The organism is Amycolatopsis regifaucium, assembly GCF_001613935.1.
Taxonomy (GTDB): domain Bacteria; phylum Actinomycetota; class Actinomycetes; order Mycobacteriales; family Pseudonocardiaceae; genus Amycolatopsis; species Amycolatopsis regifaucium.
Map to the genome: position 1 here is coordinate 56,481 of NZ_LQCI01000017.1, position 56,126 is coordinate 112,606.

The window sequence follows — 56,126 nt, forward strand, 5'->3', positions numbered from 1 at the left end:
TCGACGGCGTCGCCTATCACGGCCCGCGCGGCACGGTCGAGTTCCGTGGGCGGCAGGCCGACCAGCACGTCCATCTCGCGGTCGCCGACGGCTACGACTTCGAAGTCCTCGCCCGGCTCTGAAATCCGCCCCTTGACTCGCCCCGGTACCCCACATACTTTCATGTGAAAATATTCCAGGTGAATACGTCGACATAGCCTTCGGCCCGAGAGAAGGAGCCTTCATGCGACACGGTGACATTTCCGCCAGCCCCGACACGGTCGGCGTCGCGGTGGTCAACTACAAGATGCCGCGGCTGCACACCAAGGCCGAGGTCCTCGCCAACGCCCGCGAGATCGCCGAAATGGTGGTGGGCATGAAGTCCGGGCTTCCCGGCATGGATCTCGTGGTGTTCCCCGAGTACTCGACGCAGGGCATCATGTACGACCCGGAGGAGATGTACGAGACCGCCGCGACGATCCCCGGGGAGGAGACCGAAATCTTCGCCGCCGCTTGCCGGGAGGCGCGGACCTGGGGTGTCTTCTCCATCACCGGTGAGCGGCACGAGGACCACCCGCACAAGCCGCCGTACAACACTCTCGTGCTCATCGACGACCGGGGCGAGATCGTCCAGAAGTACCGCAAGATCCTGCCGTGGTGCCCGATCGAAGGCTGGTACCCCGGCGACGAGACCTACGTCAGCGACGGCCCCAAGGGGTTGAAGATCTCGCTGATCATCTGCGACGACGGGAACTATCCGGAGATCTGGCGGGACTGCGCGATGAAGGGCGCCGAACTGATCGTGCGCTGCCAGGGCTACATGTATCCGGCCAAGGAGCAGCAGGTGCTCATGGCCAAGGCGATGGCGTGGGCCAACAACTGTTACGTGGCCGTGGCGAACGCCGCCGGTTTCGACGGCGTGTACTCGTACTTCGGCCATTCCGCGATCATCGGTTTCGACGGCCGCACCCTCGGCGAGACCGGCGAGGAGGAATACGGGATCCAGTACGCGCAATTGTCCGTCTCGGCGATCCGGGACGCGCGCGCCTACGACCAGTCGCAGAACCACATCTTCAAACTGCTGCACCGCGGCTACACCGGCGTCCAGGACGCGGACGAAGGCGACCAGGGCGTGGCGGACTGCCCGTTCGACTTCTACCGGCTCTGGGTCACCGACGCCAAGAAGGCACAGGAGAAGGTCGAGTCGATCACCCGCGACACGATCACTCCTCGTCACCCGGGCTGAGGACGTCACCGGATCGAACACTGGGATCCGCGGCCCGGTGGCGGCTCACGAGGCCGGGATCGCCTCGTCGCTGGCCAACCTGGCGTCCTTCGTCGAACCGCGCTGACGCCCGGTTCCGGTGATGATCGCCGCGAGGACGGCCATCACCAGCGGCACCACCAACGCCGCGCGGAACCCGCCGAGCGCGGCTTCTCGCGACCCGTCCCCGAGGGCGGCGACGTTGACGGCGGTCACCGTGGACAGCCCGAGCGCCGCGCCGAACTGGAAGGCCGTGTACAGCAGGCCGCCCGCCAGGCCTTGCTCGTCTTCGGCGATCCCCTCGGTGGCGACGATGGTGAGCGGTCCGTAGGCGAGTGCGAACCCCAGTCCCAGGGTGATCATCGACGGGAACATCGCCGCGTACGTCCAATCCAGGCCCAGTGGCAGGAAAAGCGCGTACGCCCCGGCGGCGAGCACGAGGCCGGCGAAGATCACCCTCGTGTGGCCGAATTTCGCCACCAGCCGCGGCGTCACCGTCGGCGCGAGGACGGCGTCGACCCCGACGGCCAGGAGAGCCAAGCTCGTCTCGAGTGTCGACCAGCCTCGGAGTTCCTGCAGGTACAGGGTGACGAGGAACTGGAACCCGAAGAACGACCCCGCGAAGAGCAGCGCACTGGCGTTGGCCCGGACCAGCGGCCCCGATTTCAGGATCCCCAGCCGCACCAGTGGTGCGGGCAAGCGGCGTTCGATGGCCACGAAGGCCACGAGCGCGGCCGCTCCCCCGGCGAAGGACGCGACGGTCCAGCCCCAGCCTTGTCCGGGGTGCTCCAGCCGGACCACCGCGTAGGCGATCAGCAACATCGCCGCGGTGACGGTGACCGCTCCGGCGAAGTCCGCGCGCCGCGGAACACGTTCCCGCACCACGGGTTCCTTGATGAGCCAGAGCGCGGCGAGCAGGATGACGGCGGACAGGAGCACCGGCGTGAAGAACACCCAGCGCCAGTCGATCCTGGTCAGCAGCCCGCCGATGACCAGGCCGAGCGTGAAACCGCCCGCGGCCGTGCCGGCGTAGAACAGCAAGGCCTTGTCGCGCTTCGGGCCCTCCTCGAAGCTCGTGGTGATGATCGACAGGCCCGCCGGGGTCATGAAGGCCGCGGCGACGCCGGTGACGAAGCGGGCGAGCAGCAACGTCCAGCCTTCGGTGGCGAACCCGCCGAGTCCGGAAAAGACGAGGAACACCACCAGCCAGGTGAGGAACGTGCGGCGGCGGCCGTACAGGTCGGCGGCGCGCCCGCCCAGCAGCATGAATCCGCCGTAGCCGAGCACATAGGCGCTCACCACGCCGCTCAGCATGGCGGTCGACAGGCCGAGTTCGGCCCGGATGGACGGCAACGCCACGTTCAGCATGGCGACGTCGATGCCCTCCAGGAAGATGGCGCCGCACAGCACCAGAAGCACACCCCGGGCCCGCCCGCTCATCTTCTCGGGGACGCGCGACGGTGTTCTTGTCGTGGTCAAGATCGGTTCTCCCTCAGTGCGCGAGGTCCGACGGTTACTCGTCAGCCGGTCGGTTCCCTCTTGTAACCAAAGGGATCTTCCGTCACCATCGATGCCCATGGAAGAAGGCACTTTGAACTCACCCAGTCGTTGTGAACTCACCGAGGCCGACTACGAAGCCTTCCAGTGGGACACGCGTGAGGACTGCGAGGTCCGGCAGATCCTGGACCGCGTGGCGGATAAATGGTCACTTCTGGTCATCGCGCTGCTCGACCGGAACACCCTCCGGTTCACCGAACTGAAGTACAAGATCGACGGCATCAGCCAGCGCATGCTCACTACCACGCTGCGTCATCTCGAACGCGACGGTCTGGTCCACCGGACGGTCTATCCGGTCGTGCCACCCCGCGTCGACTACGCGCTGACACCGCTGGGCATGACCCTGCTCCAGACCATCCAGTCGCTGGTCACCTGGACCGAGGACCACCAAAGCGAGATCGCCGCCGCGCGCGCCCGGTACGACCAGCGTGTCACCGTCTAGGGAGCCGCATGGCGAAGCTGTCGGGCGGGGATCCGTCACTGCTGCGGCGGCTCAACGCCATAGCGGTCCTGCGGGCGCTGTACGCGGCCGAAGAACTCACCCTCGCCGAACTGGTCAAGGCGAGCGAGGTCTCCCGGCCGACGGTCGAGGAGATCGCCACCGACCTCGGTGAGCAGGGCCTGGTCGAGGAGGTCCCCCTCTCCCCCGACGCGCCGAGGCCGGTGGGCAGGCCGGCCAAGCGGTACCGCTTCCGTGCCGAAGCCGGGCACGTCGCCGGCCTCGAGATCGGTCCGCACAAGGCCTTGTGCCTGGTCGCCGACCTTCGTGGCGACGTCGTCGGCCGGGCGAGGACCGACCTCATCCCGGAGATGGCCGCGGCCGACCGCCTCGGCATCGCTCATCGGGTACTCGGTGCCGCGGTCGAGGGCCGTTCGAACCTGCGCGCGCTCGGCGTCGGCACCATCGGGGTGGTGTCCGGCGGCAAGGTCGTCCGCGGCGAACGCCTTCCCGGCTGGACCGGTCTCGACCTGCCCGCGGAGTTCGGCGGCGCCTGCCCGGTACTGGCGGCCGACGACACCAAGCTGGCGACGCTGGCCGAGCACTGGCGCGGAGTCGCGCACGGCGTCGACGACGTCGTCTACGTGCGGGCCGGGCGGACCGTGTCACTCGGCCTGCTGCTCGGCGGGAAGCTGCACGCTGGGCACCACGGCGCGGCAGGCGAGATCGGCGCCCTGCGCGAGTTCGCGGCATCCGGCAGGTTCGTCGAGCTCGTCGCCGCCACCGTGCTCACCGTGGACCCGCAACTGGTGGTGATCGGCGGGACGGATGCCCCGACGGCGGCACCGCTGCGGACCGAATTGGCCAGACTGTGCCTGTTCCCGGTACGCGTCGAGACGTCGACGCTCGGGGACGACTCGGTGGCGCTCGGCGCGGTGCGGCTGGCGCTCACCCGGGTGGAGCGGGAGTTGTTCAGCGTCGCGGACGTCGCCTGAGCAGGCTGATCACCACGATCAGCACGGCGACCGCGCCACTGGTGAACAGCTGCGTCCGCGCGTCGGCGTCGGTCCACATGAGGATCAGCACGCCCGCCATCGCGAGCAGCGCGACCCAGCTGAGCCACGGGAAACCCCACATCCGCACCGGCAGGTCCGCGGCCGTGCCGTCGCGTTCCGCCGCTTTCCGCAGCCGCAGCTGGGAGACGGCGACGAAGATCCACACCAGCAGGATGTTCGCGCCGATGGCGTTGAGCAGGAACGGCAGGACGCGGTCCGGGGCGAGGAAGTTCAGCAGGACGGCCACGAAACCGAAGGCGACCGACGCCAGCACCGCCGTCCGTGGCACCCCGGCGCCGGAGAGCCGCAGCATCGCGCGCGGTGCCTCACCTCGCGAAGCCAGCGAGAAGACCATCCGCGAAGCGCCGTAAAGGTTCGCGTTGAGTGCCGAGAGCAGCGAGGTCAGCACGACGAAGCTCATCAGGAGCGCCGCCGACGGGACCCCGACCTGCTCCAGCACCGTCACGAACGGACTGCTGTTGGCCGAAGCGGACTCCCACGGCAGCAACAGCACCATCAGCGCGACCGAACCGACGTAGAACAGCAGCAGCCGGACGATCACCGTCCGTGTGGTGCGGCGGATCGAATCCGCCGGATCGTCGGATTCCGCCGCGGCGATGGTGACCAGTTCCATGCCACCGAAGGAGAACGCGACCGCTAGCAGCCCGGTCAGCACTCCTTGCAGACCGTTGGGCAGGAATCCGCCGTGCCCGGTGAGGTTGCTCAGGCCGACCGGCGACGTCCCCGGCAGGATCCCGAAGACCGCCAGCGTGCCGAGCACGAGGAAGGCCACCACCGCGGTCACCTTGATCGCGCCGAACCAGAACTCGAACTCCCCGAACGAGCGCACGGCGAACAGGTTCACCACGGTGAGCACGGCCATGAACGCCAGCACCCAGGTCCACTGTGGAATCACCGGAAGCAGCCCGTTCGCGATCCCGGCCGCCGCGGTGGCTTCGGCGGCCACCACGACCACCAGCAGCGACCAGTACAGCCAGCCGACGGTGAACCCCGCCCAGCGCCCGAGCGCCTTCTCCGCGTACACCGAGAACGAACCGCTGCTCGGCTCGGCGGCCGCCATCTCGCCCAGCATGCGCATGACCAGCACCATCAGCAGCCCGGCGACCACATAGGACAGCAGGATGCCGGGGCCGGCGGTCTTGATCCCCGCGCCGGTGCCGACGAACAGGCCGGCGCCGATAGCCCCGCTGATGGCCAGCATGGTGACGTGCCGCCGCCGGAAACCGGTGCCGAGTGACCGGGTCTCCGGTGCGGTCACGGGTTCGGCGGGACCTGGTGCGGGCATGGTGGATCCATTCGTCTGCGGCGGTACGCGGCGCTCAACCGCGGGACAACTCTTCCAGCCGCTCATGGAGCCGGTCGACGTGGTCCTCGCTTTCGGGCTTCATCAGCACGCTACGCAGGATCCTCGCGGCGTCGGCGTCCGCCTCGGCTCCGGTGTGACGCAGGCCGAACTGCCGGTCGCTCACCCGCAGGGTGCTGAGGTACACCGGATCCTTCGCCGCGGCCATGCCGTTGCGCAGGATCCGCGCGCTCTCCGCGTCGATCTTCGACAAGGAAAGCGGTTCCGTACGCGGGAAGTACGCGACGATGTCGAGTTCCGGCGGCTGGTACAGGTCGAACCGCTCGGAGTCCTTCAGCAGTTTCGCCCACCGCAACGCCGCGCGGCGCCCAGCCGCGAGCACCCGGCCCAACCCGTCGGGAGTGGGCGGCAGCACCCGGAAGGTGAGCCACAACGCGGCGGCGGCCGCACCCGCCCGGGAGCATTCCAGGCTGATCTCGCCGAGGTGCAGATCTTCGGAGGTGAAGTAGGTGTACGGCGAATCGTGCAGGTAGAAGCGTCCCACTCGGGGATCCTTGAACAGCACCGCCCCGCAACCGTAGGGCTGGAGACCGTGCTTGTGCGGATCGATGACGATCGAATCGGCCTCGGCGATGGCGAGCCACGGCGCCTCGGGCAGCCCTTCCGGACCGTCCAAACCGGACAGAAGCCGGAAGAACCCACCGTAGGCGGCGTCGACGTGTACGCGGACGCCGTATCGCTCGCGCAGCGCCAGCGCCTCGTGGACCGGTTCCACCGCGCCGAGCGCCGTCGTGCCCGCGGTGAGCACCACGGTGCCGATCTTCCCGGTACGCAGCAGGTCTTCGAGCGCGTCGAGATCCATCGCGCCGCGAGCGTCCACGGGGACCGTGTGGCCCTCGACGCCGAGCACGCCGCACATCCGGCCGTGCGTGTAGTGCGCCTCGGCGCTGTAGGCGATCCCCTTGCCGGGATGCGATTCCCGGGCCACGAACAGCGCTTCGAGGTTCGCCACCGTGCCACTGGTGGTCAGATGCCCAAGATGCTCCGTATAGCCGAACATCGTGGCCAGCTGCCGGACTACCTCGCGTTCCATCTCGGCCGTCGCCGGACCGCCGTCTAGCGCGTGGTTGTTGGGATTGACCAGCATCGCGGTCAGATAGCCGACCACCGCGGCCGGATGCGGCGGTTTGAGCATCTGGCCCGCGTAGGACGGGTGGAAGAACGGGTAGTTGTCCTTCAACCGCTCGGTGAGCTCCTCGAACGCGGTCTCGAACCGCCCGTCGGGGATCTCCAGCGAAGGATGCGGTCGCACGGGAGTGAACGTCTCCGCCCACGCCTCGTTCGACGTCAACGCCTGACCGAGCCAGTACCGGAAGTCCATCGGGCGCCCTTCGATCGTTCGGCTCCGAAAAACGTAGGAGCCGCGGGAGGGCCCGCGCAACCGCCTTCGGTAGGGCTCAGCTCCCCTGGATCACCGTTAGCCGACGCCGCTCCTCGCCCTTCTCCTCCAATTGCTTGACGATCTCCCGCAAGGAGCCGGCCAGTTCGGTGCACTCCGCGGGGCTGAGCCGCTCGGTGACGAACGCCTCTTCCTGGTTGAATTCCGGGAACAGCTCCCGCATGAGCCGCTCACCCTCCGGCGTCAACGCGAGCAGCACCAACCGGCCGTCGCCCGGGTGTCTGCGCCGGGTGACCAGGCCATGGGCCTCCAGCGTCTTCATGACCCCGGTCAGCGTTCCCTTGGTGATCCCGGATTCGGCGGCGACGTGCCGGGTCTCCTTCTCACCGAAGATCCAGACGACCCAGAGCACCACGAACGCGGTCCAGGTGAGGCCCGCCTTCCGCAGGACCGAGTTCTCGAAGTGCAGCCGGACCGCCGTGGCCGCGCGGTGGAGGTTGGCCACCGCCTCCATCCGCTCCCACAGCAAGGGGATTCCGCCCAGCTTGGCGTGCACGGCGTTCTCGGTCTCGGCCAGCGTGTGATACCCGGTCAACAGCCACATCCTCACCGGCCCCGGAGGTACCCGTACGGTGGCGCGCACCCCCGCGCGCCCGTTCCGCCGATCGTATGCGGAACGGACCGGAGTCCACAGTGGTCTTTTCCGGGTGAGTTCCTCCTCAGGCGGCCGGCACCAAGGGTGCCACCAGCGCTTGTCCTGTTTCGGACAACTTCGCGGGCACCCGCCCGCCCGGCATCCCGTCACGGGCGGGCCGGATCAGCCCCGCGTGGGCGAGCAGATGGGCGGTGATCTGGTCACTGCACGGCAGGCCGTCGACGTAGAGATCCGGTTCCTGACTGACGGTGATTTCGGCTCTGTCCTGTGCCACCGCGCGCAGCATGGCCAGTGCGCGGTAGGACAGGCCTTCGGGATCCTTGCTGTTCTCGGTCATTCGGGGTCACTCCTCTGACCTGGGAGTTTCCCGTTCTCCGGGGCTTAAACATCACCGAGCGGGCACGGCGGCGCGGTGCTCGGTGATGTCGCCGAACAGGTCGCCCATCTCCTCGACGCGCTCGATCACCTGCTCGGCGGTGAACAGCAGATCGGCGGCCTTGCGGCAGGCCTCGACCTCCTCCCAGGTCACCGGGGTCGACACGGTGGGGATGGCGCGGCCGCGCAGGGAGTAGGGCGCGATGGTGGTCTTGGCGGTGTTGTTCTGGCTCCAGTCGATGAACACGCGGCCGGGGCGGATCGCCTTCGCCATCCGGGCCACCACGGTTTCCGGTGACCGGCGCGCCAGCTCCTCCGCGACGGCCTTGGCGTATTCGGAGGTGCGTTCGTCGGACCGGGTCCGCACCGGGCAGTACAGCTGCATCCCCTTGTTGCCACTGGTCTTCGCGTACACGGTCAGTCCGTCGTCGGTGAGCAGTTCGCTGAGCGTCTCGGCGACCCGGCAGCAGTCGACGACGTCCGCCGGCGGTCCGGGGTCGAGGTCGAACACCAGCAGGTCGGGTGGTTTCCGCGCCCCTCGCGGGCCGACCGTCCACTGTGGAATGTGCAGCTCCAGCGCGGCGAGGTTGGCCGCCCACATCAGCGTCGGGAGGTCGCCGACCACCGGGTAGTCGAGCGTCTCTTCCCCGCCCCGCCTGCCGCGGTTGGTCAGCCGCGCGGTGCGCACCCAATCGGGCGCGTGCCGGGAAACGTTCTTCTCGTAGAACGGTTCGCCGTCGACACCGTCCGGGAATCGGCGGAACGTGGCGGCGCGGTCGCGCAGATGCGGAAGCAGGACGGGGGCGATGCGACGGTAGTAGTCGAGCACCTCGCGTTTGGTGAAACCGTGTGCCGGATAGAGCACCTTGTCCAGATTGGACAGCGCCAGCCGCCGTCCCTCGACCTCGACCGTTATCCGCTCAGGCACCCTTCGACGATAGATCACCGGCGGGGTTTCCGGGGTACCGTGGGGCATGAGTACCGTTCCGGACGCGATCGCCCCCATGCTGGCGACCGACGGTGACCTGCCCACCGGCGGGTGGGGGTACGAATACAAATGGGACGGCTACCGCTGCTGCCTGCGCGTCGCCCGCGACGGCGAGACGCGCCTGACCAGCCGCCGAGGCCTGGACGTCACCGCGACGTATCCCGACGTGACCGGCGAAGCCCTCGACGGCCGTGAAGCCGTCCTCGACGGCGAGATCGTGGTCCTCGACGACCAGGGACGGCCGAGTTTTCCGCTGCTGCAGACCCGGCACCTGCGCACACCGGACGCGTCGCTGCTGGAGCGCAGCCCGGTGCACTTCTTCGCCTTCGACGTCCTGCTTCTCGACGGCACCGTCCTGCTCGACGAGCCTTACGCCGCTCGTCGTGAACTCTTGACGTCGTTGGGCGGCGGCGGCCGCGTCGTCATCCCGCCGGGCTACACCGACTACGACATCGCGCCCGATCAGCTCCTCGAAGTCGTCCGGCAGCACGGCCTCGAAGGGCTGATCGCGAAGAAGCTCGACAGCCACTATCACCCCGGCAAGCGGTCACGCCAATGGATCAAACGGGCGCTGTGGCTCACCCAAGAAGTCGTGATCGGCGGCTGGCGTCCCGGCGAAGGGCGCCGCTCGGGGACGCTCGGCGCCCTGTTGCTCGGCGCGCACGACGAATCCGGCGAGCTGCGGTACATCGGCGACGTCGGGACCGGGTTCAGCGAAAAGGTCCTCGAAGACCTGCGCGCCCGGCTCGCGCCGTTGGCACGGAAGAAATCGCCGTTCGCCTCCGAGGTCCCGCGCGACCGGGCCCGGGGCGCGCGCTGGGTGTCGCCGGAACTCGTCGGCGAGGTCATGCACCGGAACTGGACGCCGGACGGGCGCTTGCGGCATACGACCTGGCGGGGGTTGCGGGCCGACAAGGCACCCGGGGACGTCGAACTGCCTACCGCTCAGCCTGGTCGACGGCTCACCTGATAGCGCAGGTGAAGCACCCGGTCGCCCTGAACGACCACGTCAGGATCCTCCAGAAGATGCTGCGCGTCGACCGACCCGAAGTAACGCTTGCCGGACCCGAACACCACGGGTACGACGTCCATGCGCACCTCGTCGATCAGGCCCGCGGCGAACATCTGGCCACCGACGTCGCCGGCGGCGACCTCGACCACGCGGTCGCCCGCGAGTTCCCGCGCCTTGGCCATGGCCGCCTCGATGCCGTCGACGAAGTGGAACGGCGCCTGCGGGTCCCAGCCCTCGGGCGACGGCCGGTGTGTCACGACGACCACGTGGTCGATCCCGCCCGGAGGCTTCCCCTCCCAGCCGTCCGTGAGGTCGAAGACGTGGCGGCCGACGATGGTCACCCCGATCTGGTCCCAGTACGGCCGGGTGTAGTCGTAGGACGTCCGCGACACCGTTATCCCGCCGCTCTCGTCCAGCGGGACCTCACCATTGGTCAACCAGTCGAACAGGGGCCCTGGCTGGTCATTCTCGTCCGCGACGAAGCCGTCCACCGACACCGAGCTGTACATGACCACCTTGCCCACGGGGCTCTCCTCTGCTTGGGGGTGCCGCCAAACTAGCGTGTCGGGAGCCGTCGCTCTTGTAAGAAATCAAGCGGCGGGCAACGGCCAGCTGTCCAGCACGTGGCCGGGATGTTCGCGCAGGAACCGCCGCCGGACTTCGAGATACCGGGTCGGCGTGAGCCCGGTGAACGCCCGGAACTCGTGCCCGAAATGGGCCTGGTCGAAGTAGCCCGCGGCACCGGCGAGTTCGCCCCAGTCGATCGGCCCGGCGGGGTCGATCGCGAACACGGTGGTGGCGAAGCGGTAAGTGCGGGCCAGCCGCTTCGGCGTGACGCCGACGAGCTCCTTGAACCGCTGCGCCAGATGCGTGCCGCTGACCCCGGCCGCCTCGCTCAGGTCGCCGATCGCCACCGCCCCGCGGGTCGCCGCGATGACGCCGCTCGCATGGCGGACCAGTCCCATGCCGTCGGCTTCGCTCAGCCGCCGCAACAGTTCCACTTCGAGCAGCGCCAGCATCTCGCGCGGTCCGGGCGCCGCGGCGAGCCACTCTCGCAGCTGCGCGACGGCCGGCCTGCCCCAGACCTGCTCCACCGTCACCGGCCGGTCACGCAGCTCGGCCGCGGGCATCGGCAGGAACGGCGCCAGCCCCCACGGCTTGAAGTGCACGCCGACGGACCGGGTCCGAAGCGGGTAGCCGAACTCCACCGCGCGCGTGGGCGTGGTGACCACGCAACCGTCGACGTACTCGGCCGTCTCGAGGTCGGCGCCGGCGCGGATGCGGAACGGCGCCCCGAGGTTGACGATGAGCAATGCCGCGGGCATCGGCGGCAACGTCAGCCGGGCGTACGGCGGGGTGCCCTCCAGGTAGTAGAGGTCGTCGATCAGCCCGGCCAGGGGTGGCGGCGGCAGTCTGGACACGTACTCCACGGTCACAGCATCGCGGAGGTGGGGCTTGAGGTCCAGGTGGTCTTCGGGTGTCTCGGCAGAGCCGCCCTCGGTGTGTCCTTTGTGGACAAAATACGTATCGAACCGTCGACCTTTGAAGTGTCGGCTATTTTACTTAGAGGTCCTAACAGAATGATCGTGGGTGCGGTTTGATGCCGCGCCTTGGTGATCTTTCGTAAGGGTGAGCTGGGTGGGGCAGCTGCTGCTGGCGGAGCTGCGCGGGGCGAACCTGCTGGACTGGTCGCGTGCGGCGGTCGACGGGTCGCATGTGCGGGCGTTAAAAGAGGGCCGCCTTGTCCGCACCGCGGGAATCACCCCGGTCATCGACCGCCGCGGCGAGCAGCACGGCTCCGGCCTCGGTATACACCGCTGGGTCGTCGAAGGCGCCTTCGCCCTGCTGCCCTGGTTCCGCCGCCTGCGCATCCACTGGGAGATCCGCGACGACATCCACAAAGGCTTCCTCACCCTCCGACTGTGCCGGCGCAGACTCAAAGCCCACTCATTCCGTTAGGACCCCTTAGAGCATTCCCTTCGCGGACTCTCGCCCCCTATCGGATGAAATGGCCGACTTGCGTCCGCTACGCAAATCGCAGTAGCACAGGTGTTCGATATCCGGTATCGTTGAGGGCGTGGCCAGCGAAAACAGTCCCCAGGGGGTGCGCTCCGAATGGTGGCGCACAGATACTGCGACGCTGCATGCCCGCAAGCAGGAAATCGAAATCTTGAAGCGCCAATTGGACGCGGAGCAGAACGCGATCCTCGCGGAAATCAACAANNGGAAGCCGGTCGTCGTGCCGACCGGGTGCTGGCGCTGCATCCCGCGGTGGTGGTGGGCGGCGAGATCGTGCCGCCTCTGGCGCCCTTGACCGCCGAAGCCGCCGCGGAGGGCGCGATCGGGGGCGGGCAGATCGACGCGATCATCCGCACCCTCACCCGCATCCCCTCCACCGTCCCGGAAGAAGACGTGCGAAGCGGAGAGAAGATCCTGGTCGACCTCGCCCGGCACGCCGGACCCCGGCAGATCGCCCGCGCCGGACGACGCCTCCTCGACAAACTCGACCCGGACGGGAAAGAGCCCCGCAACGAGGACCCGAAGGATGTGCGGCCGGAGTTGCGGTTCGTCCAGCACCGTGACGGCACCCTCGGCCTCAAAGCCACCCTGGACCTCGAAACGTATGCGCGGTTGAAGTCCGACCTCGACCCGATGGCCAAACCGCACAAAGCCATCGCCGGGGTCCGGGACTCCCGCAGCCAAGATGAGCGTTACGGAGATGCCTTCACCGACTACGTGCGACTCAAGACCACCAGCCGAAACCTTCCGGGACAGGCAGGCGAGGCGACCCACATCCTCGTGACCATGTCCTACGAGGACCTCATCCGAGACATCGGCGAGGCGCACCTGGACCTCGTCGGGCCGATCAGCGCCACCGACGCCCGCATCCTCGCCTGCGACGCCCGCGTCCGACCCGGCGTCCTCGGCACCGCGGGCGAACCGCTGGACATCGGCCGCTCCAAACGCACCGTGTCGTTGGCCCAGAAGTACGCGTTAACCATCCGCGACGGCGGATGCGCCTTTCCGGGTTGCGATATGCCCGTACCGCGCTGCACCGCACATCACATCGTCTTCTGGCGGCACCACGGCGAAACGAAGATCGACAACCTCGTGCTCCTGTGCACCAAACACCACCGGCTCATCCACCACAGCGAATGGAAAGTCCAAATCGCCCAAGACGGACTACCCGAATTCACTCCACCCTCCTATCTGGACCCGTCAGGAGAGCCGAGACGCAACACCATGCACCTCAGGACATAGACAAACGCGTCTGTTCCTGAAGCTCATGGCGTTCCGGGACAATGCTCTGAGCGCAGCAGACCGTAGACGAGCACATCGACATACTCGCCGTGCTGGAAGGACCTGCCGTGCATGACCCCTTCCCGGCGGAACCCCAGGCGTTCGAGGGCTTTCTGCTCGCCTAGGTTACCGCCATTGGTGAGGGCTTCGATTCTGTTCGCAGTCGTGCGGCCGAACAGGTAGTCCACGAGCAGCCTCTGCGCCATTGTGCCCACCCCCTGTCCACGATGCTCGGGTAGCACCCCCACGCCGATCTCGTAGGTGACACCCAAGGGGAAGCCGCGGGGCTTCCAGGTGGCGATGCCGATCACCGTGTCGTCGGCCCGCGCGATCGCAACCGCCGCGGACTCGGCGGAGATGTACCCGTCGATCTCCCATCGCTTGCGGCGTGCCCTCGGATCACCGAATCCGGGCCACTCGAACTCGCCGAGCGCATCGGGATCCGTGCAGAGGCGGTCGAGAAAGGCGAGATCGGCCTCGGTGAACGCCCTCAAGTGGACTTTGTCCGGGCGGTTCGCTGGAGTCATGAAGCCAGTATCGCGCCCGGAACAGCATCCGCCAGCCAGTGAGCACTTCCCGACCTTGTTGCGGCAGGCTGGAGTTTGTCGGTCCCCAGGTGCTGAAGGTGACGAAGGGATCGGCGTGGCCACGGTGTGCCGCTACCTGCACGAAGCCGTCGACCTGCTCGCCCAGCGCGCCCCGCCCCTGACCGCCGCGCTGGGGCAACTCGCTGGTCAGCGTGGGTGCCGAGGCGGCGAGTAGTTCGGTGGTCTCGCGGACATACCGGAACGCGGTGGCCACGCCGATGCCGAACGCCGCCGCGAGCCGGGCATAGGTGTCACCGTTGCGCAGATGCGCCAGCACCAGCAACGCCTGCCGATGCGGCGCCAGCCGCCGCCAGGGCGATCCGATCCGCTTCAGATGAGCACGGATGACCTTCACGACATACCGCAGCGTGGTGGTGGACAAGTCGATCGCCGAGGGATAGCACAGCACGCGAAGCTTGGAAATCCGACGCCCCAAGGAATCCGAGCCTAACCCGACCGAGAACCGAAGCGCGCCAACGCCTCCAGCTTCCAGGCCCGTTTCACATCACTGCCCCGATGCCCCGACCCGTCATCGATCAGCAACTCCGCACCGGGCCAGGCCCGGGCGAGTTCCCAAGCGGTGTCCGCCGGGCAGCTCAGGTCCCGGCGTCCGTGGATCAGCACACCGGGAATGTCTCGCAACAGCCCGGCGTCGCGGATCACCGCGCCGGGTTCCAGCCAAGCCTCATGGGAGTAGTAATGCGTGACAATGCGCGCGAAAGCCAGTTCCCATTCGCCGATCGGACCATTGTGGACGGTCACGCCGGGTTCCAGTGACAGCACCGTGTCCTCCCAGGCGCACCACGCGCGGGCGGCCTCGGTTCGCTCGTGCGGGTCGGGGTCTTCCATGAGCCGCGCGTAGGCCGCGACCAGGTCACCGGAGAGATCACCGCGGAAACGGGCCCACTCTTCGGGGAAGAACCGGCCTGCGCCGCGATACAGCCAATCGATCTCGGAACGTCGTGTGGTGCTGATGGCGCTGACGATGATCTCCGTGACCCGTTCCGGATATCGTTCGGCGTAGACGAGCGCGAGCGTCGTGCCCCATGAGCCGCCGGTGACGAGCCAGCGTTCGATTCCCAGGTGTTCCCGGAGCCGTTCCATGTCGGCGACGAGATGATCCGTCGTGTTGTGCCGCATGTCGGTCGACGGGTCGCTCGCATGCGGGGTGCTGCGGCCGCAGCCGCGCTGGTCGAACAGCACCGCGCGGTAGCGGGCGGGGTCGAACATGCGCCGCATTCCCGGCGTGCACCCCTGGCCGGGACCGCCGTGCAGCATTACCGCGGGTTTCCCGTCCGGGTTCCCGCAGGTCTCCCAGTAGACGGCATTGTCGTCACCTACCTCGAGCAGCCCCGCGTCGTAAGGCTCGATGGGTGGATACAGGTCGACCATTCCCTCAGCGTAGCCGAGCTGATCAAGACTTTCCGTGATGCCGCGAAACACTTTCGCCGCAACGAAGTTCAGCACACCGGCCCTTTCCCCACCGCGTCAGGAGGGGGAGATTCATCGGTACCGGCGAAAACCACCAGAGACGGGGAGCCATGGCGGTTTGCGGCACGAACTTCACCCTTGGCGTGGAAGAAGAGTTCGTCCTTCTCGATCCGCTGGACGGCTCGGTCGCGTTGCGCGCGCCCGATCTTCTCGAACACCTCGGCCCCGAGCCGGACGTCACCGGGGAGCTGATGCGGTTCCAGATCGAGACCGCCACCGGCATCTGCCGCGATCTCGACGAGGTGCGCTCGGAATTGACCCGGTTACGGCGGATCGTCGCGAAGGCCGCGGAAGCCGACGGCTGCCTGGTGGTGGCGTCCGGAATTCCGCCCGGTGCTCTCCGGGTGGACGCAATCACGCCCGAACCGCGGTACCGGCGGATGGCGCAGGCGTTCCCCGACTTGATCGACGACGCGGGGACGTGCGCCTGTCATGTGCACGTCGGCTTGCCGTCGCGGGATCTCGGGGTGCGGGTCCTCGCCGGCCTGCGGCCGTGGCTCGCTCCGTTGCTGGCGCTCAGCGCCAATTCCCCGATCGTGAGCGGCGTGGATTCCGGGTGGGCGAGCAGGCGCTTCCCGATCTGGGACCGGTGGCCGACGGCGAAACTTCCCGAAGAATGGACCGGCGCGGCCGCGTACGACCGTAGCGTCGAGGAGGCACTGCGCCAGGGTGCCGCCCTAGACACGGCAGGGGTGTATTACTACGCCCGGCTCTCCCCCCGCCATCCCACGGTGGAGGTACGGATCGCCGACGTCTGCCTGTCGGTCGAGGACGCCGTCCTCCTCGCGGCGCTGGTGCGCGGACTGGTCACGACCTGCGCCGGGACGACCACGCCGCCGCGTGCCCACAGCGCCAGGATCGGCGCGGCACTCACGGCCGCCGCGCGCCGGGGCCTCGACGGGCCGGGAATCGACGTCTTCACCGGCCGGGAGGCCGATCAGCGCGGACTTCTCGGTGAGCTCGTCGATTTCATCTCACCCGCGCTCAGGGCCGCCGGTGACCTCGACGACGTCGAGCAGGGGCTGCACTCCCTTTTCGAGCGCGGCACCGGCGCGACCCGGCAACGCCGCCTGCTCACGGAAGCGGCTTCGCCTGGTGCGTTCGCCACGGATCTCGCCCTCGCGACGACGGGAGTCCCGGCGCGGTGAGCCGAGGCTCCCGTCACAGCCAGCCGGACTCGCGCGCGATCCGGACCGCGTCGACCCGGTTGCGGGCGCCGAGCTTCGACACGATCGTCGTCAGGTAGTTCCGCACGGTCCCGGCGGAGAGGAACAGTTCGGCCGCGATCTCGGTCGGTTCGGAGCCGACCGAGGCCAGCCGGAGTACTTCGATCTCCCGGGCGCTGAGCGGGCATTCCTCGCTGTCCCACGCCGCGAGCGCCAGATCGCCGTCGACGACGCGCCGTCCGGCGGCGACCCCGCGGATCGCGTTGGCCAGCCTGTCGGCGGGGGCGTCCTTGCGCAGGAAGCCGTTGACCTTCGCGGCCAGGGCTCGTCGAAGGGTGCCGGGACTGCCGAGCGAGGTGAGGATCAGCGTGCGCACCCCTGGCAGCTGTTCGTGCAGTTCGGCGGCCGCGGTGAGCCCGTCCTTGCCGGGGAGATCGATGTCGATGAGCGCGATGTCGGGTCGCGCGGACCGGGCGAGCGGGAGGATCTCCTCACCGCTGGCGCATTCGGCGACGACCTCGATATCGGCTTCCAGCCCGAGCAGCGCGACCAGGGCCCCACGGACAATGTGCATGTCCTCCGCCACCAGGACCTTGATCATCGCCCCATCTGCCTTTCCCCTGCGCCTCGCCCCGAGCCGACAATACTATCCTCACACACCCGTCCCACGAAATGGAAACCGGCCCTTGACCGTCGCGGGGGACACGGTCAAGGGCCGGTTCTGTGTTGCCGCGGGAATACTTTCTTCGGACCGCACCAACACGGCCGGGGTGGGTCCGGCATGCCTGCGCTACCAGGAATTCTGCGGCCATCGAGCGTGGAGATCCAGTGCGCGCACCACCGCCGGCCTGTGGTTTTCGCATGTGAGATTTTCACGTCGGCGCGCACATGAATCCATATGCGGCGGTGAATCAAGCACTTCAGGAGAAGCGGCGGCGAACACTACTGTCGAAACCGTAAAGCACGCCAGAATTCCTCGATCGAAAGGACGGTACAATGGATGAGACTGTCCGGCGAGCCGTGGAGCGAGCCATTGGGGCCATGAACGAGAAACTGGGGGAAGAGCTCACTATCGACGACATCGCCCGCGCCGCGACGTTCAGCAAATTCCATTTCACCAGGGTGTTCCAGCAGGCCACCGGGGTCTCGCCCGGCCGGTTCCTGTCCGCGCTGCGGCTCGACGAGGCCAAACGCCTGCTGCTGACGACCTCGATCACGGTCGCCGACATCAGCCACCGCGTCGGTTACAACAGTGTCGGCACCTTCAGCACGCGGTTCAGCAGCCGCGTCGGCCTCTCCCCCTCCGCGTACCGCCAGCAGGGCGGTTTCCAGCACCGGCTGGCCGGTGAACCCCGTCCCGGCGCGCAGCCGGCGATCGTCCGCGGTTTCGTTTCGGCGCCGCCGGAGATCTCGCCCGGCCTCGTCTTCGTCGGTCTCTTCCCGACGCGCATCCCGGAAGGCGCGCCTGTGCGCTACGCGGTCATCGAGGCCCCCGGCCCCTATCAGCTGGCCGAGGTCCCGGAAGGCACCTGGCATCTCGTCGCGCACTGTGTGACCGGACCGCTCACGCGTCGCGGCGCTGGATTCACCGGTCACCACGGCCCGATCACCGTCGAACCCGGGGTCACCGCGCGGCTGGCCGACCTGCGGGTACGGCCGAAGCGCCTGTTCGACCCGCCGGTACTGCTCGCGCTGCCCGACCTGCGGCACCGGCCGAGGCCGTTCAAGCACGCGGCCTGATCCTCACCTGGTGTCATGAGGGGTCCCCAACGGACGAAAGATGTCCGATGGGGACCCCTCATGACGTTCACGGGACCTCAGGCGGAGAGGCGGCCAGCAGAAGGAGCGAAGGCCTCGCGGATGTTCCGCCGCCACAGTTCGTAGGCCGGGGTGCCGTCCGCGGCGTTCTCGGCCACTTCGGTCCGGTCGGCGAGGTCGACGGCCTCCTCGATGCTCAGCCCGGCGAGCGTCCGCGCGGCGCGACGGGTGTGCGGCGGGACGAACGACGAGAACGTCCTCGCCTTCACCGCGAAGACGACGCCGAGGCCGAGTTCGTCCTGGTGCTCCCCCGCCGCCTCGTGCAGCACGGTCAGTCCCCGCTGGTCGCAGCCGCCGGCGAAGGTCGAGGCCAGCCCGACACCGCTCCACAGGTCGGGGCGGCGCCCGGCGGGGAAGCGGTTCACCGCGGCGGCGACCTTCCCCGGATCGGCACCGTTGATGAACCACAGCGCACGCCCGACGCCCTGGTCGCAGGCGCGGGCGAAGTACGACGGCCCGCCCGCCCACGCGTACGGGGCGGGGACGAACTGCTCGTCGACCCATTTGCGGGTGTCGAAGTACGCGCGGTCGAAGCCGTAGCCGTCGACGGCCAGCCAGCTCATCGTCGGGTGGTACGGCACGCCGTCCAGCTCCGGCAGCACCTTCTTCCACAGCGGCCGGGGCAGCCGCGCCATGGCGAAGCCGATGCCGATGTAGGTCAGGAACAGATGCGGACGGCCGGGACCGCTCATCAGTTCGGCCGTACGGTCCTTACGTCCGCCGGGCATGACGTCCAGGATGGTGAACGCCATCGCCGCGCCCTCGTAGGCGAACCCGCGCATCTCCGGCTCCACCATGTCCAGCCGCCGCTCGGCCTCCCACAGCGCCGGAGCGTCGATCCCCCATTCGAACCCGCACACCACCGCCTGCGGGATCGACTCCAGCCTGGCGGTCGCCGTCGTCGGCGGGATCCCGAAGCCGCGTCCCTCGAAGCCGACCGAAGCCAGCGAGGGCGCGAACAGGACCTTGCGCAGGGCACCCAGCAATGAAGTCATCACGTACGTCCTTTGTGGATAGTGTCGGCTTCGCGCGCGAACTCGGCTCCCGCCGAGGAGACCACGCCGTGCTCGCCGTGCGCTCGATGGCCGATCGAGGTCTCGGCCGGTACCTCCGAACAGTCCACACCCCGTCGGCAAGAATGGCGAATTCACCCGTTCGCCGGATGAATTCACCACAGCCGACCGTACTCACCGGCGAATGAAAAGCACTTATGGCGGAAATTTTACCGTCTTCTGACCTGACACCGAGTAATCGATCGATCGCTCATCAGCGATCCGCCCATGATCGTCCGATCTTCGCCATCTCCGCAGCTCACCCGGGCCCTGAAGCCGCCGACCAGAGCGCCGGAAATAGTACAACCTTGAATCGTGCGTTTTATATTCACTCTTCCGGGTTTGCTGGCTACACTGAGAGTTAGCACTTCTGGGGGAAAGAGGAGGTCGGAGTGATCCGAGTCCTATTGGCCGAGGATATGCACATGGTTCGCGGCGCCTTGGTCGCACTGCTGAACCTCGAACAGGACATAGCGGTCGTCGCCGAGGTCTGCTCTGGCGACAAGATCCTTCCGATGGCCGCGGAGTACCTCCCGGACGTCGCGATCATCGACATCGACCTGCCGGCCAAAGACGGCCTCTCCGCCGCTTCCGAGCTCTACCAGCAACTCCCGTGCGTCCGCACGCTCATCCTCACCTCGCTCGGCCGTCCGGGCACCGTGCGCCGCGCGCTCGACGCGAAGGTCAACGGCTTCCTGCTCAAGGACGCGCCGGCCGACAAGCTCGCCAACGCGGTCCGCTCCGTCGCCCTCGGGCGCCGCGTCATCGACAGCGAACTCGCGTTGTCCGCCTGGGAAACGGAAGATTGCCCGCTGACCCCGCGGGAAGCGGAGATCCTGCGCCTCGCCGCGAACGGGTACACGGTCGCCGACATCGCGGCCGAGCTGTTCCTGTCGCCCGGCACGGTGCGGAACTATCTCGCCACGGTGGTCACGAAACTCAACGCCCGCAACCGGGTCGACGCCATCCGCATCGCCACCGATTCCGACTGGCTCTGACCGCGCGCGTCTTCTCGTTTGCCACAACCGGTTCCGCGCGCCAAGTCATGACGATCGCATGCGGGACAACGAAAAAATCATGGTTTGCCCGGTATTTCCGGCACTGTTCCGAAGGTTCCCCCTCTGTCATCGTCACAGAGGGGGAGTTCGGCGGAGGGGGCAGGGATGCACGGGACGAGTACCGAACCGGACGAAGTGACGGTACGCGCGCGACTCCTCGGCCCGCTCGAACTGCACTCCGGCGGGGCCGATCGCGCGCCGACCACGCCGAAACTCCTGCAACTGCTGGCGATGCTGCTCATCCGGCCCGGCAAGACGGTCCACGTCGATTCGCTGGTCCACGAGCTGTGGAACGACACACCCCCGCGCAGCGTCCGCCGCACGCTGCACACCTATGTCCACCACCTTCGCCGTCACCTCGACCCTGACGGCGAAGGCGGTCTGCTGGTCACCAGCCCGCCCGGCTACCGGCTCGACCTCGACCCGGCCATGGTCGACGTGTCGGAGTTCCAGCGCCTGCACCGGCTCGGCCGCGAACTGCTGACCGGAGGCGACGACGCGGCGGCCGCGCACGCGTTCCGTACCGCGTTGGACCTGTGGTCCGGCCCACCCCTGGCCAGCGTCCACTGTGGACCGACACTGGCCGCGTACACCGTCTATCTGCTGGAGCATCGGCGCAATGCCCGTGACCTGTGGATCGAGGCCGAGATCCGGTCCGGACGGCACCGGGAGATGCTCGGCGTACTGCGCTCGCTGACCACCGCGGACCCGCTCGACGAGACCCTGCACGCCCAGCTGATCCGCGCGCTGTGCCTCAGCGGACGGCGTAGCGACGCGCTCGCGTCCTTCCACTGGCTGCGGGCGAGGCTCGAAGACGAACTGGGGGTGGAACCCTGCGCCGAACTGCGAGAGCTGCACCGCGAACTGCTCTCCGAGGGAAACCCGGTCCGCTGAGCACGCCGACCGGTGAACGAACACCACCCCGTCACCAGAGTCAGGAAGTTGAGGAGTAAAGCATGACCGCTCGCACCTACGGCCAGTTCTGTGGCCTCGCCCGCGCGCTCGAGATCATCGGGGAACGCTGGTCCCTGCTCGTGATCCGCGACCTGGTGCTCGGCCCGAAACGGTTCGACGAACTCCAGCAAGGCCTGCCGAAGATCCCGACGAGCATCCTGTCGACCCGGCTGAACGAACTCGAACAGCACGGCGTCGTCCAGCGCCGGGTGCTTTCGCAGCTCGACGCCGGAGTGGTCTACGAGCTGACCGAGTACGGCAACGACCTCGACCAGATCCTGCTGCAGCTGGGCCTGTGGGGTGCGCGGTCGCTCACCGAGCCCGCCGCGAACGACCTGTTCACCCTCGACGCCGCCATCCTTTCGCTGTACACGACGTTCCAGCCGCACGAGGCCCACGGCGTCCGTGGCGCGTTCGAGCTGCATTACGGCGACCAGATGATCGTTCACGCCGTGGTCGAGGACGGCGCGGTGACGGCGGGTGAGGGCCCGCATCCGGATCCGGACCTCGTCATCGAACCGCGCGGGCCGCTCATGCTCAAGCTGCTGAACGGCGAACTGGACGCCGCGAGCTCGCTCACCTGCGGCGCGGTGGCCATCAAGGGCGACGCGGCCTACCTGGAGCTGTTCACACGGCTCTTCCACATCCCCTCGGCCCCGTCGAAGGCCGAAGGGCTCGTCACGCACTGACGAGAACGGAACCGCGCGCGGGCCGGCACCACGACCGGGGTGCCGGCTCGCGGTCATTCGAAGCGCGAGGGATCGCCGGCGCCGCGCCGCACGATCTCCGGTTCCCCCGACGAGAAGTCGATCACCGTGGTGGGCTCGACCCCGCATTCGCCGGAATCGATCACCGCGTCCACCACGTGCTCCAGCCGCTCCTTGATGTCCCAGCCCTGGGTCATCGGCTCCTCCTGGTCGGGCAGCAGCAGCGTGCTCGACAGCAGTGGTTCGCCGAGTTCGCCCAGCAGCGCCTGGGTGACCACGTGGTCCGGGATGCGCACACCGACCGTCTTCTTCTTGGCGTGCATCAGGCGGCGCGGGACCTCCTTGGTCGCCGGGAGAATGAACGTGTAACTGCCCGGTGTGGACGCCTTGACCGCGCGGAAGACCGCGTTGTCCACGTGCACGAACTGGCCCAGCTGGGCGAAGTCCTGACACACCAGGGTGAAATGGTGTCGGTCGTCGAGTTTGCGGATACTCCGGATGCGGTCGATCCCGTCCCTGTTCCCCAGCTGGCAGCCGAGCGCGAAGCAGGAGTCCGTCGGGTAGGCGATCAGCCCGTCCTCGCGCAGGATGTCGACGACCTGTCCGATCGCGCGTCGTTGCGGATTTTCCGGATGCACGTCGAAATACCTGGCCATGCGCCGAGCTTAAGGCCACCGGTCCCCCGGCGCCGCGACAGGCCGTCCCGGCGTGGCGTACACAGTGGAACCGGAGGATTCGGCGCACGTCTTCCATCGTGGCGTGTCACGGGATCGTCCGCATGGTCCGAACGCCCCACACCCGCCCGGGTGACCGACGGGATTTTCTTGTCCCCAGGCGGGAAACGTCCTCTTGTCCGCCGTTCTCCCTTACCCGGAAAGACCAACCGGGGTAACGAGGATGGGTTAGGATCCGAATACACCGCGATGGAAGGTCGCGCGGCGGCCGTCCTTGGCCGTCGTGAGGGCGAAACACGACAAAGTTGAGACGTCTCCTCCTATCACTGGGGTGCCTGTGCCGGAACAGCTCGCGGTGACCGCCGAGCCGCTGGGGACCGCCGGGATCGACCGGCGCCCCCGGCGGGCGCTGTTCCTCGCCGGGTTGATCATCACCGTCGTCTTCGTCAACTCGTGCCTGTTCGGTCTGCTCTCGGTGCTGCTGCAGCCCGGGTTGGACTTCTGGCAGGGCATGCTCGCCGTGCTCTACGTCGGCCCCGTGCTCGCGATCCAGCTCCTGTACTTCAGCCGCCCGGCCGTCCGCCTGGACACCAGGCTCGCGAAGGTCATGCTGGTGGTCCAGGCGTGCCTGGCCTATCTGCCGACCCTGCACTTCGAGGCCGCGCTGAGCTCGTTGACCACCCTCGCGGCGGGCAGCGCGCTGCTGCTCTTCCGGCCGCGGACGGGCTGGACGGTGTTCACCGTCCTCATGGCGGGGACGATGTGGATCCTGTGGGCCTACGACGACACCTGGCTCGGCGCGGTGTTCGACAGCGTCACCGCGCTCTTCTACGCGCTGGTCGTGTACCTGCTGACCTGGCTCGCGCGGCTGGTGACCGAGCTGCACCAGGCCAGGACCGAACTGGCCGGGCGCGCGGTGGCCGAGCAACGGCTGGCGTTCGCGAGGGACCTGCACGACCTGCTCGGGCTCAGCCTTTCGGCGATCGCGCTCAAGGGTGAACTGGTGCACCGGCTGCTGCGCAAATCGCTGGACCGGGCGCGCGGGGAACTCGCCGAGATCACCGGGATCGCCCAGCGCACGCTGTCGGACGTGCGGTCGGTGGCCAGGGGCTACCGGGAGCTGTCGCTCGACAAGGAATCACGGACCGCGGTGTCGCTGCTCTCCGCGTCGAACGTCGCGGTGCGGCTCGACGTCGAGCAGGTCGAACTCCCGGTCAAGCTGCGCACCTTGCTGGCGAAGGTGCTGCGGGAGGGCGTCACGAACGTGCTCCGCTACACCGGCGTCGAGCACTGCGAGATCACCGTGCGCGCGCACGAGGGGCGGGTCGCGCTGGAGATCGTCCACGACGGCACGGCGCACGAGGACGTCCCGGCGGAAACGGCCGAGAGCCTGTGCGGGGTGGCCCAGGAGGTCGACGGGCACGGCGGCACGCTCAGCGCGGGCCCGGACGCGGCCGGCCGGTGGCGGCTGCGCGCGGAACTCCCGGTGCCCGACCAGGTCGAACCCACCGAGACGGCGCTGGCACAGGCCCCAGAGCACTGGTCGAGCATCGACGCCAGGAACGTCCAGTGGACGCTGACGGTGGTCTTCATCCTCTTCGGTCTCTCCGCGATGACGCGGGCCTTCATGCTGACCGACGACGGCTGGTACCTCACGCTCACCGCCGGCTATCTCACCGCGCTGATCACCCTGCAGCTGTCCTATTTCGCCCGGCCGAACGTCCGGCTGCGCTCGCGGCAGAGCTACGCGCTGCTCTTCGTCCAGGCCTGCCTGATCTTCCTGCCCCTGATCCCGCTCGGGAACGCCTGGGTGAGCCTGCCGAGCCTGTTCGCCGGCACCGCGCTGCTGGTGCTGCCGCCGCTGGCAGGCTGGACGGCGTTCGCCGCGACCTCGGCCGGTGTCCTGCTGATCCGGATCGAATACGGCACCGACTTCATCGGCGGCTTCTACAGCGTCGCGTCCATCCTGAACACCGGGCTGATGGTCTTCGGGCTCATCTGGCTGATCCGGCTGGTGACCGAGCTCGGCGAGACCAGGAAACGCCTCGCCGAGGTCGCGGTCGCCGAGGAACGGCTGCGCTTCGCCCGCGATCTGCACGACCTGCTCGGAATGAGCCTTTCGGCGATCGCGCTGAAGAGCGAGCTGACCAGCCGGATCATGGACATCGACACCACCCGGGCCTCCGACGAGCTGCTGGAGATCCTCGGGCTGACCCGGCAGGCGCTGACCGACGTCCGCTCCGTGGCGAGCGGTTACCGGGAGCTGTCGCTGGACCAGGAGTCCCGCTCGGCCCAGGCGGTGCTGACGGCCGCCGACGTCCAGGTGCGGCTGGAGTTCGAGCACGGGGACCTGCCCTCGACGGTGCGGACGGTGCTGGCCGTGGTGCTGCGCGAGGGGGTGACGAACGTCTTGCGGCACAGCAAGGTCGAACGCTGTGAGATCGCGGTGCGGCGGGTCGGCGGCGGCGTCGCGCTGGACATCGTCAACGACGGCGTCCAGAACGGGCAGGCGACGCCGGAGAAGCCGGTCCGGGTCGAGGCGCCGGGCAGCGGCATCACGAACATGTCCGACCGTGTCGCCGGGCTGGGCGGCGAACTGACCGCCGGGGTCGAACCCGACGGGCGGTTCCGGTTGCGCGCGGTGGTCCCGGTCTAGATCCAGCCGGACTCCCTGGCGATCCGGATCGCGTCGACCCGGTTGCGCGCGTTGAGCTTCGAAACGATCGTGGTCAGGTAGTTGCGTACGGTCCCGGTGGAGAGAAAGGCCTTCGCCGCGACCTCCAGGGTGTCGCGGCCTTCCGCGGTCAGCCGCAGGACGTCGATCTCGCGCGGTGTCAGCGGGCAGTCCACGGTGTCCCAGGCGGCCAGCGCCAGATCGCCGTCGACCATCCGCCGCCCGGCCGCCACCCCGCGTACGGCGTTGGCGAGTTTCTCCGCGGGGGCGTCCTTCAACAGGAACCCGTTGACCTTGGCGGCCAGTGCGCGGCGGAGTGTGCCGGGTTTGCCGAGGCTGGTCAGGATCAGCGTTCTGACCTCGGGAAGCTGCTCGTGCAGTTCGGTGGCCGCGGTGAGGCCGTCCTTGCCGGGAAGATCGATGTCGATGACCGCGACCTGGATGCGCGAGGTGCGCGCGGCGGTGAGGATCTCGTCACCGGAGGCCACTTCGGACACCACCTCGATATCCGGTTCCAGTCGCAGCAACGCCACGAGCGCCCCCCTGACGATGTGCATGTCCTCGGCCACCAGAACCCTGATCACCATCGCGCCGCCCCTCCGACCACGGCCCCCGTGACCCAAGATAAACACGGTCGGACAGAACGCGTTCCACCGTTCGGGTGGCGAGTGGTATCGGTCAAGTGGCATCCACATCGTGGACGCTACGACGATCGGGTTATGCGGCCACCGGGCTGGTAAGTGGTCGGTGACTTTCCGTCGCCCCTGACCATGGTGGTGCGCACCCGGAACCGGCCGTCTCTCGCGTTCGGGGTGCGAGAGACGGCCGGTGGGGTGCGCTCAGCTCGCCTCGGCCAGGGGCGGGGCGGTGCAACAGGCGCCGGTGAAGCAATCGAAGACCTGACCACTCGGCCGGTTGGTCCAGTTGTCGAACCGGTCGATCACGAGCTCGACCTGATTCCCGGCCGAACCGGTATCGATTCCCCGTACGGCGAAAAGCGAGCGGACGTTGTCGGTCACAGCGTTCTTCATCGAGTGGCTCCCAGACGTTTCGGAGGTGATCGGGGTGTTCCTTCGATGAAGAGATGGTGCTGCCCGGGGCCGGTCGTCGACCAGTGCCATGCATCATCGCGAAGTCGTGCTTTTCGCCTACGCCAGAAGGTTCTCTTCGAATGCGCCATTTCCGCGCGGGTGGCTATCCAATGGAGTAATCGGGGGAGATTCCGTGACTGAGCGCGATCAGGCACTCCCATCAGGCGACAATGACGGGCTGTGGTCATTCAGGCCTCGGGTGACCACGAATGGCGTAGTCATTTGCCGGACCGGCTTGGGCCGCGCCCGGCTCAGGAATCGAGCAGCCGCGCCAGACCCGCGTAACCGCCGTCCTTCAGCCGCACACCCGAGGTCTTCGCGTAGGCGGCGTCGGCGCGGATCCCGAGCCCCTCGACCATCCGGTTCATGAAGTTGAACAGCGCGCACACGAGGACGGCGTCGTGCAGCGCGGCCTCGTCCCAGCCTGCCGCGAACACGGCTTCGGCGTCGGCATCGGTCATCTTCGACGGCGATCGCGTCAGCTTGCCCACGTAGGCCAGCACGGGCTTCATCCGCCCGTCCACGGGAGAAGAGTCCAAATCGGCCAGTGCGGCGGCCAGAAGCCCCTCCGGTACACCGAAAGCCTCGGCGGTGACGGTGTGGACCCCGTGGCAGTACTGGCAATCGTTGACACCGGAGACGTACGCCGCGATCAGCTCCCGTTCGCCGGCATCGAACGCCGACGGCGCCCGCATGACGAGTTCGTGCAAGTCCAGCAGCCGCGACGCCGGAGCCGGGAACTTCTGGAACACCTGCAGCAGCGTGGCGTCAGTCGGCAAAGATTCGAGATAGGACATCGCGTGCACTCCCCTTTTCCGGCGTCCGCCCGGGTTCGGCGAACTTGTCGACGTCTTCGCGGCGCAGCCAGCAGGCGGCGAGGCAGGCGACCGACGCCGGCCCCAGCCCGGCCACCGTGGCGGTGACCCTGGCCGTGGCCTGCTCCCATTCCTTGCGCAGCGAACCGGCCGTGGTCATCTCCGGCCCCGCCTCGATCAGCGGGCGGACCGCGCGCCAGCGGGTGATGCCCGCTTCGATCAGCGCGCCGGTGTCCAGGTTGAGTGCGTCGTGCCTCGCCTGGTCCACGGCGAGCGCGACCAGCCCGGGCTCGTCGGCGATCCGCGCGAGCCCGACGCCGGCGAGCAGTCGTTCGGCGTCCAGTCCCATCAGGATCACCCCCGCCTCCGTCGACGGGGCGTCGTCGACGGAGGGAAGGGTGAACCGGGAGTCGTAGGGCTCAGACACGGGCGACGTCCTTCGTGGCGACCCGCGGCGAGGTTCCCGTGCGCAGGTTTTCCGCGACCGTGGCCGCGACCCTGGCGGTGGCGACGCGGTGGCCGTCGATGTTGCGGGCGGCCGGGCCGAGTGCCATCCCCGCGGCCGCGCCGACGGCGAAGACCCGGGGCGCGCCGACGTAGGCGAAAGTGCGCTCGTCCAGGCTCGGCCAGCCGCCCCGGTCGAGCACGGCCTCGTCGGGCAGCAGACCGTCGCCGATCGACGGCACCGTGCCCAAGGCCAGGACGGCGTGGTCGACGGCGACCGTCTCGCCGTCTTCGAGGTGCAGGCGTACCCCTGGCCGTACCTTTGTGATCGCCTTGCCGCGGTGCACGATCAGCCGTCCCTCGGCTTCGGCGGCTTCGAGCATCGGCCGGAACTCGAACATGATCGACGCGCGCCGGAAGCGGCCCATCAGTTCGAGGCGGTCGGACCAGCTCACGCCGTCGAAGCGGGCGCGGCCTTCGGGGCGGAAGAACGACGAATTGACGTCGGCGCATTGATAGCGCTCGCCTGCTTCACGGACCACCCAGTGCACCTCGTGGCCCTGGGCGAGCCCGGTGGAGAGCAAATGCGCGGCGGTGAGGCCCGCGCCGACGACGGCGAGCCGCTTTCCGCCGCCGGGTACGGGTTCGTCCCAGTAGCTCACGCCGGGCGGCGGATGGCCGCCGCCCCACCAGGTGTCCGGAGCGGGCCGTCGTTCCTCGCCGAGGCACAGCACCACCTGGCGGGCGGTGACGGAGAACCGGTCGGCGCGCACGGTGACCGCGTCCGTGGTCGGCAGCACCTCGCGGACCGAACCGCGCCAGGTCCGTTCGGTGACGTGGTGACTCGCGGCGAGATGCGCGCAGTAGGCCTCGAAGACGTCGACGGGGACGACCGAGCGGTGCCCGGCCTGCGCCATCCGGATCTCCCGGCGTTCCACCGGGGTCAGCACCGACCAGTGCAGCCGGGCGAAGTCCAGCAACTCGCAGTCGCGGTAGCCCTCGACGCCGGGATGGTGTTCGTACGGCGAACGCAGCACCCGCTGGCCGAGCAGGTCGACGCGGTCGAAGAACCGGCGGCAAGGGCGGCCGTCGCGGTCGACGACGACGAGGTCGCGCACGCCGTGGTGCCACAACGCGGAAGCGACCGCGAGCCCGGCCGGGCCTGCCCCGACGATGACGACGTCGGCGCCGGACGGCGGGGCGGGGGTGACGGCGGCGCGGGTGGCCGGAAGAGCAGGCCACTCGCGCCCGCGCGGTGATTCCAGCAGGTGGGGCTTCGGGACGAAGGTGATCACCGGCGTGCTCAGCCGATCACGGTCACCGGGACGATCAGCTCGATCACGGGACGCTGTTTCATCCCGTTGCTGATCAGTTCTTCCAGTGTCTGCTGCGACTGCTCGGCGGTGTCGGTCGCGATCGGGCTGTAGCGGGAGTAGGAGTAGGTCGGCTTCCGGCCGCCGGCGTCCAGCGAGTACACCTTCAACACGGCCTCGCCAGGGCGGACTTCACCGTCGTAGAAGGTGAGGCGGCGCTGATCCGGCGTCATGAAGGATTTCGAGAACTGGCGGGAAAGCACGAGGGTGTCGGCGTCGTTGACGAACGTCGAATCCTCGTCGGTGACGACCTGCATCGCGACCCAGGTCTTGTCGGTCAGGTTGGTCTCGGACTTGATCACCTGCCAACGGCCCGGTTCCGGCAGGTTGACACTGACCGAGACGTCGTGGTCGGTGGTGTCGATGGCGCCGGAGATCATCAGCACCCGGCGGCGGACATCGGCGACCCCCGCCATTTGAATGTCACGTGCGCGTACCCGCGTGGAAACGTCCAGTCCTGGGAATTCGGGTGACGACATTTTCGTGCCTCCATACCTCGATGACCCGCGCCCAGTCGGCTACCTGCTCAGCTGCGCCGCACTACTGCACCGGTCGGCAGAATTCCCCCATCCGCAAACACCGGAAGAATTTCACGGTGACCCGGATGGTGTCAAGATGAGGAACGCACGACGCACTGGTGCGAAAGGCTGCCGGTAACGCGGTTTCGGACTGGTCCGTTCAGCGGTACCAGGTCAGGACTCGTCCGCGTCCTCGGCCCAGGCCGCGGCGGGTGTGCCGTGCTCCAAGGCACCGATATAGACGATCTCGAACGAGGAATCGGTCCGCTTGAGCCCTATCCTGATGACGAGGTCGTGTTTCACCAGAATGATGAACTGATGCGGATCCCGGCCATCTCCGAAAATGTCGTAGATGAGAAAAGCGGATCCGTCGGCTACCGCGAAGAGGGCTTCGTAGATAACATTGCGATCGGCCTGCGGAGCGTTGATCGCCCATTCTTCCAGCACCTGCAAACCCGACGTGAGCTGGAGGCGCATAGCCATCCGAAGGCCTCCTCGAGGTCTCGCCGGGTCGCGGACGATCTTCATTCTCCCGTCCGCGGTACCCGGTGGTCTTCTCTGTTCGTGCTGTACGTACTGGTCGCCGCTCAGGTCCGCTAGTTGTAACCGAGGACGATGTGTTCGGCCGGTGACTCGTCTTCGGCGGCCCGCCGTGGTTCCGGGACCGACACCGTCTCGTCGGCCCCGGCTGTCCCGCGCGGGTCGAAATCATCGGTCACGACCCAAATTCGCACCTGTGCCGTCATGACGTTCCTCCCGGCCTTCGATGAACCGCTCACTTGACAACCAAGGATGGACCGCACCGATCGGGGTGCGATCGCGGCGGACTCGAAGCCGGTTGGAGGTCGCGATGAGCAAATAACGAGTCGACGGTGAGGGGGTACCGGTAGTGCTCTGGTAGTACACGGAAAACCCAAGGAGCCCGCCATGACCGAACGCCTAGACCCGTACGAAATCTACGCCGACGACGAACTGGACGTCGAGCTGCTGGGCCTGTCCTGGCCCGACCCGGGCGCACCCGAACAAAGGGACCGGTCGTGAGCGCCGTGGAGCGGCAGCGGACCTGTGCGGCCTGCGGCGGCCCGTTCGAGGCCGGGGAGCGAACGGGCCTGGAGACGGTGGTGGCGGGCGGGATCCTCTACGTCGCCGTGCACAGCCACCACAGCACGTATCCGCCGCGGCGGGAATCCGAGGCGGCACACCGGCTCGCGACCGCCCGCGCCGCGTGAGCGGGTCCGAGCACGAAACGGGTCGCGAGTGGGGTTCGGGGGTTATGAGGGGGGCAGAAAATGTGGTGTGTCCTGAAGGGCCTCCCTTGAGCCGTTGAAGGTCTCAAGGGAGGCCCTTCAGGACATCATGCCTCGACGCAGGGCAGCAGTGTTCCCACGGAGACCGGCGACCATCAGAGTCCGCAAGGGACACTCCTCGGCACCCGAGCGTCCGATTGATCCCGGACGACCCCTCAACGCAAGACGGAAGTGCGCCAATCCGCCCGCCCCCGCGCGGACCACGCCGACCACACGGGGACGGCGGGTGGCACCGCCGCGGAAGCGAGCGCGCCGAAGACGGCGACGAGTGCCGCCAGTTCGAGGTCTTCCGGATCCCCCCGCAGGATCCGGAACACCGGCACCGAAAAGTCCTTTTCGGATGGTGGCATGCTTTCCCCGTTCAGATCGGGTGGTTGCCGTGCTTGCGCTGGGGTGCCGCCTTTCGCTTGTCCTGCAGCATCTCCAACGCCCGCGCGACGGCGGAACGGGTGTCCGCCGGGTCGATGATGTCGTCGACGAGACCCCGTTCGGCGGCGTACTGCGGGTTCATGAACTCTTCGGTGTAGTCGGCGACCAGGTGGGCGCGCAACGCGGCCGGGTCGGCCGCGGCGGCGAGGTCCTTGCGGAACAGGACGTTGACCGCGCCCTCCGCGCCCATTACGGCGATCTGGTTGGTCGGCCAGGCCAGCGACAGGTCGGTCCCGATGGACCGCGAGTCCATCACGATGTACGCGCCGCCGTAGGCCTTGCGCAGGATGACCTGGATCCGGGGCACGGTCGCCTCGCAGTAGGCGTGCAGCAGCTGTGCTCCGTGCCGGATGATCCCGGAATGCTCCTGCTCGACACCGGGCAGGAATCCGGGGACGTCCACGAGCGTCACCAGCGGGATGCTGAAGGCGTCGCAGAACCGCACGAACCGTGCCGCCTTCTGCGAAGCCGGTCCGTCGAGCACGCCGGCGAACACCACGGGCTGGTTGCCGACCAGGCCGACCACGCGGCCGTCGATCCGCGCGAGCGCGCACAGCACGTTCCGCGCCCACCGCTCGTGCAGTTCGAAGAACTCGCCGTCGTCGGCCAGTTCCGCGAACACGTCCCGCATGTCGTAGGGCTGGTTCGGCTCGACGGGGACGAGTTCGGCGAACCGGGGGCGCCGGTCCTTGCCCGCGTCCTGCGACGGCTCCCGCGGCGGCGGGTCGAGGTAGTTCGACGGCAGCAGCGACACCAGATAGCGGACGTCGGCCAGGCAGGATTCCTCGTCGTCGTGCACCACGGTCGCGACGCCGGAGGACGCGCCGTGCACGTCCGCGCCGCCCAGTTCGTCGTGGCTGACCCGTTCTCCGGTCACGGTCTCGACGACGTCCGGTCCGGTCAGGTACATCCGCGCGGTGTCCCGCACCATGAAGACGAAGTCCGCGAGCGCGGGCGAATAAGCCGCCCCGCCGGCGCACGGCCCCAGCACCACACTGATCTGCGGGATGACGCCGGACGCCTCGACCTGGCGACGGAAGATGCCGCCGTAGCCGTTGAGCGCCATGACGCCTTCCTGGATCCGCGCTCCCCCGCTGTCGTTGAGCCCGATCAGCGGGGAACCGGTGGCGATGGCCAGGTCCATCACCTTGTGGATCTTCGCCGCGTGCGCCTCGCCGAGCGAACCACCGAAGACGGTGAAGTCCTGCGCGTAGACGAACACACGCCGTCCGTCGATGGTGCCCGAGCCCGCGATGACGCCGTCGGTGTACGGTCGGTTCTCCGCCAGCCCGAGACCGCTCGCCTGATGCCGCCGGTACAGCTCGACCTCGGTGAAGGAATCGGGGTCCAGCAACAGTTCCAGCCGTTCGCGCGCGGTGTGCTTGCCGAGCGAGTGCTGCCGCCGGATGCCGTCGAGCCGTCCGTCGACGATGTGCTCGCGCAGTTCGTCGCGCTGGCCGCGCAGCAACGGCATCGTCGGTTCCGGTGGGTGCACCGGTTCGGCGCCGCGGGCGAGCGGGATCACCTGCCCGTCGGTCGCCCTCGGGATCCGGGGGCGCCGCAGCCGGTCCTCCGGCAGCGGCACCACCTCGGAATCCTCCGTGCGCTGAGCGCCCGGATCGCCTTGCAGGGTCACGCCGCCTCCTTCATCCGGGTCTCGCGCTCGAGCTCGTCGAGTTCGATCTCGCGCACGATGTCGCGCCAGCACACCCCCCGTCCGAGCCGAGGCATCGTGGTCACCACCGGCGCCCGGTCGAGCGAGTGCACCGACGCCGGTGTCTCGTCCGGCCGGGCGGTGGCGGATTCGTTGGTGGTCATGATGTTTTCCTTCCTCTCAAGCCTTTCGCGTCAGGCCGAGGCGCGGATACGGCCGTCGATCTGGTGGTAGCCGCCGCTGTAGAAGACCAGTGAGTCCTGCGCGGTGCCACGGCTGGACGCGACCACCCGGCCGAGGAAGATCGAGTGGTCGCCGCCTTCGTAGACCTCGGCGAGTTCGCATTCCAGCCACGCCAGCGCGCCGTCGAGCAGCGGGGAACCGGTCTGCGGGCCGGCCGTCCAGTCCACCGAATCGAACTGCGCGAGCCCGGCCGGGCGGCGCCAGTCGGCGAAGTACTTCGCGAGGTCTTTCTGGTCCGACGCGAGCACGGTGACGGCGTAGGAACCCGCCGTCACGATCGCGTCGTGCATCCGGGCCGCGCGGGAGACGCAGCACAGCACCATCGGCGGTTCCAGCGACACCGAGGTGACGGCGTTGGCGGTCATCCCGTGTGCCCGTTCGCCGCCGGCGGTCAGCACGGTGACCCCGGTGGCGAACTGGCCCATCACCTCCCGCAGCCCGGCCTGCGCCGACAACCGGCGCCTCGCGGCCGGCGTCGGCAGGCGTTTCAGCACCGGCCGCGAGGGTTCCTGAGCATCCGTTGCCGGCTCCACAGTGCCCACGTCACTCCCCCTTGCCGTTGACCGCGTACGGGGCCAGCGCTTCCCGCAGCTGCTCGGGCACCCGGCTGGGCACCGTCGCCGTGTTCGGTCCGCGCATGCACGCGATCCGCTGCCGTCCGCGCGCCACCAGGCGCTCCCCCTCGTCGGTGAGGTGGACGTAGTCGAAGGTGAACTGGATCTGGGTCTGGGTGAGTTCCTCCAGCCGCAGCCGGATGGACAGCTCGTCGAACGCGGTGATCTCCGCGTAGAACTCGCAATCGACCTTGAGGGTGAACAGTTTGAGGTCGCGGCGGACCTCTTCGAGTACCGCGGGTGCCTTGTCCTTCAGGAACATCTCGCGGCACCGGCCCTGCCAGCGCACGTAGTTCACGTAGTAGACGTTGCCAACCAGGTTGGTCTCTTCGAATCCGACCGTGTGCAGGATCTCGTAGTAGTCGGCCATGTCAGTCTTCCTCTCCCTGGAGCACCGCGAAGACGACGGGATCGGTCCGGTCGTTGACGGTCGTCGCCCAGGTGGCGATGCGGGCATTGCCGTGGGAAAGCACCGCCCAGCCGTCCGGATCGACCCGGTGCACGGTGAGCGCCTGTGTCATGTCGCCGGTCTTGCGCACGCATTCCAGCGCGCTCCAGACCCGGGTGTGCGCGACCGAGAGCGGTTCGCGGGCGTCGGCGGCGAGCAGTTCCCCGACGGAGAGGAGATCCTCGCCGAGCAAACCCGCCCAATCCTCCGGTGTCCGCTCGATCGCGGTTTCGACGTCGCACGCGATCCGGCCGCTACCGGCGATCGCCAGGGTGAGGTCGGCGCTGTGCGACGCGCTCACCTCGACGCCGTCGGCCTCCGGTTTCCCGTCGGGGCGGTAGCGGATCTCCAGCGGGGCGTCGACCGCGCGGCCGGCGGCCAGTGCCGTCTGTGCTCGCCGTTCCGGAGTGGTCTCGACCGGAACACCCACCGGGTCCGGTTCGACGACGATCGCCCGGGACGAACCGAGCAGCCGTTCGGCGGAACGCTCCAAATAGGACCCGAGCATCGACGGAACCCAGGGTCCCGCACCGTCACGCTTGCGGACCGCGCGCAGTTTAAGCCCTTCCCACCGCTCGACGAGCTTCCCGTCGGGGTTGCGGACGTCGAGGTCGTAGAGGTAGCTGTCGCCGTCCTGCGACCGCTCGCGGGCGTCGAGGAGCACGTATTCCGGATGCTGTTCGCCGGGTTCGGCGAGGTACAGCCGCTCGATCCCTTGCGGCAGCAGCGTCGCGTCCGGGACGCAGCACTGGATCGCGTGCATCATCGCGTCGCGGGTGCCCGGATCGGCCAGCAGCTGTTCCTGCGGGAGGAACGGCGCGAACCAGTCGACCTCGGCGCCGGTCGCGATCTCCGCGACCGCGTGCCGCGCACTGGCCCGGTGGTAGCCGGTGACCCGCTGGAACCGCTTGCCCTGGAAGAGAACCGTGCCGTAGAGCTCGGTCGTCGGGTCGACCGGGACCGGCGGCAGCGCGACGTCGCGGACCACCGGCTCACCGAGCGGATCCGGACGGCTGAAGCGCAGCCGGGCGCGGAAGTGGTCGGCGCTGAACCCGGTTTCCCCGCTGCGCAGCACCACGTCCACCGTTTCGGCGTCCCTGGCCAGCGCGGCGAGCCGGATGGTGGTCGACCCGCCTGGCGAGACGATGATCGGCCGCAGGAATTCGACGTCGGAGAACACCGGCGCCGGCAGGCTTTCCGCCGCCAGGGTGGCCTTGGCGACCTGGGTCATCGCCTCCATCCCGATCACCGCCGGGAACAGCAGCTGACCGTCGAGCAGGTGGTCGGCCAGATACGGGTCACTGCCCGCGGAAAGGTCGGCTTCGGTGATGAGCTCGACACCCGGGTAGTGGACCACGGCACGGTCCACGAAGCGGTTCAGCGGCAGTTCGCGCTTCTCCACCGGCAGGGTGGCCAGCCCCGCGGTCCGGCCGCAGACGACCAGTACCGACGGGGCCGCCGGATCCCCGACGACCTGGCGGAGGATCTCGATGCCCTCCTCGGTCGGGATGGGGGTGATGCCGTCGCGCATCAACGCGCTGACCACACCGAGCTTTTCACCCATCCCGGTACCGGACCAGACCGACCATTCGAGCGCGATCGCCCGCGCCTGGGGGTGTTCGCGGCCGAAGCGCACGGTCAGTTCGGTCATCCAGTCGTTGGCCGTGGCGTAATGCGCCTCACCGCGCAGGCCCGCCCGTCCGATGATGCTGCCGAAGGTCACCAGCAGCTTGATCTTGTCCTTGTCGACCGCGTCGAGGACGGCGTTGAGACCGCCGATCTTCGGTGCGAGCGTCTTGCGGAAGGTCTCCTCGGTCAGGGAGAACAACGCGGCGGGCTCGTTGCGGCCCGCGCCGTGCAGGACCGCGGTGACCGGGCCGAATTCGGCCTGGATCCGGCCGATCGCGTCCGCCACCTGCCGGTCGTCGGTGACGTCGGCGCGTTCGTAGCGGTAGGTGATGCCCGCCGCCGCCATCCGGCCGAGGTTCTCCGACAGTTCGGCGTCGTCGGCCGGATCGCTCCGGCCCAGCAGCGCCAGTTTCGCGCCGGAGTCCTTGGCCAGCGCCAACGCGCTCTCCGCGGTGATGCCCTTGCCGCCACCGGTGACGAGCAGGACGTCGTCGGTACCCAGCGGGGTCCCTTCGGACTCCGACGGCTTCAGCGCGCCGAGCTTCGGCACCGTCCGGACACCGGCGGAGTCGTAGCGGACTTCGCTGAAGTCGTTCGTCGCCGCGACCTCGGTGACCACAGTGGACACCGCGGCGCCGATGGCTCCGGGATCGACCGGGTCGACGTCGGCGAGATCGACGATCGTGGTGCGGGCCGACGGGTCTTCCAGTCGCAGTGTCTTCGCCAGCCCGGAAGCGCCGAGGCCGTGCTGCACCACGACGAACCGCGTGCCGTTGGGCGCGGCCAGTACCGCGCGGCCCGCGTCCAGGAACAGCCCGACGTCGTCGGCGTCGCTGTCCTCGTTCAGGCAGAGGAGGACACCGTCGCCGACACCCGCGTTGGCCAGCGCCGCGCGCAGCGGCTCCGCCAGCGGGTGACCGGCCGGGGCGAACGCCGTCCACTCGGCGGTGGAGATGCCCGGCGTGAGATCGGGTGCCGGTTTCGGCGCGACCACGTACTCGACCGCGAACGGCCGGACCCATGGTCCGACCCCCGCCACCTCGGCCTGGTTGCTGTCGGCGGGTTTGGCGGTCTGCGCGAGTTCGTCGATCATCTCGGCGAGTTCACCGAGACAGACGGTCGCGAAGTTCGGCATGCCCTCCAGCGCCGGACGGCCGAGCGCACGGGTCACGTCGTTGACCAGCTGGCCCACGGTGATCGACGAAAGATGCAGGTCGTCGAGCGGATGCGTATCGGCGGTGACCGCTTCGAGCGGCAGTTCGACCCGTTCGGAGGCGAGTTTGCGCAGCAGATCGAGGGTGCTGCTGCCCCCGTTCTCCGAGGCCTCCCCCGCAGCGGCCGCCTCGGCGGGTTCGGCGACGCGGTCGCGGGCCAGTTCCGCGCCGATCGACGGCGCGGCCTCGCACGGGCTGGCGAGGAAGGAGAACTCGCCGTCCACCGGCAGTGACCGCACGACACGACCGGCGAACAGCGCCGATGTCTCCAGCGGAGCACCGAAGGCGAACGCGGCACCGGCGACCTTCAGCACCGCGGCCAGCGTCGGGCTGTCGGTGTCGATCGCGAGTACCGGGATGCCGGGCGCGATCTCGCCGAAGAGCCCGGTGAGCACCCGGCCGGGACCGACCTCGATCACCAGGTCGCTGCGTTCGGCGACCTTCGCGGCAGCCTCACGGAAACGGACCGGCAGGACCACCTGGTCGCGCAGCAGATCGCGGAGATCCTCGGCGGCGTGCAGGACGTCGCCGGTCACCGTCGACACCACGGGCCGGTCGAGCCGGGCGAAGTCGAACGCGGCGAGTTCCTCGGTCATCGCTTCGGCAGCCGGTTCGACCGCGGGTGAGTGGAAGGCGTGCGAGACGTTGATCCGGGTGGCGGTGACGCCCTCGGCGCGGGCCGAGGCGACCACCCGCTCGATCGCGTCCGCCGGTCCGGAAAGGACGGTCTGCTCGGGCGCGTTGTACCCGGCGATGACGACGTCCTCCCCGTCGGCGATCCGCTCGACGACGTTCGGCGCGGCCGCGATCCCCGCCATGGCACCGTTGCCGGCGCTCGCGGTCGCCATCACCTTGCCGCGGATCTTGGCCAGTTTGAGGACTTCGCGTTCGGTGAGCGCGCCGCCCCAGTGCAGTGCGGTCAGCTCACCGAGGCTGTGGCCCGCGGCCGTCTGCGCCTCGATCCCCAGGCTCTTGAGCACGCGGAGCCCGACGAGCGAACCGGTGACGATGCGCGGCTGGGCGACGTCGGTGCTCACCTGGTCGGCGCCGGTGGACAGGCCCGCGGCGCGGTAGATGTCGTCGGCGCCCGCGAAGCGTTTCCGCACCGCGCCGACCGTGCCGTGCCCGGAACCCTGGCCGGGGAACAGGAACCCGATCTTCGGTCCCTTGGCACGTGAACCGGCGAAGATGCCTTCACCGGCGGAGAAAACCTCCGGTTCGCCCTCGCCGAGGAGGTCGAGCAGCTTGGCCAGCTTGCGCTCGGCGTCCTCCGGATTGGTCGCGACGACCGCCGCCCGCACCGGTTTTCCGGACAGTTCCGCGGAAAGCGTGCCGGCGAGGTCGGACAGTTCCGCGAACGACAGCTTCGGCACGACCTCCAGCAGCCCGCTGACCCGGCCGCGCAGCGAAGCGGCGTCATCGGCGTCCAGCAGCAGCAGCTCGCTGTCCTGCCGTCCGGCGACGAGTGAGCGGGTCTTCTCGTCGAGTTCCTTGCGCCGGGCCGCGCCCGGCGCCTCGGTGACGGTGACGTGCGAGTTGATGCCGCCGAACCCCATCGCGGAAACCCCCGCGCGGACCGGGTGGTCCGAGGGCCACAGCCCCGCGTCGGCCGGGACGTACATCCGCGCGGAGTCGCCGACCAGCGACTCGTGCGGGTCGAAATGGCCGGTCGCGGGCGGGATGACCTGGTGATAGACCGCCAGCGTCGCCTTGATCAGCCCGGCGACCCCCGCCGCGGCCTTGGTGTGCCCGATGTTGCCCTTGATCGTGCTCAGCGCGGCACGGTCGGCGAGCGGATCGGCGTCGCGGCGGGCGGTGGACAGCGCCTCGATCTCGGTGGCGTCGCCCAGCGCGGTCCCGGTGCCGTGGCCTTCGAAGTAGGAGACGGTCTCGACGCCGTACCCGGCTTTGTCGTAGGCCCGCTTCAGCGCGAGCCGATGCCCCGACGCCTCGGGCCGGGTGATGCCGCCCTTGCCGTCGGAGGAGACACCCCAGCCGCCGATGGAGGCGTAGATCCGCTTGCCCTGCGCGATCGCGTCGTCCTCACGCATCAGCACGAGCATGCCGGAACCCTCGCCGGGCCAGAAACCGTTGGAGTCGGCGTCGTAGACCTTCATCTCGCGCTTGGCGAGCGCGCCGGTCTTGGCGAAACCGATCACCTCGAACGGGTCGATCGACAGGTCGACCCCACCGGCGATGGCGACGTCGAGGTCGCCCTCCGAAAGCGCGTTCGCCGCGGTGACCACGGAAAGCAGCGACGAGGAGCAGGCACCGTCCACAGTGAACCCGCCGCCGCCGAAGTCGAAGAAGTTGCAGACCCGGCCGGCGATCGTGTTGGCCAGCCCGCCGGCGAGCGTGTCCTCGTCGATCTCCGGGAACGGCGCCTTGTACTGCGCCTCGAGATCGTGGAGGAACTCGGCGGTGTCCCCGTCGGCCCAGCCGCGCTCGGCGAGCGCCGCCGCGATCGTGCGGCGCACGTAGGGCCAGCGCAGCCGCATGATGTTGGCTCGCGAGAACTCACCGGTCAGGCTGTTGCCGATGACCACGCCGGTCGCGGACCTCGGGAGTCCCTCGCCCTCGGGGAAACCGGCGTCGGCCAAGGCCTGCGCGGCGACGTCGAGGGCGAGCCAGTGCGTGGTGTCGGTCGAGCGGAACGTGCTGCCGGCCACCTTGTACTTGATCCGGTCGAACTCGTAGTCACGCAGGACCGCGGCCTTCTTGGCGTAGAAGCGGTCTGGCGCTCCTGCGTCGGGTGAGTAGTAGTCCTCAAGGTTCATCCGCTCGTCGGGCAGTCTCCGGAACGCCCGACGGCCGGCGAGGACGTTCTCCCACAGTTCATCCGGGGAACCGGCGTCCGGGTATCGGAGACCGATACCGACAATCGAAATCCGCTCAACGCTCATGCCACCGCACTCCCCTAGCTCTCAACCACTCAAGTCATGGAATCCGGCCTCGGCGCCGGGCCGCTGTCCCCAGAAGCACTGCCGCCGTCCGCATCTGCAGTCCGGTCAAGCATGAACCGCAGCCGGGTGGCGGGTCTTCTCTCAGGTTGTTGAAGGCGGACCGGCGAATCCGCATTTAGTCCTCTGAATGCGCGGACGTGGTCACACACCGTTGCGCGGCAACGAAACTCGCCCACCCGACCAGCTCGATCAGCTCTCGATCGCCCAGCCCCGCCGCGGCGACCAGGGCGTCGTCGACCTGGTAGGGCGCTTTCGCGACCACCAAGGCCAGCCGAGCGGCCGGATCGTCGGTGACGTCCACCCACGAACGGCTCAAGCCGGGCGGTAAGCTGTCCCATGTGGACATTTCGCGCGACACGACATCCCGCACGACGGGAGAGATCTCCAGCGCCGAAAACGCGGCTTCGGCACGGGAGAAGGCATCCTCGACGACCGGATTACCCTCAGCCCAGGCGAAATCCCGGGAACCGGCACGCAGGAACTCCAGTGAGTCACCGGGCGGCGCGTCTTCGACAGGTTTCAGGAACCGGCCGAGCACCGCCTTCGCCTTCGCCCGTGCGGAATCCGGCACGGACGGAGGCAATGGCGACGGTCCGAGGAACACGCTCACCACCCGGTTCAGGTAGTGGAACGCGAACGCGACCGCGGTCAGCTCCGAGTGGGCCGCCCCCGACAACGTCGCCGAAGAGCGTGGATCCGCCACGGGACGACCGGCGGCGATCGCCGAAGCCACCGAAGAGTGGCCGAGCGAATCCAGCGCCATGCCGTGCACCTCGACGCAAAAGGGGCACGAATTCGCCTGCGACACCAGCGTGGCGACGACCTCCCGGTCCGCCCGGCTCGTCGCCCCCGTCGCCACCAGCGATTCCCGCAGCATCAGCCAGCTCGCCGCGAGAACCGGTGGTGACGGCGATTGCAGCGCCACCGGCGGGGCCAGCATGCCGAAGTCCCGCTCGAGTTGACGATAGACGTCACGGACGAGCCCGGTCGCCCGGCCGTAGGACACCGGCCGGACGTACCGGACGTCGCGCAATGCCCGCCGCAAAGCCAGTTTCACCGGCGTGGGGGCCATGATCAGCTGCCGGCTACCAGTGACAGCTTGCTGACCGCCCGGCGGCCGGTGATCGAACCGTCCGGCGCCGGAGCGCCGTAGGTGACGTCGACCCCGCGTGCCTGCAGCGCCCGCACGATTCCCGGCACCGAACGCTCGGCCAGCGCCGCGATCGTCATCGCCGGGTTCACCGTCAGCGCGCCCGGCACGGAAGCGCTGTCGGTCACGAAGATCCCCGGATGGTCGCGGAGTTCGTGGTTCGGGTGCAACGCCGAGGTCTCCGGGTCGTCACCGATCCGGCACGAGGCCAGCGGGTGCACGGTGTACGCGCCGACGACGTCGTTGGTCCACGGCGAGACCTTCGCCAGGCCGTCCTTCTCCAGGATCTCCTTGCACTCCGCGTCGGCCAGGGACCAGCCGTGCAGGGTGTTCGGCGTGGGATCGTACTTCAGCGGTCCTCGGCCCAGCATCTGCTGCGAGATGCGGTAGGCGTTGCCGGTGGGCGGCGGAGCGCCGAAGACACCCTCGTTGTCGTCCTCGGTCATCAGGAAGATCGTGAGCCAGGAGGCCCACTTCTTCAGGATCTCCTTCTTCTGCGCCCCGAACCAGCGCGGTTCGTCGCCGTCGGGCACCTGCGCGAGGATCGTGCCCAGCCCCGGCGGGAAGTACAGCTGCTCCAGCGAGTACCGCTCGTACTCCGGCAGCGAACCGTCGAGTTTGTCCCAGTTCGCCACGGTCGGGCCCTTGCCGATGTGGTTGGCCTCGTAGACCTTTCCGTCCTCACGGGACAGTCCGAGCACCTCGCGGACCCGCTCCTCGTCGATGATCGCGGTGTTGAGCCGCTCACCGTTGCCCGAGAAGTACCGGCCGACCGCGTGCGGCATGGTGCCCAGCGCGGACTCCGAACGCTGCAGGATCACCGGCGTCGCACCGGCACCGGCGGCGATGATGACGATCTTCGCGTCGATCGTCCCGCCGCCGGAGTGCACGCGGTAGTCCTCGTCGTCCACGATGTTGAAGTGCACGCGGTAGTCGCCGTCGTCGATCCGCTCGATGCGCTGGACCTCGTGCAGCGGCCGGATCTTCGCACCGTGCGCGAGGGCGGCGGGCAGGTAGTTGGTCAGCAGGGAGCGCTTCGCGTCGAAGCGGCAGCCCGCCATCATGAAGTTGCAGTTGACGCAGCGGTCGTTGTCCACCGCGACCGGCGCGGGGTTCGCGGTACGGCCGGAGTGGTTACAGAACGCGGCCCACAGCCCACCGGCGTAGGACACGTCGTTCCAGTCCTGTTTGGACACCGGCAGCGAATCCGAAACGCGGTCGTACCAAGGCTCCAGCGAGTCCCGCGTGATCGCCGAAGGCCACATCCGGCGGCCGATGCTGCCGTGCCGCTCGAAGACGAACTTCGGCGCCCGCGGCATCGCGGCGAAGTACACCACACTGCCACCGCCGACGCAGTTGCCGCCCAGCACGCTCATCCCGTCGCCGACGACGAAATCGAACGCCCGGGTGTAGGACGAACCGAGCAGGTAGTCGTGCTCGAAGTCCTTGGTCTCCAGCCACGGCCCGCGCTCCAGCACGGTGACCTTCGCCCCGCCCGCGGCCAGATGGTAGGCGGGGATCGAACCACCGAACCCGCTGCCGACGATGACGACGTCGGTCTTGTCGTAGGCAGTCATGCGGGGCTCCCGGATGGCGTGGTGTCAGGGTGGAGTTTCGCCAGTTCGCGGCGATACGAGAACTTCGGGAACCGCCAGAGGCCGTCTTCGTCCGGCGCGGTGTATCCCATCGCCAGCAGCCCGGGGTGGCCCTCGGCGATGGCCTCGGCGGTGTGCTTGTGCGCCGCGCTGTCGAAGGACATGTTGCAGAACAAGGCGAGGCTGACCCAGCCGTCCTTCTCCGGATGTCCCGGCGCGGTCAGCGACCGCACGAGCGCCGTCCTGTCCGCGAAGGACAGCGCGACGAACGGAGGCAGCTCCTCGGCGAGCGTGAGGTCGTGTTCCTTGGCGTAGACCTTCGCGTGCTCGTTGAGGGACTGCGCGAGATACGGCAACCCGACCGTCACCCCGGTCGCCTCGGTGTGCAGCAGGTCGAGCGCGCCCGCCACGACCGCGCCCGGCCCCGGCGCCGCGCCGGCGATCGCGTGGTCGCCGGGAAACCGCTTCTCCCCCGGCAAGATCGTGTCCGCGTAGGCCTCCAAAGTGGACACCTTGGCCTGTTCGTCCGCTTCCACGGAACCTACCTCCTGTTCCTGGTGTGCACGGTCATCGGCAGCCCACCGCGCACCCGCAGCGACAGCATCGCCTCGGGAACCACGTCGTAGCCCGGGAGTTTCCTGAGCTCGAGGTCGCGCAGGACCATCGTCAGCACGAAAACGGCCTCCATCACGCCGAGGCTGTTGCCGATGCAGAACCGCGGCCCGGCGCCGAACGGGATGTAGGCGTACCGGGGCCGCCCGCTCGGCCGGTCCGGGTCGAACCGGTCCGGGTCGAACTTCTCCGGCTCCGGCCAGAAGGCCGGATGCCGGTGCAGCGTGTACGGCACGACGACGACGTCGGAACCGGCCGGAATGTGGTAGCCGCCGATCTCGTCGTCGGCCTGGGCCACCCTCGGCAGCAGCCACACCGGCGGGTACAGCCGCATGACCTCTTCGACGACGCGCGCCGTGTAGGGCAGGCGGTGCAGATCCTCGTGGGTCGGCAGCTGGTCGCCCAGTACCGAATCCGCCTCGGCACGAAGTTTCGCCGCGACGTCGGGATGTTCGTCGAGCAGGTGGAACGCCCAGCCGAGCGTGCTCGCCGTCGTCTCGTGCCCGGCCAGCAGCAGGGTGATCAGCTCGTCCCGCATCTGCTCGCGCGTCCCCGCCGAGTCGATGAGGCGGGACAAGACGTCCTCACCGTTCTCGACGGGGTTCGCGAACCGCTGCTCGACGAGTTCTTCGGCGATCCGGCGCAGGTCGTCCCGCGACTCCCGGAACCGCAGCTGTTTCTTCAGCGGCGCCCACTGCGGGACCATGCTCAGCGTCACCGCTTCGAACATCGCCTGGTCCTGCACGGCCTCGAAGGAGTGCCCCAATGAGGCGAACCCGCCGAGATCCGCGTCGAGCAGTGTCTTGCCGAGCACACCGAGGGTCAGCCCGGTCATCTCGTGCAGGATCTCCACCGGCCCGGTCGTGTCCCGGAGGCGTTTCACCAGGACTTCGACCTCGTTCGCGACGACGGAGGCCTGCCGCGCGATCCGTTTCGGCTGGAACACCGGCTGGATCGTGCGACGCTGCTTCTTCCAGATCTCGCCGTCGCTGGTGAGCAGCCCGTCGCCGAGCGCCCGCCTCGCCTCCTGGAGGCCGATGCCCTTGTGGTAGTTGGCCGCGTTGTCGGCGAGCACGTGTTTCGCCAGCTCGGGGTGGTTCACCAGGTACATCGTCTTGGGACCGATCGCGATCCGGACGACGTCCCCGTGCACCTGGGCCGACTCCGACATGAGCGCCAGCCGGTCGGTGAACAGCTTCTTCAGCAGCCCGAAGGTCGCTCGGCGCGGCGGCCCCGGCGGCACCGCCCTTGGCGTACTCACCTGCCGGGTCATGCCGCCACGGCCCCGGTTTCCGTTTCCGGCTTCTCGGCCGGCTTGGGCAGGGTCGTGATTTCGGCCGACTTCGCCTGCTCGGCTTCCCACTTCTCGGTCGCCTTCTTGGAGAAGTGCAGGCCCCACAGGAACATGCCGCGGATCAGGCAGACCAGTGCGGTGGCGAGGAACAGGCCGTAGGCCACGTGGACCACCATGAAGAACCCGTAGGCCAGCGCCACCCCCGAACCGAACAGGATCTGCGACGCGGGCTTCGACGGCGTCGTCCCCGGGTCGGTGACCATGTAGTTCGTGTAGAGCACGAACGCCACGCCGGTCATCATCCCGAGCGCGCCGGGGATCGCGGTGTCGAACACCAGCCCCCGGATGATCGCCTGGAGCGCGAAGGTGATGAGCCACGCGCCGATCAGCCACATCCGCTGGGTCAGCATCGCGTTGAGCACGGTGCCCGACACGAGGATGATGCCGACGATCAGCCAGCCGACCCACGAGTCGACCTGCTCGGTGAAGTGGTACGGCGGCGCGATGCTCGCCCAGGGGAACACCAGCAGGATGATGGTGATGCCGAAGTTCGACGGGTTCATGTAGTGCCGGAGCCTGCCGCGCACCGGTGCCTGCAGCACCCACTTGGCGCCGACGGCGACCACCACGCCGAACATCATCACCAGTACCTGGTCGTTGACGTAGGTCAGCATGTTGAGCGCGAGACCGGTGATGTGGGCCGGGAAGAGGAACTCGACCAGGCCCTTGAACCCGTTGCCCCGGAAGCGGACCGGACGGCCCTGTGCCCGGGCGCCGATGATCTCCAGCAGGATTTCCGTGGTGTACGCGGTCGCCAGTGCGATGAACGGGTAGGTCCACGGCTGCTCGAAGCCGAGCACGGTGTAGCCGATGATGTTGAAGACCGTGATCGAGATCGCGAACCGGCGAAGGGCCGTGATCGTCTTGTTGCTCTTCGGTGCGGCGAGTGTCTGCTCTGCCATGACGGTTACTTCTCCTTCGCCTGGGTGCCGAGCTGGAGCGTGTGGCTGCCCGGGGTCAGCTGGATCTCCTGCGTACGGATCTGCCCGGTCAGGTCGCGCCACTGCAGACGCGCCTTCACCGGCCCGGTGACCTTGCCGAGTCCGATCTGGATCTCGTGACTGCGCTTGCCGGAGTGGCCGCTGCCACCGTCGACGCGGTCCATGTACTTCTTGCCGTCGGGGGTGATGACGGTGACCTGCGCGCCGATCGCCGCGGTGCCTGCCGCCTTCAGCGCGCCGTCCGGGGACTGCTTGTCGTGGACCAGCTTCAGGTTCAGGTACGAACCCGCGTCGGGGCTGACATTGCGGTAGAAGATCGGCTGCTCCCACTGGCGGGCCACGGCGAAGTCGAGCTTGCCGTCACCGTCGGCGTCACCGGTGGCGATACCGCGGGTGGGCACCGGGACCGCGAGACCGAGGCGCGGGGCCAGGTCGGTGTAGCGGCCGTCGGCGCTCTTGGCCCAGAAGTGCAGGGTGTGGTCGCCACCGACGTCGTCACCGGCGACCATGTTCGGCCAGAAGTACGGGTGCTTCAGCAGTTCGTCGTTGGAGGTCGCCAGTTCCTGCAGCTGCGGCCAGCGGTTGACGTCACCCTTGACGAAACCGGTCGCCTGGGTGATCACCGATTCGCCGCTGTTGTTGTAGTCGGCGATCTTGACGTCCCAGCCCCAGCCGGACCACGCGGTGCCCGCCTGCGCGCTGCGGTCCACCCACGGTGCCTCGCCGCCCTGCAGACGGCCGCGCAGATCCGCGGTGTCCTTGGCGGTGTTCATGAACTGGAAGTGGCTTTCCTCGATGCCCCATGACGTCGTGATGTTGCTGACGTACATGTCGTAGAGGCCGTCGTGGTCGAGGTCGGCGAAGTCGACGCCCATGCCCTTGAAGGAGTCGTTACCGACCACTTTGGACTTCGGCTCGTTGGCGCCGCGGACGCCCTTCACCTCGGCGAAGGAGGTCTTTCCCGCCGTGGACTTGTTGTACAGCAGGCGGTCGTGACCGAAGTCGTTGCCGATGTAGAGCTCCGGCAGGTTGTCGCCGTCGACGTCGGTGGCGCTGGCCGCCAGCGACCAGCCGCCGCGGGCGTCGGCCGGGATGGCCTGGTCGTCGCATTGGAAGGTGACCGAGGGCCGGTCGCCCTGGGTGGTGGCACCGGTGAACCGGAAGATGTACTTGCCTCCGGCGTTGTCGGCGTGCGACATCGACTTGTTCATCTCGACCCCGCCGTCGACCCGGTCGTCCAGCACCGCGCTGTCGGGGAAGTAGTTGCCGATGAAGATGTCCTGGTGGCCGTCGCCGTCGAAGTCACCGACGGTCGCGGCGTTGGTGTTCCACAGTGGACCGGCGTACTCGCCGTTCTTGACGTTGTTGCCGGGGAGCAATTCCACCGGCACGTAGGACTTCGTGGCGAGCGTCGTCGCGGAAGGGTTGGCGAGGAACACGATCGGTGTGCGGCCCCAGTAGTAGGCCAGCAGGTCGACCCGGCCGTCCTCGTTGAAGTCGCCGGGCACACAGCCCATGGGCGCGATGTACTTGCCCATCGGCAGCGGCGCGGCGTCGAGGGCGAACGGCGCGTACCGGTCGCCGCCCTTGCCCGGCGTCGGGGTGACGACCACCTGGTCGCTGCGCGGGTCCACGAAGCACAGGTCGTTGGCGAGCTGGTCGCCGTCGAGGTCGTTGACCGCCACCGCGGCACCGACCGAGGAGATCCAGGCGCGGATGTGCTCGTATTCCTTGTTCACCGTCCGGATCGACTGGCTCTTCGCCGCCTCCGGCAAGGCGATCGTCAGGGGTTCGAACGCGTACTTCGAGGCCATGGTGTCCGCCTCGGCGGTCGAGACCGTGGGCAGCTGTGCCACCACGAACAGTCCCGCCATCAGCAACAGCGCCACGATGCCCGCAAGCTGCTTGCGGAGCCAGCCCAAGGTCGCGGTCATTTGCCTGCACCTCCGTGTTGTCCGGTCAGCGCGCTACCGCGATCACGTCGCCAGGGCGCCACTTCTCGATGAACCTGCGGTTGTGTTGCCGGGCGCCCTGCCGCCGTGATCGCGGGGCCTCCGGCCAAGAGCGCGCCGATACGGTCGGATGATCTCTGCATCTTCAGCTCCGCTTCTCAGCCGAAGTGAGTACCTCGGTGGCGATGCGCTGTCGCCAGGTTTCGAAAGCCGGGAGTTCGCCGTCGACCACCACGGCCGGGCGGACCTCCTGGGTGATGGCCGCGGCGCGCTCGGCAGGCAGCCCGCAGATCGCCTGCGTGGCGACCTCGGTCTCGGGGATCAGCAGCCCGGCGCGGATGCGGGCCTCGGCGGCGAACGCGCTGCCCTGTGCGAGGTTCCCGCGATACTCACCGGCGAATTCCGCCAGCTTCAGCAGTTCATCGCCGGTGACGCCGCACGCGTAGGTCGAGGCGAGCCCGACTCCGGCGTAAAGATCTCCGTGCCGCCGCTTGGGGAATCGCGCGATCGTGTCGGCGACCAGATCGACGTCGGTGCCGCAGATGAACCACAGCGCCCGGCCGATGCCCTGGTCGATCGCCCGCAACGCGTAACCGTCGTTGCCGGCGGGCCAGGTGAAGTTCGGGTCCTGGAACTGACCGTCGATGTATTTCGCGGTCTTGAAGTAAGCCTGGTGGAAGCCGTACCCGTCGAGCACCAGCCAGCGCAGCAACGGATCGAAGTCCTCGGCCGACGGCCAGCGGAACCGCGGCAACCGCGCCATCGCCCAGCCGACGCCGACGTAGATGATGTAGTCGTGCTTCTCGGCCGGGCCGTCGAGGAAGTCCGCGATATGCCCGCGGCCTCCGCCCGGCAGACCGTCCAGCATTCCGTAACCCATTCCGGCGCCTTCGTAGGCGAAGCCACGGAATTTGACCGGAATGCGTTCCAGCCATTCTTCTGCCTGCCCGGTGTCACGCGCTTCGACCGCGTGCGCGTAACCGAGCAGGAATTTCTCCCCCACGGTCTCCAGCAGTTCTTGAGCGGCTGGGCTCTTCTTGTGGAAACCCCGCTTTTCCAGCGACGTCTCGGAGACGTCCGGTGTGATCATGCGACGTCTTAACGTGCGCCAACCATTGCCCAACGCACTCTCCCCCTATCGGGTGGATTCGAATTCTGCGGACTGGTTAAAGGCTCACATGCGCGGCGATGCCCCAGCTACTCCACGGTTGCGCCCGCGGTTCTCCCGGTTTGCGTGACCGGGAGAACCGGGGAATAGGCCTCAGGCCACCGCGCGGAGGTACTCCGTGGCAGGCATGGTCATGCGATTACCGGTCGAGGTCGGGCCACCGGCGAGGGTGATCGCCATCGGCGCGTCGGTCGGCTGCGGGGTGCGCATCGGCATCCGCAGGTGGACCCGGCCGTAGCGGGTGATGTCGACGCGGCCGGGCAGTGTGCCCATCGAGAACGACGACGCCGCGGTGCCCGCCGCGTGCTCGGCGACCGCGATGACGGTCCACCGGCCCTCGGGAACGTTCTGGATCTCGATGTCGGCCGAAAGGACGTTCGCCCGGCCGCCGAACGCGACCGGCCCGCACTGCGGGATCGATTCGGCGAACAGTCCGATCAGGACACAGGCCGGGCCCGCCCCGCGCGGGGTCTCGACCCGCACGCTGATCGTGCCGGTGCCGGCGCGCATCGAGGCAAAGCCCATTCCGGCGCTGTGCAGCGCTTCCAGCGACGGCAGCCGCTGGAAATGCGGCGCGAGCGCCACCAGCAGCTCGCCGACCTCGGGATCGCGGTACTGGGTCGGGGTCATCCCGACCGCACGGGTGAAGCGGCTGGTGAACGTGCCGACGCTGCTGTAGCCGACACTGCACACGATGTCCGACACCGTCAGCGATGTCGTGAGCAGCAGTCGTTTCGCTTCGAAGAGCCGGATCGCGGTGAGATACCGGCCCGGCGTCACGCCGGTCGCCTTGGTGAAGATCCGGGAGAAATGGAACGGGCTGACGAAGACTTCCGATGCCAGGTCGCCCAGGGTGATCGGGTCGAAGTACCTCGCGTGCATCGACGAGATGGCCTGCAGCACCGCGGGTTGCAGGGGGGACGCCGGCTCGGGGAGCCGACCGGGTTCGATGGCGCCTTTCTCGTTCGCCGCCGTGGCGACTGTTCGTAGCTGCATCAAGACCAACCTCGGATTCGCTGTCGCTTTTCCTCTGCTGTCAGCAAACGCGTCGGCTGTTTCGAAGCACTCGACACGCGATCGAGGATGCTCAGGCAGGGAAGTCGAGTACGCATTCCCCGACGCCCACCTCGGCGGGCCAGTCGAGTTTGAGGGCGCGGTCGACGCGGTCGCCGGCGTCGACCGGGACGGCGTGCGCGGCCAGCCCCATGGCGCGGGCGACGAGGTAGAGCGTCTGCTGCAGCGCCCCGACATGCGCCAGTGTCGTGGCGTAGGCGCCACCGCCGAGCACCGACGCCATCCGCGGCATCCGCGCGGTCACCGAGATCAGCGCCGAGGGCCACCGATGGTTGCCGCCGCCGATCATCGCCATGTCGAGCATCGCGTCGAGATCGGCCTCGTCGTCATTGACCAGGCCGAGCCGATGGTCGAGGGGGTCGTAGTGATAGATCCCGCGATCCAGCCCCGCGCAGCGGTTCACCGACACGTACAGCTCGAGTTCGTACAGGCAGGCGACACTGAAGTAAGGCCGCTGCGAGGCACTGTGGACCGGCCCGTCGGAACTGTGACCGCTGGGGAAATGCGCGGGCCCGATCGACCGGATCCGCGCGCCACGGAACAGGAATTCGCCGATCTGCTCGGCGGACAACACGCTCTCGGTGAACTCGGGGCAGGTGTGATCGTGCTCCAGCAACGCCGTCAGCGTCGGATCGGTCTCCGCCCTGGCGGTCAGATCCGGCCGATAGAGCGCGTAGATCAGCCCATCGCCGATGGCGGCCTTGACCACCGGCGGCTTCCCGAGCCCGGGCAGATCGGCGGGCCCGCCGGGTCTCCAGGTCCGGCTCGTGGTGTGGAACAGCAGCTCGTCCGGCGACCACAGCCCCAGTTCGGGGTCTTCGTCTTCGGCGAACCGGCCGTGCTCCCCGGCGAGCTGGACGACACCCGCGGCGACCAGATACGACACGATCGCGCCGACCACCCCGGCCTCGATCCCCGTGGTGGTCACGATCTCCCCCACCGATTTCGCCGTCGCCAGCGTCGCCGCGACGTGCACCGCCCACGGCTGGTACAGCACGACGCGGTACCGCGCCGACGGCGACTCCAGCCCCATCCCGTAGGCGTCGGAGCGCAGAGAACAGAAGCGGGACAACCGGATCGGCCGGGAGGCAGGGACCTGCTCCGTGTCGAACACCGGCGCCAGCGCCACCGGGATCACCGACAGCAGCGGTCCCCGCCCGTCGGCGAGCCCGAGCGAGTGCACCACGGAACCCCCGAGTTCCTTGAGCACCTGTCGCAGCGCGTCGGCGCCCTCGGCCGTCCAGCTCAGTTCGCCTTCGAGGTCGGGTTCCCGCTCGACCGGCTCCCAAGAGGACGTCACGTTCGCCAGTGAGATCGGCCCCAAGGCCATCCGCCGCAACGATTCCCGGACCAGCGGTCCGGCGTGGTCGAAGTCGAACTCCCCCCACCGTGTGACGACCACCAGCGAGCCGTCCTCACCGATTTCGACAAGGCTGTCGTCGGTGAGCGACCACAGGGGAATCGTCTCGGCCGCACCGCCGGGGGAATCTGTCCTCAACTGTCGCTCCAGCCGGGTCTATAAGAACATGGGGAAGGGATTCAATCTGTCGTACGGGGTCGCCTCGGCGAGCCTGCCCAGCCGCACCGGGACGTCGAACAGCCGTCCCGGGGCGAAGCGGCTCCAGAAGGGCCGCAATCCCGGAACGACGACCCGGACCACCGGGAGGTCGATGTCGGGCCTGGTCTGATCGAGCACCAGCGTCTCCATTCCGAGCGCGGAAAGCTTGCGCACCAACGATTCCACGTCGTCCCGCACGTCGGACCGCCGGACGAACTTGAAGTCCGCGGCCCGTTTCGCCGACCGTCCAGGCGCCGGCAGCAGATACGGCTGGTTCGCGACCGTAGCGTGCCGGAGCCACCGCGCCGCGTCGGGATCGTCGAGCTCGACGTCGTTCTCGAGCACCGCCGGGATCATCTGGTTGAGCTCGCTGACCGCCCTCCGCAGCGCCGTCCTGGGATCCAGGTGGGCGCCGAAGCCCATCATGACGTTCTCTCGCGGCCCGGCGATACTCCTGGACAGCGCGACCATCACCGGGACACCGAGATCCGCGGTCAGGTCGAGGACCCACAGTTCCCGGCCTGCCCGCGCGTACTGGCCTGCCATCTCCACGGCCCACGGGTCGTCGAACGAGGCGATGTCGACGCCGGGCACGGGAAGCCGGTTGTACCACCACATCGCGACGGCGTCGCGTTCGACGAGTTCGAGCAGTCCCTGCAGGATCGCGTCCTCGAGGCTGCTGCCCGCCGCGCATCCGTTGGAGTCGGCGCGCATCCCGCGGATCCCGCACTCCGGCGGCACGCCGTAGTAGAGGTACGCCGTCGGCATCAGCTTCCGTCGCTGCCGCGACAGCGACCACAACGGCGTCCAGTCGACGGCGGCCTTGTCGTCGAACCGTTCGGGGACATGCTGGAAGATCGCGTGCTTGGCGTTCCATTCGTCACGGCCCGCGTACTGGCGCTCGTCGAAGAGCATGCACGAGTTCGGATGGACGGCGTCGTCGCCGAGCGCGCGGAAGGTGTCGTGGATGCGCAGTTCGTCGCCCTGGTAGTTCGCCGAGAACCGTTCGAGCGCTTCACACAGCGCGCCGACCTCCGCGTCGAGCGGGCTCGCGCCCTTGCCGCCGTTGTCCCCGCGCAGCCCGGCCTGCAGCCCCGCCTCACCGCGTACCCGGCGGGCGACGTTGAGCCCGGACCGGTAGGCGTTCACGAACGCCGGCGCCCTCGGGTCACGGGCGATCTCCTTGATGATGCCGGTGACCGGGCTGACCAGGTGGCCGTAGCGGTCGAGCACCTCGACCGGGGTGAGCGTGCGGTGCCCGCCGCCGCCCGACGTCGCCTTCTTGGCTTCCCGCAACACGACCGGCTCGGCTGTCCGTGTCGCGATGATCGCCTCGTCGCCGCATTCCGGGCACTGCGGGCGGCGGCGCAGTTCGTGCAGCCGTCCCTGCAGGTCGAGACTGTCCAGGATCCAGACCGCCTGCTGACCCGGATACCGGTGTCCCGCCAGCCATTTGGACGCTTCAAGGGAAATCAGATGCGACGCGGCCGCGGTCAGCGCCGGCACGGCGGGCATCGGGAACGACGCCGGGCCGTCGTGCCCCAGCACCTCCTGTACGCAGGCCTCCGCGTGCCGGTGCCCCCACAGCCGGTTGGTCAGGCAGTGCCAGCAGCCGGACCGGCCGGGCTGCAGGATCGGGCCGATCCATACCTGCGAACCCGAGGGCCGGGCCAGCAGCCACGGCTTCCCGGTGCGCCGGTGCTCCGCGTCGATTTCGGCCAGCCTCGGATCGAGGTAGTCGTCGCACAGCACGATCGCCAGTTCCGACGCCGTCGCGACCACCTCGATACCGCTCGCGCCGAGCGCGTTCTCCACCTGCGAGGTGTCCACACCGCGGCCGATCGCGGTCAGGCTCGCGGTCGCGGGCTTCTGGCGGGAGGCCACCGCGGACGCGTCGAGACCGCACGCGTCCCAGTACGCGAGCGCGCGCTCGTCGCCGCTGACCTCCTCCGGGACATGGACGGTGACCAGGCCCGCCTCGACCAGCCTGGCCAGCACGCCGGTGACCTGTTCGGCGCTCATCCCCTCCGGGCAGGCGGACAGGAGCCCGTCGAGGTCACGGGTGCCGTCGAGCAGGGCCGCCACCGAGGCGACCTGCGCGCCGCGCATCGCGATGACCCCCTGTTCCGAGAACAGGTAGGCGCCGTTCCCTTCGCTGATCTCCGCACGCAGGTGACGCTTGAACCCCAGGCCACCGTTGATCGAGCCGGACGTCGACGATGCCTCGCGCATGAAGAACCCCCATGGTCGGTTCGGTCCCCCGAATCCTGCTGGGCGGGGACGGGCACCGGCCAGTGCGCTTTTCACGGGTCGGATGTGAAAAACCCATGTTTTTCCGGGACGCACGCACGCGGGACCTGGTGGACGGCTCACTGGCCCGGTGCCCCGCCGCTCTGTCACTGTCGACGTACTGGAAAACGGGACACGACGCGTATCGAGCCGGAGGGCGCTTGCGATGTACGCCGGATCAGAAGTATCGGACACGCCCCACGGCTCGGCACCCAACCCGAATCCGGGCCTGTCCGCAAGCCCCGTCCACTTCACCCTGCTCGGTCCGCTCGAATTGGTGCGGGACGAGATCGATTACGCGCCGACGACGCCGAAGCTGCTGCAGGTGCTCGCCATGCTGGTGATGAGCCCGGGGAAGATCGTGCACATCGACACGATCGTGCAGGAACTGTGGGCCAACGACCCGCCACGCAGCGTCCGCACCACCATGCACACCTACATCTACCAGCTGCGCCGGTGCATCGACGAGAACGACCTCGCCCCGTACGGCGAAGCCATGCTGGCGACGAAACCGCCGGGGTACGTGTTCAGGATCGCCCCGGAGCAGGTGGACGTCTTCGAGTTCCAGGCGCTGCAGAAGAGAGGCCGGGAACTCCAGCTGCGGGACGAGCACGTCGAAGCGGCGAAAGCCTTCCGGTCGGCGCTCGACCTGTGGTCCGGCCCGCCACTGGCGAACGTCCACTGTGGACAGGTGCTGTCGGCGTACGCGGTCGACCTGGTCGAACAGCGGCGCAGCACCCTGCACCTGCGCATCGAGGCGGACATCGCGGCCGGGATGCGGCACGAGCTGATCGGCGAGCTGCGCTCACTGGTCAGCGTGAACCCGCTCGACGAGGCCCTGCACGGCCAGCTGATCCGCGTACTCGGCCGCAGCGGACGGCGATCCGACGCCCTCGCGACCTATCGCCAGGTACGCGCGAGGCTCAACAATGAACTCGGCGTGGAACCCTGCGACGAACTGCAGGTCCTGCATCACGGCCTGCTTTCCGAGGGTGAACCGGCGTGAACGCGCAGCACTCCCGGCACGGAACGAAAGTGAGGATCGGCGGATGAGCAGTCGTACCTATGGACAGTTCTGCGGTCTGGCCCGCGCGCTGGAGATCATCGGCGAACGCTGGTCGCTGCTGATCGTCCGTGACCTCGTCCTCGGCCCGAAGCGGTTCACCGAGTTGCAGGCCGGTCTGCCCAAGATCCCGGCGAGCACCCTGTCCGCGCGGCTCAACGAACTCGAACAGTCCGGTGTGCTCCGTCGCCGCCTGCTCCCCCAGCTCGACGCCGCGGTGGTCTACGAACTCACCGAGTACGGCGGCGAACTCGACCAGATCGTGCTGGACCTCGGCCTGTGGGGCGCGCGTTCGCTCGGGCAGCCCACCCCCGAGGACGTCTTCACCCTGGACGCGGCGATCCTCTCGCTGTACACGACCTTCCAGAGCGAGAAGGCCAAGGGCACCCACGCCACCTACGAACTGCACTACCCGGGCGGGATGGTCCTGCACGCGATCATCGAGGACGGCGCGCTCAAGGTCGCCGACGGCGCGCATCCGGGCGCCGACGCGATGATCGAGCCACTGGGCCCGTTCATCAAGGATCTGCTGAGCGGCGAGCTGTCTCCGGCCGAAGCGCTCCGGACCGGCAAGGTCCGGATCGAAGGCGCCCCGGAGTACCTGCAGCTGTTCACCGAGCTGTTCCACATCCCGGCCGCGCCGAAGGTGCCGTCCGGGATCGTCGTGCGCTGAACGGCCCAATCCGCAGGTAGTTCCGCAATTCAGAGTAACGGAAACCGCCGATACGGCGGATATCGTCGGTATCCGTCACCGGTCGGTCTTTCCCCAAGGAGCCCCTTCATGGCCGCACTCGATTCCGCACGTCCAGGCCTGCTCGCGTCGCTCAACGGGAAGTACCACCGCGCGGCGCTCGCCGTCTTCGCGGTGGTCGTCGTGGCCCACTGGGCGGAACATCTCGTGCAGGCGTTCCAGATCTACGTCCTGGGCTGGAAGACACCGGACGCCCGTGGCGTGCTCGGTATCCCGTTCCCGAAACTGATCAGTTCCGAGTGGCTGCACTACGGCTACGCCATCGTCATGCTGATCGCGCTGTTCGCGCTGCGGAAGGGCTTCGCCGGCCGTTCGCGGCAGTGGTGGAACCTGGCCCTCGGCCTGCAGT

At 68.5% G+C, this 56,126-nt stretch carries 54 protein-coding genes and 2 pseudogenes (2 of these 56 cut by a window edge); 18 read left to right on the forward strand and 38 right to left on the reverse strand.

From position 1 onward, the window contains the following. Together AVL48_RS19275 and AVL48_RS19280 are read left to right on the forward strand one after the other, a co-directional pair. Positions 1–122 carry the 3' end of a substrate-binding domain-containing protein gene (locus tag AVL48_RS19275; protein ID WP_279626627.1) on the forward strand. 955 nt of this gene lie to the left of the window's left edge, so only the last 122 of its 1,077 coding nucleotides appear in the window; its start codon lies beyond the left edge, outside the window; its stop codon occupies positions 120–122. 101 nt (positions 123–223) lie between these two features. Then, the gene (locus tag AVL48_RS19280; RefSeq protein ID WP_061987855.1) at positions 224–1,225 is read left to right on the forward strand and encodes an aliphatic amidase; all 1,002 of its coding nucleotides are present in this window, start codon (positions 224–226) and stop codon (positions 1,223–1,225) included. Positions 1,226–1,270: 45 nt separating this feature from the next. Here the strand turns inward: AVL48_RS19280 and AVL48_RS19285 are convergent, their stop codons facing one another. Next, positions 1,271–2,683 (reverse strand): MFS transporter, encoded by a 1,413-nt coding sequence (locus AVL48_RS19285; RefSeq protein WP_061987853.1) that lies wholly within the window; start codon positions 2,681–2,683, stop codon positions 1,271–1,273. A 130-nt stretch (positions 2,684–2,813) separates the two neighbouring features. Here AVL48_RS19285 and AVL48_RS19290 point away from each other — a divergent pair, with 130 nt between their 5' ends. Together AVL48_RS19290 and AVL48_RS19295 are read left to right on the forward strand one after the other, a co-directional pair. Further along, on the forward strand, positions 2,814–3,242 hold the full coding sequence (locus AVL48_RS19290) for a winged helix-turn-helix transcriptional regulator (RefSeq protein ID WP_061987851.1): 429 nt from the start codon (positions 2,814–2,816) through the stop codon (positions 3,240–3,242). An 8-nt stretch (positions 3,243–3,250) separates the two neighbouring features. Further along, complete coding sequence (locus tag AVL48_RS19295; RefSeq protein WP_061987849.1) at positions 3,251–4,234, forward strand: ROK family transcriptional regulator; 984 nt, start codon at positions 3,251–3,253, stop codon at positions 4,232–4,234. Here the strand turns inward: AVL48_RS19295 and AVL48_RS19300 are convergent. The 5 genes from AVL48_RS19300 to ligD (AVL48_RS19320) form a co-directional block, all read right to left on the reverse strand. Then, positions 4,212–5,600, reverse strand: a complete 1,389-nt coding sequence (locus tag AVL48_RS19300; protein ID WP_061987847.1) for an amino acid permease — start codon at positions 5,598–5,600, stop codon at positions 4,212–4,214. The two genes, AVL48_RS19295 and AVL48_RS19300, sit on opposite strands and share 23 nt — an antisense overlap. A gap of 34 nt (positions 5,601–5,634) precedes the next feature. Beyond that, positions 5,635–6,999 carry a pyridoxal phosphate-dependent decarboxylase family protein gene (locus tag AVL48_RS19305; RefSeq protein WP_061987845.1) on the reverse strand — a complete coding sequence of 455 codons (1,365 nt, stop codon included), beginning with the start codon at positions 6,997–6,999 and terminating at the stop codon, positions 5,635–5,637. 76 nt (positions 7,000–7,075) lie between these two features. After that, positions 7,076–7,621 (reverse strand): MarR family winged helix-turn-helix transcriptional regulator, encoded by a 546-nt coding sequence (locus AVL48_RS19310; RefSeq protein WP_143105050.1) that lies wholly within the window; start codon positions 7,619–7,621, stop codon positions 7,076–7,078. 115 nt (positions 7,622–7,736) lie between these two features. Next, entirely contained in the window at positions 7,737–8,009 is a 273-nt protein-coding gene (locus AVL48_RS19315; protein ID WP_061987843.1) for a hypothetical protein, read from the reverse strand. A 51-nt stretch (positions 8,010–8,060) separates the two neighbouring features. Then, positions 8,061–8,975, reverse strand: coding sequence for a non-homologous end-joining DNA ligase (ligD, locus tag AVL48_RS19320; RefSeq protein ID WP_177242386.1), 915 nt, complete (start codon positions 8,973–8,975; stop codon positions 8,061–8,063). 46 nt (positions 8,976–9,021) lie between these two features. Between ligD (AVL48_RS19320) and ligD (AVL48_RS19325) the strand changes: the two genes are divergently transcribed. Further along, positions 9,022–10,005, forward strand: coding sequence for a non-homologous end-joining DNA ligase (ligD, locus tag AVL48_RS19325; protein ID WP_061987839.1), 984 nt, complete (start codon positions 9,022–9,024; stop codon positions 10,003–10,005). Here the strand turns inward: ligD (AVL48_RS19325) and AVL48_RS19330 are convergent. Together AVL48_RS19330 and AVL48_RS19335 are read right to left on the reverse strand one after the other, a co-directional pair. Then, positions 9,981–10,571, reverse strand: a complete 591-nt coding sequence (locus AVL48_RS19330; RefSeq protein WP_061987837.1) for a dihydrofolate reductase family protein — start codon at positions 10,569–10,571, stop codon at positions 9,981–9,983. The genes ligD (AVL48_RS19325) and AVL48_RS19330 overlap by 25 nt on opposite strands. Before the next feature lie 66 nt (positions 10,572–10,637). Continuing rightward, on the reverse strand, positions 10,638–11,459 hold the full coding sequence (locus AVL48_RS19335) for a helix-turn-helix domain-containing protein (RefSeq protein ID WP_061987962.1): 822 nt from the start codon (positions 11,457–11,459) through the stop codon (positions 10,638–10,640). 232 nt (positions 11,460–11,691) lie between these two features. On the opposite strand from AVL48_RS19335, the pseudogene AVL48_RS19340 reads away from it, so the two are divergent. Both AVL48_RS19340 and AVL48_RS19345 read left to right on the forward strand, forming a co-directional pair. Then, a pseudogene (locus AVL48_RS19340) lies at positions 11,692–12,006 on the forward strand (hypothetical protein); the annotation flags it as partial. Positions 12,007–12,297: 291 nt separating this feature from the next. Then, a complete protein-coding gene (locus tag AVL48_RS19345; RefSeq protein WP_282956649.1) occupies positions 12,298–13,308 on the forward strand; it encodes an HNH endonuclease signature motif containing protein in 1,011 nt (336 codons plus the stop codon). 23 nt (positions 13,309–13,331) lie between these two features. Here the strand turns inward: AVL48_RS19345 and AVL48_RS19350 are convergent, their stop codons facing one another. Continuing rightward, a complete protein-coding gene (locus AVL48_RS19350; protein ID WP_063816580.1) occupies positions 13,332–13,874 on the reverse strand; it encodes a GNAT family N-acetyltransferase in 543 nt (180 codons plus the stop codon). 115 nt (positions 13,875–13,989) lie between these two features. Between AVL48_RS19350 and AVL48_RS40930 the strand changes: the two genes are divergently transcribed. Then, entirely contained in the window at positions 13,990–14,109 is a 120-nt protein-coding gene (locus tag AVL48_RS40930; RefSeq protein ID WP_143105052.1) for a transposase family protein, read from the forward strand. Positions 14,110–14,148: 39 nt separating this feature from the next. Here AVL48_RS40930 and AVL48_RS40135 read toward each other — a convergent pair. Both AVL48_RS40135 and pip read right to left on the reverse strand, forming a co-directional pair. Continuing rightward, a pseudogene (locus tag AVL48_RS40135) lies at positions 14,149–14,343 on the reverse strand (transposase family protein); the annotation flags it as partial. A 38-nt stretch (positions 14,344–14,381) separates the two neighbouring features. Then, the gene (gene pip, locus AVL48_RS19355) at positions 14,382–15,326 is read right to left on the reverse strand and encodes a prolyl aminopeptidase (RefSeq protein ID WP_061987831.1); all 945 of its coding nucleotides are present in this window, start codon (positions 15,324–15,326) and stop codon (positions 14,382–14,384) included. A gap of 149 nt (positions 15,327–15,475) precedes the next feature. Between pip and AVL48_RS19360 the strand changes: the two genes are divergently transcribed. Then, positions 15,476–16,573 carry a carboxylate-amine ligase gene (locus tag AVL48_RS19360; protein ID WP_061987829.1) on the forward strand — a complete coding sequence of 366 codons (1,098 nt, stop codon included), beginning with the start codon at positions 15,476–15,478 and terminating at the stop codon, positions 16,571–16,573. Between the two features lie 13 nt (positions 16,574–16,586). Here the strand turns inward: AVL48_RS19360 and AVL48_RS19365 are convergent, their stop codons facing one another. Continuing rightward, entirely contained in the window at positions 16,587–17,192 is a 606-nt protein-coding gene (locus tag AVL48_RS19365) for a response regulator transcription factor (protein WP_061987827.1), read from the reverse strand. Positions 17,193–17,632: 440 nt separating this feature from the next. On the opposite strand from AVL48_RS19365, the gene AVL48_RS19370 reads away from it, so the two are divergent. Further along, positions 17,633–18,331, forward strand: coding sequence for a helix-turn-helix transcriptional regulator (locus AVL48_RS19370; RefSeq protein ID WP_082857691.1), 699 nt, complete (start codon positions 17,633–17,635; stop codon positions 18,329–18,331). A gap of 77 nt (positions 18,332–18,408) precedes the next feature. On the opposite strand, the gene AVL48_RS19375 is transcribed toward AVL48_RS19370, so the two are convergent. Beyond that, positions 18,409–19,404: a DUF1702 family protein gene (locus tag AVL48_RS19375; protein WP_061987823.1), complete on the reverse strand. Its 996-nt coding sequence runs from the start codon at positions 19,402–19,404 to the stop codon at positions 18,409–18,411. Between the two features lie 449 nt (positions 19,405–19,853). On the opposite strand from AVL48_RS19375, the gene AVL48_RS19380 reads away from it, so the two are divergent. The 3 genes from AVL48_RS19380 to AVL48_RS19390 all read left to right on the forward strand — a co-directional run bounded on the left by AVL48_RS19380 (position 19,854) and on the right by AVL48_RS19390 (position 22,162). Then, positions 19,854–20,459, forward strand: a complete 606-nt coding sequence (locus tag AVL48_RS19380) for a response regulator transcription factor (protein ID WP_061987821.1) — start codon at positions 19,854–19,856, stop codon at positions 20,457–20,459. A 165-nt stretch (positions 20,460–20,624) separates the two neighbouring features. Continuing rightward, a complete protein-coding gene (locus tag AVL48_RS19385) occupies positions 20,625–21,413 on the forward strand; it encodes an AfsR/SARP family transcriptional regulator (RefSeq protein WP_061987819.1) in 789 nt (262 codons plus the stop codon). 62 nt (positions 21,414–21,475) lie between these two features. Further along, a complete protein-coding gene (locus tag AVL48_RS19390; protein ID WP_061987817.1) occupies positions 21,476–22,162 on the forward strand; it encodes a winged helix-turn-helix transcriptional regulator in 687 nt (228 codons plus the stop codon). A gap of 53 nt (positions 22,163–22,215) precedes the next feature. Here the strand turns inward: AVL48_RS19390 and AVL48_RS19395 are convergent, their stop codons facing one another. Next, positions 22,216–22,836: an L-threonylcarbamoyladenylate synthase gene (locus tag AVL48_RS19395; RefSeq protein WP_061987815.1), complete on the reverse strand. Its 621-nt coding sequence runs from the start codon at positions 22,834–22,836 to the stop codon at positions 22,216–22,218. 355 nt (positions 22,837–23,191) lie between these two features. On the opposite strand from AVL48_RS19395, the gene AVL48_RS19400 reads away from it, so the two are divergent. Then, entirely contained in the window at positions 23,192–25,510 is a 2,319-nt protein-coding gene (locus tag AVL48_RS19400) for a sensor histidine kinase (protein WP_082857693.1), read from the forward strand. Here AVL48_RS19400 and AVL48_RS19405 read toward each other — a convergent pair. From AVL48_RS19405 to AVL48_RS40560, 8 genes are all read right to left on the reverse strand, one after another. After that, the gene (locus AVL48_RS19405) at positions 25,507–26,112 is read right to left on the reverse strand and encodes a response regulator transcription factor (protein WP_061987958.1); all 606 of its coding nucleotides are present in this window, start codon (positions 26,110–26,112) and stop codon (positions 25,507–25,509) included. The two genes, AVL48_RS19400 and AVL48_RS19405, sit on opposite strands and share 4 nt — an antisense overlap. A 255-nt stretch (positions 26,113–26,367) precedes the next feature. Then, positions 26,368–26,559, reverse strand: coding sequence for a hypothetical protein (locus AVL48_RS19410; RefSeq protein ID WP_061987811.1), 192 nt, complete (start codon positions 26,557–26,559; stop codon positions 26,368–26,370). 311 nt (positions 26,560–26,870) lie between these two features. Continuing rightward, on the reverse strand, positions 26,871–27,416 hold the full coding sequence (locus AVL48_RS19415) for a carboxymuconolactone decarboxylase family protein (protein ID WP_061987956.1): 546 nt from the start codon (positions 27,414–27,416) through the stop codon (positions 26,871–26,873). After that, positions 27,388–27,861 carry a DUF6187 family protein gene (locus AVL48_RS19420; protein ID WP_061987809.1) on the reverse strand — a complete coding sequence of 158 codons (474 nt, stop codon included), beginning with the start codon at positions 27,859–27,861 and terminating at the stop codon, positions 27,388–27,390. The genes AVL48_RS19415 and AVL48_RS19420 overlap by 29 nt, the downstream gene beginning before the upstream one ends. After that, entirely contained in the window at positions 27,854–29,173 is a 1,320-nt protein-coding gene (locus AVL48_RS19425) for an FAD-dependent oxidoreductase (protein ID WP_061987807.1), read from the reverse strand. The genes AVL48_RS19420 and AVL48_RS19425 overlap by 8 nt, the downstream gene beginning before the upstream one ends. Positions 29,174–29,181: 8 nt before the next feature. Then, positions 29,182–29,667: a DUF6423 family protein gene (locus AVL48_RS19430; protein WP_061987805.1), complete on the reverse strand. Its 486-nt coding sequence runs from the start codon at positions 29,665–29,667 to the stop codon at positions 29,182–29,184. A gap of 276 nt (positions 29,668–29,943) precedes the next feature. Beyond that, on the reverse strand, positions 29,944–30,252 hold the full coding sequence (locus tag AVL48_RS19435) for a DUF6235 family protein (RefSeq protein WP_061987803.1): 309 nt from the start codon (positions 30,250–30,252) through the stop codon (positions 29,944–29,946). A 113-nt stretch (positions 30,253–30,365) separates the two neighbouring features. Further along, the gene (locus tag AVL48_RS40560; protein WP_279626628.1) at positions 30,366–30,488 is read right to left on the reverse strand and encodes a hypothetical protein; all 123 of its coding nucleotides are present in this window, start codon (positions 30,486–30,488) and stop codon (positions 30,366–30,368) included. A gap of 318 nt (positions 30,489–30,806) precedes the next feature. On the opposite strand from AVL48_RS40560, the gene AVL48_RS19440 reads away from it, so the two are divergent. Continuing rightward, positions 30,807–30,998, forward strand: a complete 192-nt coding sequence (locus AVL48_RS19440; protein ID WP_061987801.1) for a hypothetical protein — start codon at positions 30,807–30,809, stop codon at positions 30,996–30,998. A 233-nt stretch (positions 30,999–31,231) separates the two neighbouring features. Here the strand turns inward: AVL48_RS19440 and AVL48_RS19445 are convergent, their stop codons facing one another. From AVL48_RS19445 to AVL48_RS19520, 16 genes are all read right to left on the reverse strand, one after another. Then, positions 31,232–31,426, reverse strand: coding sequence for an acyl-CoA carboxylase subunit epsilon (locus AVL48_RS19445; protein ID WP_061987799.1), 195 nt, complete (start codon positions 31,424–31,426; stop codon positions 31,232–31,234). Between the two features lie 11 nt (positions 31,427–31,437). Then, on the reverse strand, positions 31,438–33,141 hold the full coding sequence (locus AVL48_RS19450; protein ID WP_061987797.1) for an acyl-CoA carboxylase subunit beta: 1,704 nt from the start codon (positions 33,139–33,141) through the stop codon (positions 31,438–31,440). After that, complete coding sequence (locus AVL48_RS19455) at positions 33,138–33,323, reverse strand: DUF6222 family protein (protein WP_061987796.1); 186 nt, start codon at positions 33,321–33,323, stop codon at positions 33,138–33,140. Before AVL48_RS19455 ends, AVL48_RS19450 begins: the two co-directional genes overlap by 4 nt. Before the next feature lie 30 nt (positions 33,324–33,353). After that, positions 33,354–33,944: a flavin reductase family protein gene (locus AVL48_RS19460; RefSeq protein WP_061987794.1), complete on the reverse strand. Its 591-nt coding sequence runs from the start codon at positions 33,942–33,944 to the stop codon at positions 33,354–33,356. Between the two features lies 1 nt (position 33,945). After that, a complete protein-coding gene (locus AVL48_RS19465; RefSeq protein ID WP_044855858.1) occupies positions 33,946–34,386 on the reverse strand; it encodes an acyl-CoA thioesterase in 441 nt (146 codons plus the stop codon). Position 34,387: 1 nt separating this feature from the next. Then, positions 34,388–40,210, reverse strand: a complete 5,823-nt coding sequence (locus AVL48_RS19470) for a type I polyketide synthase (RefSeq protein ID WP_061987792.1) — start codon at positions 40,208–40,210, stop codon at positions 34,388–34,390. A gap of 175 nt (positions 40,211–40,385) precedes the next feature. Further along, a complete protein-coding gene (locus tag AVL48_RS19475) occupies positions 40,386–41,342 on the reverse strand; it encodes a carboxymuconolactone decarboxylase family protein (RefSeq protein ID WP_061987790.1) in 957 nt (318 codons plus the stop codon). Positions 41,343–41,344: 2 nt separating this feature from the next. Then, positions 41,345–42,997, reverse strand: coding sequence for a GMC family oxidoreductase N-terminal domain-containing protein (locus tag AVL48_RS19480; protein WP_061987788.1), 1,653 nt, complete (start codon positions 42,995–42,997; stop codon positions 41,345–41,347). Beyond that, positions 42,994–43,551 (reverse strand): DUF5987 family protein, encoded by a 558-nt coding sequence (locus tag AVL48_RS19485; RefSeq protein WP_061987786.1) that lies wholly within the window; start codon positions 43,549–43,551, stop codon positions 42,994–42,996. Before AVL48_RS19485 ends, AVL48_RS19480 begins: the two co-directional genes overlap by 4 nt. Before the next feature lie 5 nt (positions 43,552–43,556). Beyond that, positions 43,557–44,900 (reverse strand): cytochrome P450, encoded by a 1,344-nt coding sequence (locus tag AVL48_RS19490; protein ID WP_061987784.1) that lies wholly within the window; start codon positions 44,898–44,900, stop codon positions 43,557–43,559. Continuing rightward, positions 44,897–45,883, reverse strand: a complete 987-nt coding sequence (locus tag AVL48_RS19495; RefSeq protein WP_061987782.1) for a hypothetical protein — start codon at positions 45,881–45,883, stop codon at positions 44,897–44,899. Before AVL48_RS19495 ends, AVL48_RS19490 begins: the two co-directional genes overlap by 4 nt. 5 nt (positions 45,884–45,888) lie before the next feature. Next, positions 45,889–47,856: a CRTAC1 family protein gene (locus AVL48_RS19500; RefSeq protein ID WP_061987780.1), complete on the reverse strand. Its 1,968-nt coding sequence runs from the start codon at positions 47,854–47,856 to the stop codon at positions 45,889–45,891. Positions 47,857–48,019: 163 nt separating this feature from the next. After that, a complete protein-coding gene (locus AVL48_RS19505; protein WP_061987778.1) occupies positions 48,020–48,964 on the reverse strand; it encodes a DUF1702 family protein in 945 nt (314 codons plus the stop codon). Between the two features lie 171 nt (positions 48,965–49,135). Beyond that, positions 49,136–50,038 carry a helix-turn-helix domain-containing protein gene (locus AVL48_RS19510; protein WP_061987776.1) on the reverse strand — a complete coding sequence of 301 codons (903 nt, stop codon included), beginning with the start codon at positions 50,036–50,038 and terminating at the stop codon, positions 49,136–49,138. A gap of 91 nt (positions 50,039–50,129) precedes the next feature. Further along, complete coding sequence (locus tag AVL48_RS19515) at positions 50,130–51,614, reverse strand: SagB/ThcOx family dehydrogenase (RefSeq protein ID WP_061987774.1); 1,485 nt, start codon at positions 51,612–51,614, stop codon at positions 50,130–50,132. 18 nt (positions 51,615–51,632) lie between these two features. Continuing rightward, the gene (locus AVL48_RS19520) at positions 51,633–53,906 is read right to left on the reverse strand and encodes a TOMM precursor leader peptide-binding protein (RefSeq protein ID WP_061987772.1); all 2,274 of its coding nucleotides are present in this window, start codon (positions 53,904–53,906) and stop codon (positions 51,633–51,635) included. Positions 53,907–54,129: 223 nt separating this feature from the next. Here AVL48_RS19520 and AVL48_RS19525 point away from each other — a divergent pair, with 223 nt between their 5' ends. The 3 genes from AVL48_RS19525 to AVL48_RS19535 all read left to right on the forward strand — a co-directional run. Further along, entirely contained in the window at positions 54,130–54,969 is an 840-nt protein-coding gene (locus tag AVL48_RS19525) for an AfsR/SARP family transcriptional regulator (RefSeq protein WP_177242389.1), read from the forward strand. Positions 54,970–55,012: 43 nt separating this feature from the next. Next, the gene (locus tag AVL48_RS19530) at positions 55,013–55,699 is read left to right on the forward strand and encodes a winged helix-turn-helix transcriptional regulator (protein ID WP_061987770.1); all 687 of its coding nucleotides are present in this window, start codon (positions 55,013–55,015) and stop codon (positions 55,697–55,699) included. Between the two features lie 108 nt (positions 55,700–55,807). Further along, positions 55,808–56,126: the 5' portion of a hypothetical protein gene (locus tag AVL48_RS19535; RefSeq protein WP_061987768.1), read on the forward strand. Its footprint extends 260 nt past the window's final position; 319 of the gene's 579 nt are visible here — the first part of the coding sequence; it begins with the start codon at positions 55,808–55,810; its stop codon lies off the right edge, out of view.

What these genes read in the sequence shown, in the direction of transcription:
- AVL48_RS19280 (WP_061987855.1), top strand. Translation starts at nt 224, where the DNA reads ATGCGACACGGTGACATTTCCGCCAGCCCCGACACGGTCGGCGTCGCG.
- AVL48_RS19285 (WP_061987853.1), bottom strand. Translation starts at nt 2,683, where the DNA reads ATGAGCGGGCGGGCCCGGGGTGTGCTTCTGGTGCTGTGCGGCGCCATC.
- AVL48_RS19290 (WP_061987851.1), top strand. Translation starts at nt 2,814, where the DNA reads ATGCCCATGGAAGAAGGCACTTTGAACTCACCCAGTCGTTGTGAACTC.
- AVL48_RS19295 (WP_061987849.1), top strand. Translation starts at nt 3,251, where the DNA reads ATGGCGAAGCTGTCGGGCGGGGATCCGTCACTGCTGCGGCGGCTCAAC.
- AVL48_RS19300 (WP_061987847.1), bottom strand. Translation starts at nt 5,600, where the DNA reads ATGCCCGCACCAGGTCCCGCCGAACCCGTGACCGCACCGGAGACCCGG.
- AVL48_RS19305 (WP_061987845.1), bottom strand. Translation starts at nt 6,999, where the DNA reads ATGGACTTCCGGTACTGGCTCGGTCAGGCGTTGACGTCGAACGAGGCG.
- AVL48_RS19310 (WP_143105050.1), bottom strand. Translation starts at nt 7,621, where the DNA reads ATGTGGCTGTTGACCGGGTATCACACGCTGGCCGAGACCGAGAACGCC.
- AVL48_RS19315 (WP_061987843.1), bottom strand. Translation starts at nt 8,009, where the DNA reads ATGACCGAGAACAGCAAGGATCCCGAAGGCCTGTCCTACCGCGCACTG.
- ligD (WP_061987839.1), top strand. Translation starts at nt 9,022, where the DNA reads ATGAGTACCGTTCCGGACGCGATCGCCCCCATGCTGGCGACCGACGGT.
- AVL48_RS19350 (WP_063816580.1), bottom strand. Translation starts at nt 13,874, where the DNA reads ATGACTCCAGCGAACCGCCCGGACAAAGTCCACTTGAGGGCGTTCACC.
- pip (WP_061987831.1), bottom strand. Translation starts at nt 15,326, where the DNA reads ATGGTCGACCTGTATCCACCCATCGAGCCTTACGACGCGGGGCTGCTC.
- AVL48_RS19360 (WP_061987829.1), top strand. Translation starts at nt 15,476, where the DNA reads ATGGCGGTTTGCGGCACGAACTTCACCCTTGGCGTGGAAGAAGAGTTC.
- AVL48_RS19365 (WP_061987827.1), bottom strand. Translation starts at nt 17,192, where the DNA reads ATGATCAAGGTCCTGGTGGCGGAGGACATGCACATTGTCCGTGGGGCC.
- AVL48_RS19370 (WP_082857691.1), top strand. Translation starts at nt 17,633, where the DNA reads ATGAACGAGAAACTGGGGGAAGAGCTCACTATCGACGACATCGCCCGC.
- AVL48_RS19375 (WP_061987823.1), bottom strand. Translation starts at nt 19,404, where the DNA reads ATGACTTCATTGCTGGGTGCCCTGCGCAAGGTCCTGTTCGCGCCCTCG.
- AVL48_RS19385 (WP_061987819.1), top strand. Translation starts at nt 20,625, where the DNA reads ATGCACGGGACGAGTACCGAACCGGACGAAGTGACGGTACGCGCGCGA.
- AVL48_RS19390 (WP_061987817.1), top strand. Translation starts at nt 21,476, where the DNA reads ATGACCGCTCGCACCTACGGCCAGTTCTGTGGCCTCGCCCGCGCGCTC.
- AVL48_RS19395 (WP_061987815.1), bottom strand. Translation starts at nt 22,836, where the DNA reads ATGGCCAGGTATTTCGACGTGCATCCGGAAAATCCGCAACGACGCGCG.
- AVL48_RS19410 (WP_061987811.1), bottom strand. Translation starts at nt 26,559, where the DNA reads ATGAAGAACGCTGTGACCGACAACGTCCGCTCGCTTTTCGCCGTACGG.
- AVL48_RS19415 (WP_061987956.1), bottom strand. Translation starts at nt 27,416, where the DNA reads ATGTCCTATCTCGAATCTTTGCCGACTGACGCCACGCTGCTGCAGGTG.
- AVL48_RS19430 (WP_061987805.1), bottom strand. Translation starts at nt 29,667, where the DNA reads ATGGCGGGGGTCGCCGATGTCCGCCGCCGGGTGCTGATGATCTCCGGC.
- AVL48_RS19435 (WP_061987803.1), bottom strand. Translation starts at nt 30,252, where the DNA reads ATGGCTATGCGCCTCCAGCTCACGTCGGGTTTGCAGGTGCTGGAAGAA.
- AVL48_RS19445 (WP_061987799.1), bottom strand. Translation starts at nt 31,426, where the DNA reads ATGCCACCATCCGAAAAGGACTTTTCGGTGCCGGTGTTCCGGATCCTG.
- AVL48_RS19455 (WP_061987796.1), bottom strand. Translation starts at nt 33,323, where the DNA reads ATGACCACCAACGAATCCGCCACCGCCCGGCCGGACGAGACACCGGCG.
- AVL48_RS19465 (WP_044855858.1), bottom strand. Translation starts at nt 34,386, where the DNA reads ATGGCCGACTACTACGAGATCCTGCACACGGTCGGATTCGAAGAGACC.
- AVL48_RS19470 (WP_061987792.1), bottom strand. Translation starts at nt 40,210, where the DNA reads ATGAGCGTTGAGCGGATTTCGATTGTCGGTATCGGTCTCCGATACCCG.
- AVL48_RS19475 (WP_061987790.1), bottom strand. Translation starts at nt 41,342, where the DNA reads ATGGCCCCCACGCCGGTGAAACTGGCTTTGCGGCGGGCATTGCGCGAC.
- AVL48_RS19480 (WP_061987788.1), bottom strand. Translation starts at nt 42,997, where the DNA reads ATGACTGCCTACGACAAGACCGACGTCGTCATCGTCGGCAGCGGGTTC.
- AVL48_RS19490 (WP_061987784.1), bottom strand. Translation starts at nt 44,900, where the DNA reads ATGACCCGGCAGGTGAGTACGCCAAGGGCGGTGCCGCCGGGGCCGCCG.
- AVL48_RS19495 (WP_061987782.1), bottom strand. Translation starts at nt 45,883, where the DNA reads ATGGCAGAGCAGACACTCGCCGCACCGAAGAGCAACAAGACGATCACG.
- AVL48_RS19500 (WP_061987780.1), bottom strand. Translation starts at nt 47,856, where the DNA reads ATGACCGCGACCTTGGGCTGGCTCCGCAAGCAGCTTGCGGGCATCGTG.
- AVL48_RS19505 (WP_061987778.1), bottom strand. Translation starts at nt 48,964, where the DNA reads ATGATCACACCGGACGTCTCCGAGACGTCGCTGGAAAAGCGGGGTTTC.
- AVL48_RS19510 (WP_061987776.1), bottom strand. Translation starts at nt 50,038, where the DNA reads ATGCAGCTACGAACAGTCGCCACGGCGGCGAACGAGAAAGGCGCCATC.
- AVL48_RS19520 (WP_061987772.1), bottom strand. Translation starts at nt 53,906, where the DNA reads ATGCGCGAGGCATCGTCGACGTCCGGCTCGATCAACGGTGGCCTGGGG.
- AVL48_RS19525 (WP_177242389.1), top strand. Translation starts at nt 54,130, where the DNA reads ATGTACGCCGGATCAGAAGTATCGGACACGCCCCACGGCTCGGCACCC.
- AVL48_RS19530 (WP_061987770.1), top strand. Translation starts at nt 55,013, where the DNA reads ATGAGCAGTCGTACCTATGGACAGTTCTGCGGTCTGGCCCGCGCGCTG.